The 54,116-nt window shown below is 66.9% G+C and carries 54 protein-coding genes and 1 pseudogene; 17 read left to right on the forward strand and 38 right to left on the reverse strand.

All coding sequences use genetic code 11. The features are described from left to right. The 10 genes from JL37_RS00005 to JL37_RS00050 form a co-directional block, all read right to left on the reverse strand. Nucleotides 1-279: CoA transferase (locus JL37_RS00005; RefSeq protein ID WP_043541131.1), on the reverse strand; the 279-nt coding region annotated here is incomplete at its 3' end. 2 nt (nucleotides 280-281) lie between these two features. Continuing rightward, nucleotides 282-1,136 carry a CoA ester lyase gene (locus JL37_RS00010; protein WP_043541132.1) on the reverse strand — a complete coding sequence of 285 codons (855 nt, stop codon included), beginning with the start codon at nucleotides 1,134-1,136 and terminating at the stop codon, nucleotides 282-284. Nucleotides 1,137-1,162: 26 nt separating this feature from the next. Beyond that, nucleotides 1,163-1,615: a MaoC family dehydratase gene (locus JL37_RS00015; RefSeq protein WP_043541133.1), complete on the reverse strand. Its 453-nt coding sequence runs from the start codon at nucleotides 1,613-1,615 to the stop codon at nucleotides 1,163-1,165. 266 nt (nucleotides 1,616-1,881) lie between these two features. Beyond that, nucleotides 1,882-2,649 (reverse strand): IclR family transcriptional regulator, encoded by a 768-nt coding sequence (locus tag JL37_RS00020; protein WP_052096695.1) that lies wholly within the window; start codon nucleotides 2,647-2,649, stop codon nucleotides 1,882-1,884. 57 nt (nucleotides 2,650-2,706) lie between these two features. Next, on the reverse strand, nucleotides 2,707-3,705 hold the full coding sequence (locus JL37_RS00025) for a tripartite tricarboxylate transporter substrate-binding protein (protein ID WP_043541134.1): 999 nt from the start codon (nucleotides 3,703-3,705) through the stop codon (nucleotides 2,707-2,709). A gap of 183 nt (nucleotides 3,706-3,888) precedes the next feature. Beyond that, nucleotides 3,889-4,752: a proteasome-type protease gene (locus JL37_RS00030; protein WP_043541135.1), complete on the reverse strand. Its 864-nt coding sequence runs from the start codon at nucleotides 4,750-4,752 to the stop codon at nucleotides 3,889-3,891. Nucleotides 4,753-4,862: 110 nt separating this feature from the next. Beyond that, a complete protein-coding gene (locus JL37_RS00035) occupies nucleotides 4,863-5,666 on the reverse strand; it encodes a transglutaminase family protein (RefSeq protein WP_043541136.1) in 804 nt (267 codons plus the stop codon). Between the two features lie 26 nt (nucleotides 5,667-5,692). Next, nucleotides 5,693-6,664, reverse strand: a complete 972-nt coding sequence (locus JL37_RS00040; RefSeq protein ID WP_043541138.1) for an alpha-E domain-containing protein — start codon at nucleotides 6,662-6,664, stop codon at nucleotides 5,693-5,695. 2 nt (nucleotides 6,665-6,666) lie between these two features. Continuing rightward, nucleotides 6,667-8,100 carry a circularly permuted type 2 ATP-grasp protein gene (locus tag JL37_RS00045; protein WP_043541140.1) on the reverse strand — a complete coding sequence of 478 codons (1,434 nt, stop codon included), beginning with the start codon at nucleotides 8,098-8,100 and terminating at the stop codon, nucleotides 6,667-6,669. Nucleotides 8,101-8,525: 425 nt separating this feature from the next. Continuing rightward, nucleotides 8,526-9,200 carry a 5-formyltetrahydrofolate cyclo-ligase gene (locus tag JL37_RS00050; RefSeq protein WP_043541349.1) on the reverse strand — a complete coding sequence of 225 codons (675 nt, stop codon included), beginning with the start codon at nucleotides 9,198-9,200 and terminating at the stop codon, nucleotides 8,526-8,528. 113 nt (nucleotides 9,201-9,313) lie between these two features. On the opposite strand from JL37_RS00050, the gene JL37_RS00055 reads away from it, so the two are divergent. Together JL37_RS00055 and JL37_RS00060 are read left to right on the forward strand one after the other, a co-directional pair. Beyond that, entirely contained in the window at nucleotides 9,314-11,443 is a 2,130-nt protein-coding gene (locus tag JL37_RS00055; RefSeq protein ID WP_043541142.1) for a lytic transglycosylase domain-containing protein, read from the forward strand. Further along, complete coding sequence (locus JL37_RS00060) at nucleotides 11,440-12,558, forward strand: tRNA CCA-pyrophosphorylase (protein ID WP_043541143.1); 1,119 nt, start codon at nucleotides 11,440-11,442, stop codon at nucleotides 12,556-12,558. Before JL37_RS00055 ends, JL37_RS00060 begins: the two co-directional genes overlap by 4 nt. Here the strand turns inward: JL37_RS00060 and JL37_RS00065 are convergent. From JL37_RS00065 to nhaA, 7 genes are all read right to left on the reverse strand, one after another. Then, complete coding sequence (locus JL37_RS00065) at nucleotides 12,553-13,740, reverse strand: class I SAM-dependent methyltransferase (RefSeq protein WP_043541144.1); 1,188 nt, start codon at nucleotides 13,738-13,740, stop codon at nucleotides 12,553-12,555. The genes JL37_RS00060 and JL37_RS00065 overlap by 6 nt on opposite strands. 136 nt (nucleotides 13,741-13,876) lie before the next feature. Next, nucleotides 13,877-15,625, reverse strand: a complete 1,749-nt coding sequence (locus JL37_RS00070) for a DEAD/DEAH box helicase (RefSeq protein WP_052096696.1) — start codon at nucleotides 15,623-15,625, stop codon at nucleotides 13,877-13,879. 275 nt (nucleotides 15,626-15,900) lie between these two features. Beyond that, complete coding sequence (locus tag JL37_RS00075) at nucleotides 15,901-16,662, reverse strand: uracil-DNA glycosylase (protein WP_043541148.1); 762 nt, start codon at nucleotides 16,660-16,662, stop codon at nucleotides 15,901-15,903. 47 nt (nucleotides 16,663-16,709) lie between these two features. After that, entirely contained in the window at nucleotides 16,710-17,372 is a 663-nt protein-coding gene (gene tenA, locus JL37_RS00080) for a thiaminase II (protein WP_043541149.1), read from the reverse strand. A 92-nt stretch (nucleotides 17,373-17,464) separates the two neighbouring features. Beyond that, nucleotides 17,465-18,253, reverse strand: a complete 789-nt coding sequence (locus JL37_RS00085) for a 3-hydroxybutyrate dehydrogenase (RefSeq protein ID WP_043541150.1) — start codon at nucleotides 18,251-18,253, stop codon at nucleotides 17,465-17,467. Nucleotides 18,254-18,384: 131 nt separating this feature from the next. After that, nucleotides 18,385-18,774: a DUF488 domain-containing protein gene (locus tag JL37_RS00090; RefSeq protein ID WP_043541151.1), complete on the reverse strand. Its 390-nt coding sequence runs from the start codon at nucleotides 18,772-18,774 to the stop codon at nucleotides 18,385-18,387. A 58-nt stretch (nucleotides 18,775-18,832) separates the two neighbouring features. Further along, a complete protein-coding gene (gene nhaA / locus JL37_RS00095) occupies nucleotides 18,833-20,053 on the reverse strand; it encodes a Na+/H+ antiporter NhaA (RefSeq protein WP_052096725.1) in 1,221 nt (406 codons plus the stop codon). 339 nt (nucleotides 20,054-20,392) lie between these two features. Between nhaA and JL37_RS00100 the strand changes: the two genes are divergently transcribed. Beyond that, the gene (locus JL37_RS00100) at nucleotides 20,393-21,544 is read left to right on the forward strand and encodes a glycosyltransferase (RefSeq protein ID WP_052096697.1); all 1,152 of its coding nucleotides are present in this window, start codon (nucleotides 20,393-20,395) and stop codon (nucleotides 21,542-21,544) included. A 22-nt stretch (nucleotides 21,545-21,566) separates the two neighbouring features. On the opposite strand, the gene JL37_RS00105 is transcribed toward JL37_RS00100, so the two are convergent. The 4 genes from JL37_RS00105 to JL37_RS00120 form a co-directional block, all read right to left on the reverse strand. Continuing rightward, entirely contained in the window at nucleotides 21,567-22,031 is a 465-nt protein-coding gene (locus JL37_RS00105) for an HIT family protein (RefSeq protein WP_043541152.1), read from the reverse strand. Continuing rightward, a complete protein-coding gene (locus JL37_RS00110; RefSeq protein ID WP_043541153.1) occupies nucleotides 22,028-22,477 on the reverse strand; it encodes a GNAT family N-acetyltransferase in 450 nt (149 codons plus the stop codon). The genes JL37_RS00105 and JL37_RS00110 overlap by 4 nt, the downstream gene beginning before the upstream one ends. Nucleotides 22,478-22,501: 24 nt before the next feature. Further along, nucleotides 22,502-23,968, reverse strand: a complete 1,467-nt coding sequence (gene pap, locus JL37_RS00115; RefSeq protein ID WP_043541154.1) for a polyphosphate:AMP phosphotransferase — start codon at nucleotides 23,966-23,968, stop codon at nucleotides 22,502-22,504. A 129-nt stretch (nucleotides 23,969-24,097) separates the two neighbouring features. Beyond that, entirely contained in the window at nucleotides 24,098-24,961 is an 864-nt protein-coding gene (locus JL37_RS00120; protein WP_043541155.1) for an MBL fold metallo-hydrolase, read from the reverse strand. 123 nt (nucleotides 24,962-25,084) lie between these two features. On the opposite strand from JL37_RS00120, the gene JL37_RS00125 reads away from it, so the two are divergent. From JL37_RS00125 to JL37_RS00145, 5 genes are read left to right on the forward strand one after another with little or no spacing between them, the layout of a single operon-like run. Beyond that, complete coding sequence (locus JL37_RS00125; RefSeq protein ID WP_043541156.1) at nucleotides 25,085-25,420, forward strand: helix-turn-helix transcriptional regulator; 336 nt, start codon at nucleotides 25,085-25,087, stop codon at nucleotides 25,418-25,420. After that, complete coding sequence (locus JL37_RS00130) at nucleotides 25,417-25,854, forward strand: YeeE/YedE family protein (RefSeq protein ID WP_043541157.1); 438 nt, start codon at nucleotides 25,417-25,419, stop codon at nucleotides 25,852-25,854. Before JL37_RS00125 ends, JL37_RS00130 begins: the two co-directional genes overlap by 4 nt. Next, nucleotides 25,851-26,270 carry a YeeE/YedE family protein gene (locus JL37_RS00135; protein WP_043541158.1) on the forward strand — a complete coding sequence of 140 codons (420 nt, stop codon included), beginning with the start codon at nucleotides 25,851-25,853 and terminating at the stop codon, nucleotides 26,268-26,270. The genes JL37_RS00130 and JL37_RS00135 overlap by 4 nt, the downstream gene beginning before the upstream one ends. A gap of 18 nt (nucleotides 26,271-26,288) precedes the next feature. After that, nucleotides 26,289-27,524, forward strand: coding sequence for an FAD/NAD(P)-binding oxidoreductase (locus JL37_RS00140; protein WP_043541159.1), 1,236 nt, complete (start codon nucleotides 26,289-26,291; stop codon nucleotides 27,522-27,524). Between the two features lie 10 nt (nucleotides 27,525-27,534). Continuing rightward, on the forward strand, nucleotides 27,535-28,359 hold the full coding sequence (locus tag JL37_RS00145) for a sulfite exporter TauE/SafE family protein (RefSeq protein ID WP_043541161.1): 825 nt from the start codon (nucleotides 27,535-27,537) through the stop codon (nucleotides 28,357-28,359). Nucleotides 28,360-28,378: 19 nt separating this feature from the next. Here the strand turns inward: JL37_RS00145 and JL37_RS00150 are convergent, their stop codons facing one another. The 7 genes from JL37_RS00150 to JL37_RS00180 all read right to left on the reverse strand — a co-directional run bounded on the left by JL37_RS00150 (nucleotide 28,379) and on the right by JL37_RS00180 (nucleotide 37,192). Beyond that, nucleotides 28,379-29,647 carry a phenylacetate--CoA ligase family protein gene (locus JL37_RS00150; RefSeq protein WP_043541163.1) on the reverse strand — a complete coding sequence of 423 codons (1,269 nt, stop codon included), beginning with the start codon at nucleotides 29,645-29,647 and terminating at the stop codon, nucleotides 28,379-28,381. Between the two features lie 82 nt (nucleotides 29,648-29,729). Further along, nucleotides 29,730-30,569, reverse strand: coding sequence for an ABC transporter ATP-binding protein (locus JL37_RS00155; RefSeq protein WP_043541165.1), 840 nt, complete (start codon nucleotides 30,567-30,569; stop codon nucleotides 29,730-29,732). A 189-nt stretch (nucleotides 30,570-30,758) separates the two neighbouring features. After that, complete coding sequence (locus tag JL37_RS00160) at nucleotides 30,759-32,087, reverse strand: ABC transporter substrate-binding protein (protein ID WP_081954934.1); 1,329 nt, start codon at nucleotides 32,085-32,087, stop codon at nucleotides 30,759-30,761. A 293-nt stretch (nucleotides 32,088-32,380) separates the two neighbouring features. Continuing rightward, nucleotides 32,381-33,445: a branched-chain amino acid ABC transporter permease gene (locus JL37_RS00165; protein WP_043541166.1), complete on the reverse strand. Its 1,065-nt coding sequence runs from the start codon at nucleotides 33,443-33,445 to the stop codon at nucleotides 32,381-32,383. Between the two features lie 26 nt (nucleotides 33,446-33,471). Continuing rightward, nucleotides 33,472-34,401, reverse strand: coding sequence for a branched-chain amino acid ABC transporter permease (locus JL37_RS00170; RefSeq protein ID WP_043541168.1), 930 nt, complete (start codon nucleotides 34,399-34,401; stop codon nucleotides 33,472-33,474). 11 nt (nucleotides 34,402-34,412) lie between these two features. Beyond that, a complete protein-coding gene (locus JL37_RS00175; RefSeq protein ID WP_043541169.1) occupies nucleotides 34,413-35,210 on the reverse strand; it encodes an ABC transporter ATP-binding protein in 798 nt (265 codons plus the stop codon). A 5-nt stretch (nucleotides 35,211-35,215) separates the two neighbouring features. Beyond that, nucleotides 35,216-37,192, reverse strand: a complete 1,977-nt coding sequence (locus JL37_RS00180) for a long-chain fatty acid--CoA ligase (RefSeq protein ID WP_043541170.1) — start codon at nucleotides 37,190-37,192, stop codon at nucleotides 35,216-35,218. 169 nt (nucleotides 37,193-37,361) lie between these two features. Here JL37_RS00180 and JL37_RS00185 point away from each other — a divergent pair, with 169 nt between their 5' ends. From JL37_RS00185 to JL37_RS00195, 3 genes are all read left to right on the forward strand, one after another. Then, complete coding sequence (locus tag JL37_RS00185; RefSeq protein ID WP_043541171.1) at nucleotides 37,362-38,072, forward strand: Crp/Fnr family transcriptional regulator; 711 nt, start codon at nucleotides 37,362-37,364, stop codon at nucleotides 38,070-38,072. Nucleotides 38,073-38,132: 60 nt separating this feature from the next. After that, on the forward strand, nucleotides 38,133-38,594 hold the full coding sequence (locus JL37_RS00190; protein WP_043541173.1) for a MarR family winged helix-turn-helix transcriptional regulator: 462 nt from the start codon (nucleotides 38,133-38,135) through the stop codon (nucleotides 38,592-38,594). Nucleotides 38,595-38,735: 141 nt separating this feature from the next. Next, the gene (locus JL37_RS00195) at nucleotides 38,736-39,161 is read left to right on the forward strand and encodes an organic hydroperoxide resistance protein (RefSeq protein WP_043541175.1); all 426 of its coding nucleotides are present in this window, start codon (nucleotides 38,736-38,738) and stop codon (nucleotides 39,159-39,161) included. A gap of 232 nt (nucleotides 39,162-39,393) precedes the next feature. On the opposite strand, the gene JL37_RS00200 is transcribed toward JL37_RS00195, so the two are convergent. From JL37_RS00200 to JL37_RS00225, 7 genes and pseudogenes are all read right to left on the reverse strand, one after another. Next, nucleotides 39,394-40,116, reverse strand: coding sequence for an ABC transporter ATP-binding protein (locus JL37_RS00200; protein WP_043541176.1), 723 nt, complete (start codon nucleotides 40,114-40,116; stop codon nucleotides 39,394-39,396). Between the two features lie 18 nt (nucleotides 40,117-40,134). Then, on the reverse strand, nucleotides 40,135-42,057 hold the full coding sequence (locus JL37_RS00205) for a branched-chain amino acid ABC transporter ATP-binding protein/permease (RefSeq protein WP_043541177.1): 1,923 nt from the start codon (nucleotides 42,055-42,057) through the stop codon (nucleotides 40,135-40,137). 2 nt (nucleotides 42,058-42,059) lie between these two features. After that, entirely contained in the window at nucleotides 42,060-42,932 is an 873-nt protein-coding gene (locus JL37_RS00210) for a branched-chain amino acid ABC transporter permease (RefSeq protein WP_043541178.1), read from the reverse strand. A 192-nt stretch (nucleotides 42,933-43,124) separates the two neighbouring features. After that, nucleotides 43,125-44,288: an ABC transporter substrate-binding protein gene (locus JL37_RS00215; protein ID WP_043541179.1), complete on the reverse strand. Its 1,164-nt coding sequence runs from the start codon at nucleotides 44,286-44,288 to the stop codon at nucleotides 43,125-43,127. 309 nt (nucleotides 44,289-44,597) lie between these two features. After that, nucleotides 44,598-45,536, reverse strand: coding sequence for a LysR substrate-binding domain-containing protein (locus JL37_RS00220; protein ID WP_043541180.1), 939 nt, complete (start codon nucleotides 45,534-45,536; stop codon nucleotides 44,598-44,600). A gap of 52 nt (nucleotides 45,537-45,588) precedes the next feature. Then, a pseudogene (locus JL37_RS30800) lies at nucleotides 45,589-45,702 on the reverse strand (antibiotic biosynthesis monooxygenase); the annotation flags it as partial. Between the two features lie 82 nt (nucleotides 45,703-45,784). Further along, the gene (locus JL37_RS00225) at nucleotides 45,785-46,417 is read right to left on the reverse strand and encodes a LysE/ArgO family amino acid transporter (protein WP_043541181.1); all 633 of its coding nucleotides are present in this window, start codon (nucleotides 46,415-46,417) and stop codon (nucleotides 45,785-45,787) included. A gap of 146 nt (nucleotides 46,418-46,563) precedes the next feature. Here JL37_RS00225 and JL37_RS00230 point away from each other — a divergent pair, with 146 nt between their 5' ends. Continuing rightward, nucleotides 46,564-47,463 carry a LysR family transcriptional regulator ArgP gene (locus JL37_RS00230; RefSeq protein WP_043541182.1) on the forward strand — a complete coding sequence of 300 codons (900 nt, stop codon included), beginning with the start codon at nucleotides 46,564-46,566 and terminating at the stop codon, nucleotides 47,461-47,463. Nucleotides 47,464-47,482: 19 nt separating this feature from the next. After that, nucleotides 47,483-47,983, forward strand: coding sequence for a copper chaperone PCu(A)C (locus tag JL37_RS00235; protein ID WP_043541183.1), 501 nt, complete (start codon nucleotides 47,483-47,485; stop codon nucleotides 47,981-47,983). A gap of 240 nt (nucleotides 47,984-48,223) precedes the next feature. Here JL37_RS00235 and gdhA read toward each other — a convergent pair whose 3' ends face one another. Continuing rightward, a complete protein-coding gene (gdhA, locus tag JL37_RS00240) occupies nucleotides 48,224-49,570 on the reverse strand; it encodes an NADP-specific glutamate dehydrogenase (RefSeq protein WP_043541184.1) in 1,347 nt (448 codons plus the stop codon). Between the two features lie 428 nt (nucleotides 49,571-49,998). Then, nucleotides 49,999-50,610, reverse strand: a complete 612-nt coding sequence (locus JL37_RS00245) for a LysE family translocator (protein WP_043541354.1) — start codon at nucleotides 50,608-50,610, stop codon at nucleotides 49,999-50,001. A gap of 106 nt (nucleotides 50,611-50,716) precedes the next feature. Here JL37_RS00245 and JL37_RS00250 point away from each other — a divergent pair, with 106 nt between their 5' ends. After that, nucleotides 50,717-51,649, forward strand: coding sequence for a LysR substrate-binding domain-containing protein (locus JL37_RS00250; protein WP_043541185.1), 933 nt, complete (start codon nucleotides 50,717-50,719; stop codon nucleotides 51,647-51,649). Here JL37_RS00250 and JL37_RS00255 read toward each other — a convergent pair. Beyond that, nucleotides 51,631-52,419, reverse strand: a complete 789-nt coding sequence (locus JL37_RS00255) for an exodeoxyribonuclease III (RefSeq protein ID WP_043541186.1) — start codon at nucleotides 52,417-52,419, stop codon at nucleotides 51,631-51,633. The two genes, JL37_RS00250 and JL37_RS00255, sit on opposite strands and share 19 nt — an antisense overlap. A 131-nt stretch (nucleotides 52,420-52,550) precedes the next feature. Between JL37_RS00255 and pyrE the strand changes: the two genes are divergently transcribed. From pyrE to JL37_RS29855, 3 genes are all read left to right on the forward strand, one after another. Next, nucleotides 52,551-53,237, forward strand: a complete 687-nt coding sequence (gene pyrE, locus JL37_RS00260; RefSeq protein ID WP_043541187.1) for an orotate phosphoribosyltransferase — start codon at nucleotides 52,551-52,553, stop codon at nucleotides 53,235-53,237. Nucleotides 53,238-53,326: 89 nt separating this feature from the next. Next, entirely contained in the window at nucleotides 53,327-53,848 is a 522-nt protein-coding gene (locus tag JL37_RS00265) for a helix-turn-helix domain-containing protein (RefSeq protein WP_043541355.1), read from the forward strand. Then, the coding region (locus JL37_RS29855; RefSeq protein WP_197064567.1) for an IS3 family transposase at nucleotides 53,833-54,116 on the forward strand (284 nt) is incomplete at its 3' end. The genes JL37_RS00265 and JL37_RS29855, both read left to right, overlap by 16 nt.

A 54,116-nucleotide genomic window follows, 5' to 3' on the forward strand; every position in this document is an offset into this window, starting at 1 on the left:
AATGAAGACGTCGGCGCCGCCGATCAGCGCGTCCAGCTGCGCGCGGCCTTCGTCGGTCTTGGCGTCGATCACCGCGCTGCGCTTGTTGCGGTTCAGGTTCAGATGGGTATGGCTCATGGCGGCGTGGCGCTGAGGCGTGACGTGGCGGAACACGTCGCCCTCCGCGGACTCCACCTTGATCACGTCGGCGCCCATGTCGCCCAGCATCTGGGTGGCCATGGGCCCCATGCCCACGCTGGTCATGTCGACGACGCGTATGCCGTGCAGTGGCCCGGGCATGGTCAGTCCTCCCCCAGCAGGCGGCGCGCCAGGCGCAGATGCGGCCGGTCGATCATTTTTCCGTCCAGCCGCAAGGTGCCCGCGCCTGGGTTGGCGGCAAAGGCGGCGATGACCGCGCGGGCCCACTGCAACTGGCCATCGTCCGGGGTCAGCGCCGCGTTGACGGCCTCGACGTGGCGCGGATGGATCGCCATCTTGCCGACGAACCCGTCGCGGAAAGCCTCGCCGGCCTCGGCGGTCAGCACCTCGGGCGCATCCAGGTCGACGCAGACCGTGTCGATGGCGCGCACACCGGCGGCGGCGGCCGACATCAGGCACAGCGAGCGCGCCAGACGAAAGGGTTCGGTATAGCGGCCCGTATCGCGGTTGCGCAGCGCGCCGACGTCGGCGGCCAGGTCTTCCGCGCCCCACGACAGCCCCCACAGGCGAGGCGTGGCGTCGCGGTAGTCATGCAGGCCGAACAGGGACTGGGCGGTTTCGGTGACGATGGCGAGGATGCGCGTGGCGCCCGGCTCCGTGCCGGCGGCGGCCTCGAAGGCGTCCAGGTAGTGCGACAGGTGCAATAGGCCTGCGCGGCCGGCACACTTGGGCAACACGATGCCGTAGGGGGCGGCGGGCATGACTGCCGCCAGGTCGGCCAGGGCGTCGCCGCCGTCCAGCGCGTTGATGCGCACCCACAGCGGCTTGTCCGCTGCGCCGCGCTCCAGCATGGCGCGGACTTCCTTGCGTGCCGCCGGCTTCTGGTCCGGAGCGACGGAGTCTTCCAGATCCAGGATCAGGGCATCGGCGGCGCTGGCGGCCGCGTGGTCGAATTTGCGCCCGGAATCGCCGGGCACGAACAGCAGAGAGCGGGTCATCGTGATTCTCCTGGGCGGCGTCTGGCTCAGGCCGGGCGTTTGCGCATCAGGGCCGACCGCTTGCACGTGGCCACGATTTCGTCGCGATGGTTCAGCGCGGTGTGCTCGAATTCGACGATGCCGGCGTTGGGGCGCGATTTGCTTTCGCGCACCGACAGCACGCGAGTGCGCACGTGCAGCGTGTCGCCTGCGAATACGGGCTTGGGGAAATTCACGTCGGTCATGCCCAGGTTGGCCACCGTGGTGCCCAGGGTGGTGTCATTGACCGTCATGCCGATCAGCAAGCCCAGGGTGAACAGGCTGTTGACCAGGGGCTTGCCGAACTCCGTCTGCGCCGCGAAATGCGCGTCCAGATGCAGCGGCTGCACGTTCATCGTCAGGGAGCTGAACAGCACGTTGTCCATCTCGGTCAGGGTGCGGGTCCAGGCGTGTTCGAACGCCTGTCCGGGTGAAAACTGCTCGTAGAAAAGGCCAGCCATGTTCCTTCCTTCAAGAAGAGAGCGCCGGGCGGCTGCCCGGTTGCCGAGCGCCCGCTACCGGTAAACCCGGCTTGCGTTCTTACTCTTGAACAAAAGTTTATAGATATGAACTTCAGCCCGCAATGGATTTCGCTTGGCGTAAACCCGCAGGAGGCGATCGCGGACGCGGCTGCGCGCCGCGGGCATGGGCGCGCGGCGTCATGGAGTACGGGAACCAGGGGAGGGGCGGGCGGCTGCGAAAGCGCGCCTGCAGCGGAACGCGGGCCCTAGTACGCCGGAACGGCGGGCGTGGGGCTGTCGATGCGCTGCGTGAGTTCGCGGCTGGCCGCAAGCAGGGTCTGGCCGATGAGGTCGGCCCGGGCGGCGGAACGGTCCAGCGGGGCGCCGACCACCAAGGCCAGCACGGCGCCGTACAGCACCAGCGGCGCGGCGACCGACAGGGTATCGGCCTGGTGTTCAGCCAGGTTGACGTGCCAGCCGCGGCTGGCTTCGGCTTCGATCAGTTGCAGCAGCTGCTTGTGGGTCTTGACCGTTTTGCTGGTGTAGCGGTCCAGGGTCAGGCGGGCCGCCAGCGCTTCCCGGTCGGCGGCCGGCATGGCGCCCAGCAACGCGCGCCCGGAGGCGGATGCATGCAGCGGCTTCAACTGGCCGGCCCTGGCGGTGAAGCGCACGATGCGCTCGGGCTCGGCCACGTCCAGGTAGACCACGTGGTCGCCGGACCGTTGCGCCAGGATCAGGGTCTCGCCCAGCTCGTCGCGCAGCGCCTCCAGCGTGGGCCGGATGCGTGTGGTCAGCTGGTCATGCTCGGCGACGGTCCGGGCTTCGTTCAGCCAGCGGCGGGTGAGGTAATAGCGGCCCCCCGTTTGATGCGCATAGCCGTCGCCTTCCAGGGTGTCGAGCAAGGCCAGGCAGCTGGACTTGGGGATGCCCAGCCCGGCCGCAAGCTGCGACAGCGTGGCCGGCGCCCGCGTCGCGGCGAAGAACTGCAGGATGTCCAGGACACGCCTGGCGCTTTTTACGTCGTTCGTACTCATGCACGGGAATATATATTCATGAACGGACAGCGGCAACCGCCGCTGTCCCCCGCGCATTCAGTCGGCGTACACCCCCGCCTTGCGGATGACTCCGCCCCATTTGTCGACCTCGGATTGCAGCCAAGTCTGCAAGCCCTGCGGCGTCTGCTTGGATTCCGGCACGATTTCGGCGCCCAGCTCCGACATCTTCTGCGTGAAGGCGGGGTCCTTCAACGCGGCGCGCAGCGCTTCGTTGAACTTGGCGATGGCCTCGGGCGGCGTGCCCTTGGGCGCGTACACGCCGTGCCACACCTTGACTTCGAAGTCCTTCAGGCCGTTCTCCTGCAAGGTCGGCGCGTCGGGCAGCGTCTTGATGCGCTCCAGCGTCGTGACGCCATACAGCTTCACGCGGTCTGCCTTGATCTGCGGAATGGTCTGGGTGGTCTGGTCGCACAGCACGTCCACCTGGCCGCCCAGCAGCGCGGTCATCGCCGGCGCCGTGCCGGCGTAGGGCACCGTGGTGAACTGCACGCCCAGCGATTCCTGCAGCAGCATGCCGCAAAGCTGGGATACGGCGCCCAGCCCGGCGTTGGCCAGGTTGATCTTGTTGCCGTTCTCGCGGGCGTACTTGATGAAGTCCTTCATGTTGTCGGCGGGCAGGTCCTTGCGGCCCAGCAGGGTCATGGGCACGTCCGCCACCTGGCCGACATACGCGAAGTCGGTCAGCGGATTGAACGACAGCTTGCGGTACAGCGCGGGCGCGGTGGCCATGCCGTTGTGGTGGATCAGGAAGGTATAGCCGTCGGGGGCCGCGCGCGCCACGTGCTGGGACGCCAGCGTGCCGCCCGCGCCCGTGCGGTTTTCGATGACGATGCTCTGGCCCAGCGTCTTGGCCATCGATGCGCCCAGGCTGCGCGCGACCACGTCGGTGGGCCCGCCCGCGGCGAACGGCACGACCAGCGAAATGGGATGGTTGGGATAGGCGCCTTGCGCGAGCGCGCTGCCCGAGGCTAGGCACGACAAGGCCAGGACGGGCCAGGCGGCGCGCTTGGCCGCGCGCGCGAAAATTGGGGGCATGTCTCACTCCTGTGGTTGCTTTGAGGCCCGCAAGCCTGGGCGTCGCGGGTCATGGTCCTGCGGACACACCGTAGTGTCGGCCGCCGGAGCAGGAATGAGAATTCGCGGTTTCGCAAGCCGGGTTTCAGCTGGCGGAAAGTAGTAGGGTTTACGCGTGCATGCGCGGCCGCGCGGCCGCGGCGCTCAGGCCGGCTGGTCCTTGCCCGGGTCTTCGGCCAGCGCCTGCGGCGCGGGGTAGCTCACCCCGGGCTCGTCCGAGGGCTCGGCGCGCAGAGGCTGATGCACCCGGCTGGACGGCACGAGGGAGACGGGGTCTTCCGGGCTGGTCCACAGCGGGTCCGGGATCTCGGCGAAGACCTGCCTCAGGCGTTCGCCCCAGGTGCCTCGGATCATGCGGAAATACTCGTTGTGCTCGTCGATGCTGGCGAAATGCGTGACGCGCAGCGCATGCGCGTCGTAGACCAGCAGGTCCAGCGGCAGGCCCACCGAGATGTTCGAGCGCAGGGTGGAGTCCATGGAGATCAGCGCGCACTTGGCGGCCTCGTCCAGCGATGTGTCGGGGCGCAGCACGCGATCCAGGATGGGCTTGCCGTACTTGGCCTCGCCGATCTGGAAGTACGGGCATTCCTGCCCGGCCTCGATGAAGTTGCCCGCCGCATACACCTGGAACAGCCGGCAGCGTTCCGTGCCGATCTGGCCCCCAAAAATCAGGTTGACGTTGAAGTCCACGCCCTGTTCGTGCAGGGCCGGGGCCTCGCGGTGGAAAACGTCGCGCACCGCGGCGCCGACGCGGTGCGCCGCTTCGAACATGTCGGGCGCGTTCCAGAGCGTCTCGCCGCCTTCCGCGTGCTGGCGGCTCAGTGCGTTCAGCACGGCCTGGCTGACCGCCAGGTTGCCGGAGGTCATCAGCACCATCACGCGTTCGCCGGGACGCTCGAAGACGGTCATTTTGCGGAAGACGCTGATCTGGTCGACCCCGGCATTGGTGCGGGAATCGGACAGAAAGACCAGGCCGGAATCAAGGCGGGCTGCTACGCAGTAGGTCATGATCGAAAATAGGGAAAACCACACCGCATTGTATTGCGGCCCGGCCCGACGCGGCCCGGCCTGACGTGGCCCGGCCTGACGTGGCCCGACCCGGCCCGGCCGGGCGGATGTTACTGCTGGGCGCTCGTCTGGACCTGCACGCTGACGTCCATCGATTCCTTGCCGCCGCCGCTGCGCACGCCGCGCACCGGGGAAGCCGAGTCATAGTCCCGCGCTACCGCCAGCCGGCAGTGGCAGTCCGAGGCGAATTGGCGGTTGGTGATATCCACGCTGGTCCAGCCGACGCCGGACAGCCAGACGTCGGCCCATGCGTGGCTGGCGGCGTGTTCGGCCGTGGTGTAGAGGTAGCCGCTGACGTAGCGGGCGGGCACGCCCAGGCCGCGCACGCAGGCCAGGAAAAGATGGGCGTGATCCTGGCACACGCCGTGTCCCATGGACAGCACCTGGGCGGCGGCGGTGGTGACGTCGGTGGTGCCGGGTTCGTAGGCGACCCGATCACTGATGGCGGTCGCCAGGGCGAGAATGTCGTCCGGGGTGTTGAGGCCGCCGGGCAGCGCCTCGCGCACGAACGCCATGACGGTATCGTCCGCCTGGGTCAGGGGCGTCTGCACGCAGTAGGCGTGCACCGGCAGCCGGCTGTCTTCGCCGCCCAGCAGGCCGCGCGCAAGTGGCGCCACCACCACCTGTCCGGTCACCCGCAGCTCGATCTCGGTGTGCGGGTGGTTCAGGGTCAGCGTGTGCGTGATGTTGCCGTAGGCGTCCACCTGCTTTTCCAGCGCGCCGGGCGCTTCTATGTGCCAGCGCAGGACGCGCTGGTGTTCGTCGTCGCGCGGTGTCAGGCGCAAGGTCTGGATGCTGTAGGTGACCGGCGCGGTGTAGCGGTAGTGCGTGAGATGCGTGATGATCTGCTTCATTCCTGTCTCCTCAGGGTGAACAGGCCCTAGGCCGATAGCGGCACCAGGAAGTCCTGGCTGATCCGGTTGCCCAGGTCGTTGATGCGGTCGAGGAAATGGTCCAGGTACTGGTGCAGCCCGCTGGCCAGGATGTCTTCGACGCGGCCGTATTGCAGCTCGGCGCACAGCATGCCGGCGCGCCGCTCGGTCTCGGTCGAGCGCTGGTTGGAGACGCGCGCCAGATCGTCGGCCACCGCCCGCATCGAGGCCAGCAGCGAGCGCGGCATGTCGCCGTGCAGGATGAGCAGCTCGGCCACGCGGTCCGGGGTGATGACGTCGCGGTACACCTTGCGGTAGATCTCCAGCCCGGATACCGAACTGAGCAGCGCCGACCAGCGGTAGAACTCGCTTTGCAGCGCGTCGGCGCCGGCGGGTTCGGCGCGGCTTTCCTGTCCGCCGCCGTCGCGTTCGTGGAATTTCACGTCCAGCATGCGCGCGGTGTTGTCGGCGCGCTCCAGGTGCATGCCGATGCGCAGGAAGTACAGGGCCTCGTCCTGCAGCATGGTGCCGATGGTGACGCCGCGCGCCAGATGCGAGCGGAACTTCACCCATTCGAAGAACTCTCCCGGATTGCGTTCCAGCAGCCCGGTGTGCAAGTGCTTCAGCAGTTCGAGCCAGGTGGTGTTGTAGGTTTCCCAGACCTCGGTGGTGAGGCTGCCCCGCACGGCGCGCGCGTTCTCGCGGGCCGAGCGCATGCAGGAAAAGATGGACGAAGGGTTCTCGGGGTCGCGCACCATGTATTCCAGCACGTCGTGCGGCGAGATGGATGCGTACTTCTGCTGGTACAGGCCCTGCAGCTCGGAGATGCGCAGCACGCCCAGCCACGAGCCCTCGCGCGTCTGCGCGTCCTGCGGCAGCAGCGACATCTGCAGGTTCACGTCCAGCATGCGGGCGGTATTCTCGGCGCGCTCGGTGTAGCGGCACATCCAGAACAGATTGTCGGCGGTTCGGCTCAGCATGTTCAGTTCTCCTCCAGTACCCACGTGTCCTTGGTGCCGCCGCCCTGGCTGCTGTTGACCACCAGCGAGCCTTCGGTCAGCGCCACGCGGCACAGGCCGCCGGGCACGGTCCGGATATCCTTGCCGCACAGCACGTAGGGGCGCAGGTCCACGTGGCGCGGCGCCACGCCCGAGTCGACATAGGTCGGCACGGTGGACAGCGCCAGCGTGGGCTGCGCGATGTAGTTGGCGGGATGGGCGCGCACGCGCTCCCGGAACGCGTCGACTTCCGCGCGGGAGGCCGACGGGCCCACCAGCATGCCGTAGCCGCCCGAGCCGTGGACCTCCTTCACCACCAGTTCATGCATGTGGGCCAGCACGTGCGACAGCTCGTCCGGCCGGCTGCAGCGCCAGGTCGGCACGTTCGACAGCACCGGCTCTTCGCCGAGATAGAAGCGGATCATGTCCGGCACGTGCAGGTAGGTGGACTTGTCGTCCGCGATGCCGGTGCCGATGGCGTTGGCCAGCGTGACGCGGCCCGCGCGGTACACCGACAGCAGGCCAGGCACGCCCAGCGCGGAATCGGCGCGGAACGACAAAGGGTCCAGGAAGTCGTCGTCCAGCCGGCGGTAGATCACGTCCACTTTGCGCGGCCCTTGGGTGGTGCGCATGTAGACGGTGTTCTGTTCGACGAACAGGTCCTGGCCTTCCACCAGCTCCACGCCCATCTGCTGGGCCAGGAAGGCGTGCTCGAAATAGGCCGAGTTGTACATCCCCGGGGTCAGCACCACCACGGTGGGGGCGTCGCCGCCATGCGGGGCGACCTCGCGCAGGTTGTCCAGCAGCAGGTCCGGATAGTGCGCCACCGGTTCCACCTTGATGCGGCTGAAGGCGTCCGGCATCAGCCGCATCGACATCTTGCGGTTCTCCAGCATGTAGGACACGCCGGACGGCACGCGCAGATTGTCTTCCAGCACATAGAATTCGCCGGCGCCGGCGCGCACGATGTCCACGCCGGCGATGTGGCAGTAGATGTCCTCGGCCACGTCCACGTCCTGCATCTCGGGGCGGTACTGGGCGTTCAGGAATACCTGCTCGGCCGGCACCACGCCGGCGCGCACGATGTCATGTCCGTGATAGATGTCGTGGATGAACATGTTCAGCGCGCGCACGCGCTGCTTCAGGCCGGCCTCCAGCAGGCGCCACTCGTCGGCGGGGATGATCCGCGGGATCAGGTCGAAGGGAATCAGGCGCTCGGTGCCGGCGGCGTCGCCCGCGACCGAGAAGGTGATGCCGACCCGCCGGAAGCTCAGATCGGCCTCCAGCCGGCGCACGGCCATGGCCTCGGCGGATTGCTCGGCATGCCAGCGCTCGAAGGCCTGGTAATGGGAGCGTATGCCGCCGGCGCTGTCGCGCATCTCGTCAAAAGCGGTGGGACGGGCTGTTCTGTCCTTCATGGCTCCTCCGGTACTGGTGCTTGCGGCCGGCTTGCGCGCGGCCTCTGCAGATTAAGCAACCCGCGTGCCAGGTTCGACCGGGCGCGGGCGCCTTGGGACAATATCCTCCCAAGGGCGTTGGAACGCCATCCCCGTGGCGGTTGACGCGCGGGATGGGCGGATGGCGCATGCGCCGGCCGGGGCGGGAAGCCTGGGGCCGGCTGCGGCGGGTGGGGTGGCGCGTTGGGGCGCGCGGGGACGCGCTGGGGGCGCTCTGGCGCGGCTGGGCGCGAGAATCGTCCGGAACGGGCCGGACGCCGCCCTGCGGATGCCGGGCGGGATGTTGCGGTGGGAAGTGTTGCGGGGCGCCCCGGATCGAGGCGTCTGAACCCGCTATGTTACAGCTTGCACCATTTTGGTGCAAGCCGCCGGGCAATACCGGTGCGTCAGTTCATGCGGAAGCTGTGCAGCGTGGTGCCGACAGGGCCGCCTTGTTCCAGGGGGGCCTGCGGCACCCAGCCGTCCTGGGTCAGCACCGCGTCCAGCCTGAAATCGTGAGCGGCGGGCTCATAGCCCGCGTCCAGCTCGCCGCAGCTCCAGGCGATGCCGATCGCGACGAACGGATGCCCGCGATCGCGCAGGGCCGCCAGGCTGCGGTCGTAATAGCCGCCTCCGTAGCCCAGGCGGTCGCCCTGTTCGGTGTAGCCCAGGGTGGGCACCAGCACCACGTCGGGGAGCAGGTCGGGGCCATGGACGGGCTCCTGGATGCCATAGGGGCCGGCGCGCAGCTCGGCGTCGGGCGTCCAGGGCAGGAAGGCCAGCGGCGCGTTGCGTTCCCGCACCACCGGCAGCGCCACCGCCACGCCGCCGTCGACCCACTGCTGCAGCAGGGGGCGCAGGTCGGGCTCGTCCGCCATGGGCCAGAAAGCCGCGACGGTGGCAGGCGCCGGGCGGCCGGCGCGGGCGGCTTCGTCGCGCGCCACGTTCAGCCAGGTGAATAGCCGGGCGCGCATCAGCAGACCGCCGCGGCTGCGCTGGTCTTCGGGCAATTCGGCACGCATTTTCCGCAATCGCGTGCGTAGCTGGACTGCGGTATCCTCTGGAGTATTTTGCGTAGTCATGCGGTGGCTGTGATGGGGATGGACAAAGATGGCGGATGTGCGGATGGCCGGCATGCGGGTGTGGACGATCGGCATGCGGGCTTGCGGCAAGGCCCTTATATAAGGGGTAGGGCATGACACAGACTCTGCAACTTGGACGGTATCAGAAAACCGCGCGCGCCGTCGCCGAAGCCGGATTCAGCCTGCGCCGCTGGCTGCCGCTGGTGGCGCTGTTCACCGCGGCCTGTGCGCCGGTGGACGCCCAGCAGCGCAGCGCCTCCCTCAATACCCAGCCCCAGCCCGCCGTCCAGGCCGCGCAGCCCGTCATCTCGGTGCCGCCTGCAGTGCTGGCAGGCCTGCCGCCCACCACCGAAACGCCCGCGCTGGCCGCCGTGGTCGCGGCGCGCGTGGCCATGAGCCGCAAGCAATGGTCCATCCTGGGCGCGCTGGTGCCGCAGGCCAAGCCGGATCCGCTGGGCATGTATCCCGAATATTGGCTGCTGCGCTACCAGCTGTGGACTCCGCCAGCCAGCGGCCGGCCCACGGCCGCGCTGCAGCAGTTCATCAGCGGCAATCCGGACGCCTACCTGGCCGACCGCCTGCGTGGCGACTGGCTGCTGGCGGCGGCGCGCAGCGGCGACTTCGAAACCGTGCGCAAGCTGGCCCCTGTGAAGAACAGCAACGCCCAGATCGAGTGCGCCATCCTCGACGCCAAGCACATGACCGGGCAGCGCGCCACCGCCGCGCAGGCAACGGCGGCGTTCGCGCCGGGAAGCGCCTGCTGGGCGCTGTACGACCAGCTCGTCGCCGACGGCGTGCTGGGCTGGGAGCAGCTGGAGCCCCAGTTTCGCGACGCCATCGAAGCCAACAAGACGACCGACGCGCGCAAGTTCGCCCAATACATGTTCGAGCCGGGCGACCTGAAGACCTACGATCTGCTCATGAAGGATCCCATGAAGTGGCTGACGCGCCAGGACCGTCAGCCCGTGGGCCGCAACGAGAAAGAGCTGGTGACCATCGCGCTGGCCCGCCTGGCGCGGTCCGACGTCAGCGTGGCCGATTCCTATCTGCGCCGCATCTGGGGCAAGTCCGGGGACTGGTCCAAGTCCATGGCCAAGTCGAACCTTGCCTGGGTGCGCGGGCAATACGCGCTGGTGGCCGCGCTGAAGCTGGACAGCCGGGCGGACGACTGGTATCACGAGGCCGGCCACATCCGCATGACGGAATACAACGCCGCCTGGAAGGTGCGCGCCGCCCTGCGCCAGCCCAAGATCGACTGGAAGTGGGTCATCGCCTCGATCGAGCAGATGCCGGCCGCGCAGCAGGCGGATCCGTCGTGGGTGTACTGGAAGGCGCGCGGGCAGGCTGCCCTTGGCCACAAGCAGCAGGCCGAGGCCGCCTACGCCAGCATCGCCGACCGTTTCGATTTCTACGGCCAGTTGGCCGCCGAGGAACTGGGCCGGCGCATCAACGTGCCGCCGCGTCCCGCGCCCATCAGCGACCAGGAAATCGCCGAGGCCCGCGCCAATCCGGGCCTGCGCCGCGCGGTCCAGCTGTTCCGCCTGGGCTGGCGCGCCGAAGCCGTGCCGGAATGGAACTTCAGCCTGCGCGGCATGAGCGACCGCCAGCTCCTGGCCGCCGCCGAGCTGGCCCGCGCCGAGAACATCTACGATCGCGTGGTCAACACCTCCGACCGCACGGAAAAGGAATTCGACTTCAGCCAGCGCTTCATCGCGCCCTTCGAAGGCCGCGTCACCGCCAAGGCCAACGCCATCGCGCTGGATCCGGCCTGGGTCTATGGCCTGATCCGGCAGGAATCCCGCTTCATCATGGATGCGCGCTCGCACGTGGGCGCCTCCGGCCTGATGCAACTGATGCCGGCCACCGCCAAGTGGGTGGCGGGCAAGATCGGCATGAGCGACTTCACGCCCGACAGCGTCAACGACTTCGACACGAACACCGAGCTGGGCACCAACTACCTGAACATGGTGCTGCGCGACCTGGACGGCTCCCAGATGCTGGCCAGCGCCGGCTACAACGCCGGCCCGCGCCGCCCGCACAACTGGCGCTCGACATTCACGCATCCGGTGGAAGGCGCCATCTTCGCCGAGACCATCCCGTTCAATGAAACGCGCACCTACGTGAAGAACGTGATGTCCAATTCGGTGTATTACGCCGCCATGTTCAGCGGCCAGCCCCAGTCCCTGAAGGAACGCCTGGGCAACATCGTGCCGCTGGGCGCCGAAAGCACCTCGATCCCATGAGCCGGGATCCGGCCATCGAGGGCTTGCAGGTCTATATCGTGGGCGGAGCGGTGCGCGATGCGCTGCTCGGCCTGCCCCCGGGCGACCACGATTGGGTCGTGGTGGGCGCCACCCCGGAAGACATGGCGCGCCGCGGTTTCATCCCGGTGGGCGGCGACTTCCCGGTTTTCCTGCATCCGCGCAGCAAAGAGGAATACGCGCTGGCGCGCACCGAGCGCAAGTCCGGGCGCGGCTACAAGGGCTTTACGTTCTATACGGGGGCGGACGTCACGCTCGAGGAAGACCTGCGCCGCCGCGACCTGACGGTCAACGCCATTGCCCAGACGCCCGAGGGCCGGCTGATCGATCCCCTGGGCGGCGAGGCCGACGTGCGGGCCCGGGTCTTGCGCCATGTGGGCGAGGCCTTCCAGGAAGACCCCGTGCGCATCCTGCGGCTGGGCCGCTTTGCGGCGCGCTTCGGCGATTTCACCGTCGCGCCCGCCACGCTGGAATTGTGCCGACGGATGGTCGAGGCGGGCGAGGCCGACGCGCTGGTGGCCGAGCGGGTCTGGAAGGAGCTGTCGCGCGGCCTGATGGCGGCCGCGCCTTCGCGCATGCTGGATGTCTTGCAGGCATGCGGCGCCCTGGCCCGCGTAATGCCGGAACTGCGGGGCGTGCAGGAGGCCGGCGCGGACGTGGATCGCGCCGCCGGCCTGGGCTTGTCGCTGCCGGGGCGCTATGCCCTGCTGTGCCGCTTGACGCCCGAGCGCGACGCGCTGGGCCGCCGGCTGCGCGTGCCCACGGAATGCAACGACTACGCGCGCCTGCTGCCCGAAGTGCTGGCCGGCCTGGACGCCTCGCAAGGCGAGGGGGACGCCGTCGGCGCGCAGCTGGCGCTGATGGAGAGGGCCGACGCCTTGCGCAAGCCTGAGCGTTTTTTCGACCTGCTGGAGGCGGCTGCGGTGCTCCGGCCCGTGGACCGGCCGGCATGGCGCGCGCGCGTGGCCGCCGTGCGCGGCGTGGACGCAGGAGCGATCGCGAAGGCCTGCGCCGGCGATCCGGCGCGTATCAAGGAACGCGTGCGCGAAGCCCGGCTGGAACGCCTGCGGGCAGGCGCCGCGGACGCGCCGCTATAGCTTGTCGAGGCGGTCGCCGCGCGAGAAACCCGCCAGGGGTTCCGTTATTCCGCGTCCCACCGCCAGCACTTTGAAGAGCTCGCCCATTTCCGCTTCGGACAGCAGCTTCTGCACGGGCGCGACGGTCTTCGCATAGTTCTGCACGTCGGCCGGATCCAGTTGGGCCAGCAGCTCCATCAGCCCGGCGTTCATCAGGAAGCGGGCTTGCGAGGTATAGCCCAGGACTTGCAGGCCGGCTGCCTGCGCAGCGTCCGCCATCGCGGTGAAATCGACGTGCGCGGTGATGTCCTGCAAGCCGGGCGCGGTGAACGGATCGCCGTGCGCATGGTGGCGCAGATGGCACATGAGCGTGCCGCCCGCGCGCTGGGGATGGTAGTACTCGCTGCGGGGAAAGCCATAGTCCACCAGCAGCGCCGCGCCGCGTTCGAGCCAGCCGCCCATTGCGGCGATCCAGGCTTCGCCCTGCGCATTGACTTCGGATACGTAGCCGGGCAGCGCAGGCATCCGGTCCGCCACGAAGGCGGCCAGCGCCGGTTGCGCCGGGCGGTCTTCCCAGACGAAGCCCTGGGAGGCGTCGAGCGCCACGCCGCGTTCCAGCACCGTCCCGTCCTCGCCCCAGCGGAACATCGAGACGGGCATCGCGTCCAGGACCTCGTTGGCCAGCACGCAGCCGGAGAAGGCCTTGGGCAGCGCATCCAGCCACTGCACGCGGTCGCCGTATGCCGCCAGCCTTTCCGCCTGGCGAGCGCGCAGGTCGGCGGACACCTCCAGGATCAGGTAGCGGGTCTGCGCGAGACCCATTGCGTCCAGCTCGGCCAGCACGCCTTCGGCAAGCGCGCCGGTGCCGGCGCCGAATTCCAGCACGGTGTCTGTCCGGGTCTGGCGCAGCACCTGGGCCGCCTGGCGGGCCAGCGTGCGGGCAAACAGCGGCGTCAACTGCGGCGCGGTGACGAAGTCACCGGCGGGCGCGCGGGCGTCGCCGTCCGCTTCGGCCAGCTTGACGTTGCCGGCGGCGTAGTAGCCCAGCCCCGGCGCGTACAACGCCTGCGCCATCCAGCGGTCGAACGGCAGCCAGCCGCCGTTGGCCGCGATGGCGTCGCGCAGGTGGGCGGCCGCGGCTTCGCTGTGTTCGAGGGCGGCGGGAGGCAGGGCGGGCAGATTGGCGGGTGCGGGGCGTTGCATGGTCGGATGAGGCATGGGCAAGCAGACATTTTCCCAAAAATCGGAGCCCCGCGCGGCGCGGCTCTGAGACGGAGCGGCGGCAAAAAAACAAACCCCGCGGCAGGCGCGGGGTTTGCGTCAGGCTCAAGCGGCGGAATCAGCCGCGGCGGTCGGCCGGCTTCGCGAAGCGCTTGGCGGGGCCGCCGGGCCGCTTGTCGAACGTGGGCTTGCCGCGGAAACCGCCTTCGGCGCGGTCGCCGCCGCGGAAGCCGCCTTCACGCTGCGGGCGGTCGCCGAAACTGGGGCGGTCGCCGAAGCTGGCGCGATCGTTGTAGCTCGGACGCGAGTCGCGGTCGCCGCCGCGGAAACCGCCTTCACGCTGCGGGCGCTCGCTGAACGGGCGCGAATCGCGTTGCGGACGATCGCCGTAGCTGGGGCGGTCGCTGAAGCTCGGACGCGAGTCGCGGTCGCCGCCACGGAAGCCGCCTTCACGCTGGGGACGGTCGCCCCAGGGACGGTTGCCCTGGTAGCCGCCCTCGCGCTGCGGGCGGTCGCCGAAGCTGGGGCGGTCGCCGAACGAGCGGGCCGGGCGGTCGCCGTGGAAGCCGCCTTCGCGATTGCCTTGGTAACCGCCTTCGCGCGGCTTGAATTCGCCACGCGGGCCACCAAAGGAGCGGCCCTCGCGGTTGCCCTGGTAACCGCCGCCGGGGCGCTTGCCGAAAGGCTTGCCGCCGCGCGGAGCGCCGCCGGCCGACGGACGCGGGGTGCGCTTGGGTTCCAGGCCGGCGATCACTTCGGGGGTGATCGATTGGCCGATGTAGTGCTCGATGCGGCGGACCTTGTGGCGTTCGGAATGCGTGGCCAGCGTGAAGGCCAGGCCGTTGCGGCCGGCGCGGCCGGTGCGGCCGATGCGGTGCACGTAGTCTTCGGCCTGCATCGGCAGGTCGAAGTTGACGGCGTGGCTGATGCCTTGGACGTCGATGCCGCGGGCGGCCACGTCGGTGGCGACCAGGATGCGCAGCTGGCCGCGTTGCAGTTGCGACAGGGTGCGGGTGCGCTGGCGCTGGTTCATGTCGCCGTGCAGGGCGGCGGCGGCGAAGCCCTGGTCGGCCAGGTGGTCGGCCAGGTCGTCGGCGCCGCGCTTGGTCGACGTGAAGACGATGGCCTGGTCCAGCGAGGCGTCGCGCAGCACGTGGTCCAGCAGCTGCATCTTGTGGCTGGCGTCATCCGCATAGAGCAGGCTTTGCGTGATGTTGGTGTGCTTTTCCTTGGCGCCGGCGATCTCGATGCGCTGCGGTTCGCGCATCATGCGCGCGGCCAGCTTGGCGACGGTGCCGTCCAGCGTGGCGGAGAACAGCAGCGTCTGGCGGCCTTCCGGCAGGCGTTCGACGATGGTCTCGATGTCTTCGATGAAGCCCATGTCCAGCATGCGGTCGGCTTCGTCCAGCACCAGCGTGTGCACGGTGTTCAGCTTGACGCGGCCGGATTGCAGGTGGTCGATCAGCCGGCCGGGGGTGGCGACCAGCACGTCCACGCGGCGCGACAGCGCCTTGAGCTGCGCGCCGTAGGGCATGCCGCCCACGACGGTGGCGGTGCGCAGGTCGGCCAGCTTGCGGCCGTAGGTGGCCGTGGCGTCGGTGACCTGCAGGGCCAGTTCGCGGGTCGGGGTCAGCACCAGCACCTGCACGCCGACGCCCTTGTTGGCGGGGTGCTGGGCGATGCGGTGCAGCGCCGGCAGCATGAAGGCGGCGGTCTTGCCGCTGCCCGTCTGCGAGGACACCATCAGATCGTGGCCGGCCAGGGCCTGCGGAATGGCGGCGGCCTGGACGGCGGTGGGGGTGGTGAAGCCAGCGTCCTGAACGGCCGACAACAGAGCGGGCGCGAGGCCCAGGTTTTCGAAAGACATTACTTTCCCTTGCCGCAATCAATGCGACGCAGTGCTTGGTCGGGCCAGGGGATTAGGCGGCCGGATCCAGGCGACGGTTGATGGAGCATCGTGCCGACCGGATCAACCATGCGCGTGGCGCGTTCTCGAGTGGAGATTGGAACGCAGGGCGAAAGGAAAGGGGTCAGGAATCGATGATGGTTCGGCAGGGGCCGGGGCTGTTTGCCCGGCGGACTGCGAAAACTTCCGCTAAATCAAGGCGGTAAATGCCGAACTCGTTTTGTGCAGTGCGGCGATCATAACCTGAATTCGCCTTGCATGGGAATTGTTTTTTTGTCCAGTCCCCAATCAATAGGGTTTTTCCCTTGGTTGGCCAGCCATTCGTTCGTGGCCAGGAAGTGGCCGCAGCCCAGGAACGGCACCGGCGGCCTTCTTGCGGAAAGCGGTGACGGATGATTGGACATCAGGACCAGATGTCCGCTGTTGTCAGGCAGCAACAGACGCTTGGCCTGGGCATGCGCGCCCCAGAGCATGAACACCTTGGGCGACGGGTCGCGCGCGACCAGCGAGATCAGCGCGTCGGTCACCGTCTCCCAGCCTCGTTTCGCGTGCGAGGCCGGCAGCCCGTCTTCCACCGTGAGCGCGGTGTTCAGCAGCAGCACGCCCTGGTCGGCCCAGGGGCTCAGGTCATTGCCGGCGGGGACCGGCGTGCCCGGAAATTCCTGGGCGATTTCGTTGAAGATGTTGCGCAGGCTGGGAGGCCGCTTGCAATCGTCCGGCACCGAGAAGGCGAGACCCTGGGCCTGGCCCGGGCCGTGATACGGGTCCTGTCCCAGGATCACGACCCGCACGTCCGACGGCGCCAGCCCGTGCAGGGCGCGGAAGGGCGTGGCGGGATAGATGGCCGCGCCCTCGCCCAGGCGCTTTTCGACGTGGGCGGTCACCGCCGCCAGGGCGTCGGCCACGGGCCGGTCGGCGAACGCCGCCTGCCAGGCGGCGGGAAGTTCGGCCGTCTGGGCGGCGAGGGCGTGGGGAGTCAGGCGGTTGTCGATCGGCATGGGCCGGATTTTGGCACAAGGGCGCGGTTCCGCCGCGCCCCGGGGGCTCAGACCGGCCAGCCGGCCTGGCGATAGGCCGAATCCCAGAACATCCATTCCAGTTGCGCCGCATGGGTGTATGCCTGGTGCATCGCCTCACGCGTTTCCGCCGAGGCGGCTTCCGCCGCGCGGTCCACCGTGGCGATGACGGCGCGCACCAGCGCGTGGAATTCCTCGCCCGCATAGGCGTCGATCCAGGCGGCGTAGGGATTGGGCGTCGCGGCGCGCGCCTGGATGTCGCGGCCGATTTCGGCGTAGATCCAGAAGCACGGCAGCAAGGCCGCGAGCGCCACCGGGTACGGGGCGCTCCAGGCGGTGGCGATCAGGAAGCTGGTGTAGTGGTGGCTGGCGGGCGACAGCGGTGTGGCTTCGAAGGTGGCCGCGTCGATGCCGAACTGCTTCATGAAACCGGCGTGCAGGCTGCGTTCGACGATGACGGCGCCCTTGGCGGCATCCGCGAACTGCACGACGCCGTCGGCGTGGTCTGCCTTGGCCGCGGCGACGGCCAGGGCGCGTCCGAACGCGACCAGGTAGTGCGCGTCCTGGATCATGTAGTGGCGGAACGCGTTCTCATCGAGCTGGCCGCTGGCCAGTTCCTGGTTGAACGGCATGGTGCGCGTTTTTTCGTAGAGCGCGATGTTGCGCGCCCAGGCGTCGGAGCTGAAAGACATGGGATTTCCTCAAGACGTGCCTGCCGGCGCGCCGGGATGCGCGCCGGCCCGGAAAGGCGCCTAGGGTACCAAAGACCGCCCGCCCCGCGGACCTACTGCATGTACCAGCCGTGGCTGACCACGAACGACTGGCCCGTGAGCGCGGCGCTGGGGAAGGCGGCCAGGAACAGCGCGGTCTGGGCCACGTCCTCGACGGTCGTGAACACGCCGTCCACCGTGTCGCCCAGCATGACCTTCTTGACGACGTCTTCCTCGCTGATGCCCAGTTCTTTCGCCTGTTCCGGAATCTGCTTTTCCACCAGGGGCGTGCGCACGAAACCCGGGCAGATCACGTGCGAGCGCACGTTGTGGGCCGCGCCTTCCTTGGCGAGCACGCGGGCCAGGCCCAGGAGCGCGTGCTTGGCGGCGACGTAGGCGGATTTGAGCGGCGAGGCTTCATGCGAATGGACCGAGCCCATGTAGATGACGACGCCGCCCCGGTTGTCCTTGTACATGTGCTTGAGCGCGGCCTTGGTCGTGAGGAAGGCGCCATCGACGTGGATGGCCTGCATCTTCTTCCAGTCGGAATAGGCGAAGCTTTCGATGGGGTTCACGATCTGGATCCCGGCGTTCGAGACCAGGATGTCGACGCTGCCGAAGGCCGCCGCCACGCGGTCGATTCCCTGGTTCACGGCCTCTTCGCTGGTGACGTCCATGGCGACGCCCATGGCCTTGCCGCCGGCCTGCTCGATCTCCTTGGCGACGGCCTCGGCGCCCGCCTGGTTCAGGTCGGCGATCGCGACCGCGGCGCCCGCGCGCGCGAGCGTCAGCGCAATTTCCTTGCCGATGCCGCTGGCGGCGCCGGTGACGACGGCGACTTTTCCGTTCAGGTCATGCTGCATGCTGGTACCTCCGGGTTGGGATTGGCCGTGGGCCGGGCCGGGCAGGGCCGCGTCGCCCACGGGTGCAGGGAGCATGGTTCGATGGTAGCGCGTCAGCATGAGAGCAGGCTGAACGCGGGCGGCTGGCCGCCTCAGCCGGAGCGCTTGCCGTGGTGACGGGCGTAGTCGAGCAGCGCGTCGCGCAGCACGACCGCCTGGTTGTGTTCGGTGTCGTGGGCGCCGTAAAGCAGGGTCAGCGGCTTTTTCCCGGCGGCTTCCAGCAGCGCGGCCATGCGCTCCTGCTGCTCCGGCGCGGCCAGCTCCGACTGGTACTTGCGTCGGAAGTCCTCCCAGCGTTCCTCGACGTGGTTGAACCATTTGCGCAATTCGGCGGTGGGTGCGAGGTCACGCGCCCATTCGTCCAGCCCCAGGTCGGCCCGGCGCAGGCCGCGCGGCCAGACTCGGTCCACCAGCGCCCGGTAGCTGCCTTCCGGGCCGGTGCCCTCGTAGACGCGCTGCACGTTGATGACGGGCGGTTTCATGGCGGCTCCTCGGGATCGTGGTGGCTGACCCCGTCTACTGTAGCGCCGGCCGCGTCCTTTATGGCGTTTCGCCCCGCCCGGTGCGCGCGCCGCAGCCGCGCAGCAGCGCGAACCCGGCGACGGCGGATGCAAGCGACCCGGTCAGGACGCCGATCTTGGTGGCATCCACGGCGGCCGGATCGGTGAACGCCAGGGCGCCGATGAACAGGCTCATCGTGAATCCGATGCCGCACAGCAACGCAACGCCGTACAGTTGGGTGAAGGAGGCATGCCGCGGCAGGCTGGCGATGCCGCTCTTGATGGCTAGCCAGGCGAAGCCGAACACACCCAGCTGCTTGCCCAGGAACAGGCCCAGGGCCACGCCCAGCGGCACGGGCTGGGCCAGGGTGGCCAGCCCCAGGCCGGCGAAGGACACGCCCGCGTTGGCAAAGCCGAACACCGGAACGATCAGCAGGGCGACCGGCTTGTGCAGGGCATGTTCCAGCGCGTGCAGCGGAGAGTGCACCGCGGGATGCCCCTGGTTCTGCGGACGCAGCGGAATGGCCAGCGCCAGCGCCACGCCGGCCAGCGTGGCGTGCACGCCGGACTTGAGGACGAAATACCAGAGCACGGCGCCGATCAGCAGATAGGGCGCCAGCCGCAGCACTCCCGCCCGGTTGAGGCAGAACAGGCAGGCCAGCAGGGCGCCCGCCATGCCCAGGGCGAAGGTATTGAGCGTCGAGGTGTAGAACAGCGCGATGATGACGATGGCGCCCAGGTCATCCAGGATCGCCAGCGCGGTCAGGAAGATTTTCAGCGACGTCGGCACGCGGCTGCCCAGCAGCGCCAGGATGCCCAATGCGAACGCGATGTCCGTCGCGGCGGGAATGGCCCAGCCGCGCAGCGTGGCGGGGCTGCCGGCATTGACCAGCACGTAGATGAGCGCCGGCACCGCCATGCCGCCCAGCGCCGCGATGCCCGGCAGGACGATGCGCCCGGCGCCGCGCAGCTGGCCGTCCAGCACCTCGCGCTTGATCTCCAGCCCGACCAGCAGGAAAAACACGGCCATCAGACCGTCGTTGATCCAGTGCAGCACGCTTTCCTTGAGCACGACGGGCCCCGCCTGGAAGCCCAGCTTGGTTTCGAGCGCCCCGAAGTAGTAGGGCGCGGCGGGGCTGTTGGCGACCGCCAGCGCGATCACCGCGGCCAGCATGAGCACGTAGCCGCCGAGCGCTTCGGATCGGAGGAACGACTGGAGGAAAGAGGGGTATTCGGCCCGGGACGAAGCCGGCTGGGTCACTTTTTGGCGTCCGTTTTTTTCAACGTTTTTTTCAATCAAACAATATCTCCCGCGCAATTCTGAATTTTACCTGAATAAGATATAGAAGGCTCTTACGTCGCCGAACCTCGGCCATTCTTGGAAGAAAAACGGCTAATTCTCTGGAAACCTCCGACCCGTTATCAGACTGATTCCTCTGCCGTTGACGGCATGCTTACCCTAGATTCCTAAACCGGGCGTGCGCGTTGGCAAGGCGCGGTTCCGTAAGCTCCCCTCCAGAAACCTGACCCGTGCGCGGCTGGCGGTGCCTCCAGCTGGCGCTTGCCGGCACATACCGTTTGAAGGCGATCGTTCCCCATCATGCTGAGTTCCGCCAAGACGCAGGGCGGCCGAGCCGGCCCGAGCCTGCGCATCCTGCATACCGAAGCCGCCACCTCGTTCGGGGGGCAGGAGTTCTGCATCTGCAAAGAGATGGTCGCCATGCGCGAGCGCGGCCATCGCCTGGAGGCGCTGTGCCAGCCCGGCGCTGAGCTGGGCGAGCGGCTGCGCGAGGCGGGCTTTACGGTGCACCTGCTCCCCATGGACGGCCCGCGCAATTTCATCCGCGGGGTGGCGTTCGTGCGCCGCCTGTTGCGCCGGGGGCGCTTCGACGTGGTCAATACGCACAGCCGCCGGGATACGGTGCTGGCCGCGATGGCGGCCCGCCTGGCCGGCACACCGCTCATCGTGCGCACCCGGCATCTGGCCAAGCCCATCAATTCGCTCTATGCCTACACTTGGCTGGCGCATCGCGTGATCGCCGTCAGCGCCTACGTGCGCGCGCAATTGCTGGACGGCGGCGCGCGGCCCGAGGCCATTGCCACCATCCATTCGCCGGTGGTGATACCTCAGGCGCGGCCGGGCGTCTGCGTCCGGCGAGAGCTTGGCTTGCCCGCCGGCGCCCTGGTAGTGGGCTGCGTGGCCATCATGCGTCCGGAAAAGGGGCATGGCGACCTGATCGACGCCTTCCATCGTATTTCCACCGCGTTCCCGCAGGCGCATCTGGTGCTGGTGGGCGACGGCATGCCATTGTTCGAGCGCCTGCGGGCGCAGGCGGCGGGGCTGGGGTTGGCGGGGCGCGTGCATTTCGCGGGGCGGCGCCACGACATCGGCGACGTCATGGCGGCGTTCGACGTGTTCGCGCTGCCGACGCACCGGGAGGCCCTGGGCACGGTCTTCGTCGAGGCCGCGGGGGTGGGGCTGCCGGTCATCGGCACGAACGTGGGCGGCGTGCCGGAAACCATGCGCGCGGATGTGACCGGCCTGCTGGTGCCGCCCAAGGACCCCGCCGCGCTCGCGGCCGCGCTGGAGCGCCTGCTGGCCGATCCGGCGCTGCGCAGGCGCATGGGCGAGGCCGGAAGGCGCCTGATCCGGGGCCAGGGCCTGTTCTCCGCCGAACGCGCGGCAAACCAGGTGGAACAGGCCTACGTCCGCTGGCTGGGCGAACTGCGCGCCAAGGGCGCCGCCGGCTGACGCCGCAGCCTCGCGCCCAGGCTCAGTGCCAGAGCAGCGCGTTCATGGCTTCGACCAGCCGGTTGCGGTAGCGCGGCAGTTGGGCCTCGACGCTCGCGCGCCGTTCCTTCCATTCCTCGGATTCCGCGCCGGCAGGCACCCTCGGCGGCGCCCAGATCGGGTCGGGAAAGTGGCGGTCGCCGCGCCAGCGCGGGATCACGTGCCAATGCAGGTGCGGCACCATGTTGCCCAGCGAGGCCAGGTTGATCTTGTCGGGCGCCAGGATCGATTGCTGCGTCTCTTCCACGACGTAAACGGCCCGCATCAGCAGATCGCGCCCATGCGTGGAGAGGCTGGTCATTTCCGCCAGGTGGCCGTTCCAGACCACGCGGGTGAAGCCCGGGTAGTCGGCGTCGGCCACTTCGACGATGCGCAGGTGCGGCCCTCTCCAGAGCACCGTGCCGCCGTCTTCCTGGCACAGGGGGCAGTTGGGATCGCGGGCGCTCACGGCATCGCCTTGCGATACTGGATGAAGCCGGACCGGTCGGCGATGCGGTCGTAGAGCTGGATGGCGGTGGCGTTGGTCTCGTGCGTCAGCCAGTACACGCGCGAGCAATTGGCGGCGGCGGCTTGCGCGTAGACGTGTTCGATCAGCTTGCGGCCGGCGCCGGTGCCGCGCACGTCCGGGGCCACGTACAGGTCCTGCAGATAGCAGTAGTCGCCGGCCGTCCAGGTGGAGCGGTGGAAAATCCAGTGCACCAGGCCGATGGCCCGGCCGCTGTCGTAGGCGAGCGCGGCATGCATGGGTTCCGCGCCGTCCAGGAACCGCGCCCAGGTGTTGCGGGTGACGGCGTCGTCGATGTCGACGCGGTAGAAGTCCTGGTAGCCTTTCCATAGCGGCAGCCAGGATTCGAAGTCGGCGGCGACGATGGGACGGATTTCAGCGGTGCTCATGGCTTGCGGTCTCCCCGGAACGGTTCAATGTAGGTCTTCCATGGCTTCGACGATATGTCGCAGCACTTGCAGTCGAGCGTAACGCTTGTCGTTGGCCGACACCAGATGCCACGGCGCGTGTGCGACGTCGGTCCGGGCCAGCATCTCGTTGGCCGCCGCGGCGTAGTCTTTCCATTTGTCGCGGTTGCGCCAGTCCTCGGCCGTGATCTTGAAATTCTTGAATGGCGATTTCTCGCGCTCCTTGAAGCGCTCGAGCTGCACGTCCGGCGTGACCGCCAGCCAGAACTTCAACACCAGCGCTCCGCTTGCGGCCAGTTGTTCCTCGAAATCATTGATTTCGGCATAGGCCCGGCGCCAATTGGCGGGCGCGGCCAGCTTCTCGACCCGCTCGACCAGCACGCGGCCGTACCAGGAGCGGTCGAAGATGGCGATGCGGCCATGGCGCGGAACCTGGCGCCAGAAGCGCCACAGGTAGGGCCTTGCCCGCGCCTCGCTGTTGGGCGCGGCCACGGGAGTGATGTCGAATTGGCGGGCATCCAGCGCATGCGTCACGCGGCGGATGGCCCCGCCCTTGCCGGCGGCGTCCTGCCCTTCGAAGACCAGCACCAGCGAACGCTCCTGGAATTTCCGCGAGCGCGCCGCGCGCGCCAGCCGGCCCTGCAGCAATCCCAGCTCGGACTCATAGTCGTCCTTGTCGACCTTGGCGTCGTAATCCAGTTGCCCCAGGCGGTCGACCACGCGCGTGGGCCGCGAGTGCGCCACGAACGAGGGCGGGATGCGGGGCACGCCGCGCTGGCGCATGGCGGCCAGCACGGCTTCCGCCGTGCGCGCCGACCGCATGTTTTCGTCTGCGCTGGGAATCACGACCCAGGGCGCATGGCCGCAGTCCGTGCGGTTCAGCACCGATTGCCCGGCGTTGCGGATGCGGTCGTATTTCTTGTAGACCTTCAGATCGATGGGGCTGACCTGCCAGGAGGTTTCCGGGCTGGCGAGCAGGCGCTTGGCGCGGGCCTTCTGGGCCTCGGCCGACAGATGGAACCAGAGCTTGACGATCTGCACGCCTTCGGCCGCCAGCATCGCTTCGAAGCGCCGGATCGCGGCGGCCTGCGCCTCGATGCTTTCCTGGTTGGGCTTTTTGCGCGTGGCTTCGAGGATCAGCGGCGCATACCAGGAGCCGAACACGATGCCGGTGCTGCCCTTGGGCGGCAGGTCGTTCCAGTATCGCCACAGCGGCGGACGATCCAGTTCCTCGCCTTCGCGCGGCCCGTAGGCCAGCGTCTTGATGTGGCGAGGGTCCATCCATTCATTGAGCAGGTTCACCGTGGCGCCCTTGCCGGCGCCGTCGATCCCCGCCACCACGACCAGCAGCGTCTTGTCCGCCTTGGCGAGGCGCTGGTATTGCGCGTTCAGCAGGGCGACGCGCAAGCGCGCTTCCAGCGGCTTGAATTCTTCCTTGGACAGGCTGGGGTCGGCTTCGGCTTCGGCGAACATGTGAGGATCCGTCTGATCGGCAATTCTGCGATCGGACGATCTTCCGGGATTAGCCCGGGGCATGCAAGCCCGCTGCGTGCGAGCCTGTGGCGCGCAACGCGGCCGCGGGCCGGGCGGCGCCCGTGGGAATCACAGCGCGTCGACGGGTATCTTCAGGTAGCGCACGCCGTTGTCTTCAGGCGGCGGGAAGTGGCCGGCGCGGATGTTCACCTGGATGGCGGGCAGGATGAGGGTGGGCATGGAGAGCGTGGCGTCGCGCCGGGTGCGCATGTCGACGAAATCGTCTTCGCCCACGCCATCGCGCACGTGGATGTTGGCGCGGCGCTGTTCGGCCACCGTGGTCTGCCAGGACGCGTCGCGGCTGGCGGGAGGATAGTCGTGGCACATGAACAGCCGGGTATCGGCGGGCATGCTCAGCAGGCGCTGGATCGACCGGTACAGCTGATGGGCGTCGCCGCCGGGGAAGTCGCAACGCGCCGTGCCCACGTCAGGCATGAACAGCGTATCGCCCACGAAGGCGGCATCGCCGATCAGGTAGGCCATGTCGGCGGGCGTGTGCCCCGGCACATGGATCGCCTGCGCCGTCAGCCCGCCGATGCGGAAGGTTTCGCCGTCGGCGAACAGGTGGCCGAATTGGGATCCGTCCAGCTGGAACTCGGGCTCGAGGTTGAAGATCTGCTTGAACACGCCCTGCACGGTCTGGATGCTCTGGCCGATGGCGATGACCCCGCCCAGTTGCCGCTGGAGGTAGGGCGCGGCCGAGAGATGGTCGGCGTGGGCATGCGTTTCCAGCAGCCATTCCGTCTTCAGGCCATGCTGGCGCACGTAGCCGGCCACGCGGTCCGCGCTGGCGGTGCCGCTGCGGCCGGACTTGGGGTCATAGTCCAGGACCGAATCGATGATGGCGCAGGCGCCGCCGGGCGCCGGCTCATGGACGACATAGGTGATGGTGGCGGTGACGGAATCGAAAAAGCCTTGGATCTGCGGGGGCATGGGCGCTCGCCTGGCAGCGTGTCGCTGCATATCAAAACAATATATATATTTCAATAATATTGTTGAATATTCTATCGGTCAATATAATGATCAAACTCACCTAGGCCGATTGATGCTCATCAAATGAATGAAGTCCTGACCGAGTGCGAAGTCGCCGTCCTGCGCGAATCCGCCTCCCAGGCCTGCGCCCTGCTCAAGGCGCTGGCCAACGAAGACCGCCTGCTGCTGCTATGCCAGCTGGTCCAGAGCGAACGCAACGTGGGCGAGCTCGAAGCGCTGACCGGCATCCGCCAGCCGACGCTGTCCCAGCAACTGGGGGTGCTGCGCGATGAAGGGCTGGTGGCGACGCGGCGCGAAGGCAAGTACGTCTACTACCAGATGGCCAGTTTCGAGGTCAGCCAGGTCATGAAGACGCTATCGAGTTTGTACTGCGGCCGGGCCATGGAGTCACTCAAGTGAATCTGGACTGGTCCGCCTTCACGCCCGCGTCGTCGGCATTCGGCGGCCTGTTGGTCGGCGCCGCGGCCGTCCTGCTGATGGCCGGCGCGGGCCGCATCGCGGGCATCAGCGGCATCGTGGGCGGCCTGTGGCCGCCCCAGGGCGGCAGTTCCTGGCGCCTGGCCTTCCTGCTGGGCCTGTTCGCTTCGCCCTGGCTGTACCGGGCCGGCGCCGCGCTGCCCGCCGTCACGGTGGAGGCCGGCACGGCCCGCCTGATCGTCGCGGGGTTGTTGGTGGGCATCGGCACGCGCTACGCGTCGGGCTGCACCAGCGGCCATGGCGTCTGCGGCGTGTCGCGGGGTTCGCCCCGCTCGCTGGCCGCAACCGCGCTGTTCATGGCGGCGGGCTTCGGCATCGTCTACGTCATGCGCCACCTGGCGGGAGGCGGATCATGATTGCACTGTACGCCTTTGTGTCCGGCCTGGTCTTCGGGCTGGGGCTGATCGTGTCCGGCATGGCCAATCCCGCCAAGGTGCTGGGCTTCCTGGACCTTGCCGGCGCTTGGGATCCGTCGCTGGCCTTCGTGATCGGCGGCGCGGTGCTGGTCAGCGCCGCGGGCTTCGCCGTGTTGCGTCGCCGCCGCGCCAGTCTGTCGGGCGAGCCCTTGCGCTGGCCCACCGCGACCCGCATCGACGCGCGCCTGGCGCTCGGCAGCCTGGCGTTCGGCGCGGGTTGGGGATTGGCCGGTTTCTGCCCGGGCCCGGCCCTGGTCGCCGCGTCGGCCGGGGTGCCCCAGGCGCTGGTGTTCGTGGCCGCCATGCTTGCCGGCATGGCGATATTTTCAATCCTGGAAAAAATCAAAAGCCGGTAGACCGGCTCGGAGACAAGCATGCCCATGGCACAAGGCCAGCGCGATTTCGACGTGGTTGTGGTGGGCGGCGGGGCGGCAGGCATCGGCGTGACCGCCAGCCTGTTGCGCCGGCGTCCGGACCTGCGCATCGCGGTCATCGAACCCAGCGACAGGCATTACTACCAGCCCGCCTGGACCCTGGTGGGCGGCGGCGCCTTCGACGTGTCCAAGACCGTGCGCCCGACCCGAGCGGTCATGCCGCCGCGCGCCACGTGGCTGCAGTCCGCGGCGGCGGGATTCGAACCCGAGGCGGACCGTGTCCTGCTGGAAGACGGCCGCGCCGTGACCTACCAGCAATTGATCGTCAGCCCCGGGCTGCGCCTTGCGTGGGAGCAGGTCGACGGGCTGGCCGAAACGCTGGGCCGGCACGGCGTCACGTCCAACTACCGTTACGATCTGGCGCCCTACACCTGGGAGCTGGTGCGCGGCTTGAAGGGCGGCCGGGCGCTGTTCACGCAGCCGGCCATGCCTATCAAGTGCGCCGGCGCGCCGCAGAAGGCGATGTACCTGGCTTGCGATCATTGGCGGCGCACGGGCGCGCTGGACCGCGTCGACGTGGAGTTCGATGTGGCCGGCGCGGTGCTCTTCGGGGTTCCGGCCTTCGTGCCGCCGCTGATGCGCTATGTCGAGAGCTACGGCATCGGGCTGGCCTTCAATTCGGCGCTGGTGGCGGTCGATGGCGCGGCGCGCAAGGCATGGTTCGATGTGAAGGGCGCCGATGGCGCCGTGGCGCGCGTGGAGAAATCCTTCGACATGCTGCATGCCGTGCCGCCCCAGGTTCCCCATGCCTTCCTGAAGAACAGTCCGCTTGCGGATGCCGCAGGCTGGTGCGAGGTGGATCCCGCCACGCTGCGCCATGTCCGCCACGGCAACGTCTTCGGCCTGGGCGATGGCATCAGCACGACCAATGCCAAGACCGCCGCCGCCGCGCGCAAGCAGATCGTTACCGTGGCCGAAAACCTGCTGGCGCTGCGCGAAGGTCATGCCATGCCGGTGAGCTACGACGGCTATGGCTCCTGCCCGCTGACGGTCGAGCGCGGCCGTATCGTGCTGGCGGAATTCGGCTACGGCGGCAAGCTGTTGCCGACCTTTCCGCTGGATCCGACGGTGCCGCGCAAGAGCGCCTGGTTCCTCAAGGCCAGGATGCTGCCGTGGATCTACTGGAACGGCATGCTGAAGGGCCGGGAATGGCTGGCGCGTCCGCTGGGCAATTGAGCGCTCACGCATGATCGCTACCGTATGGGCGGCCAGCATGGCGCTGGGAGGATGCGTCGGCCTGATTCTCGGGCTGACGGGGGCGGGCGGCGCCATCATGGCCGTCCCTTTGCTGGTCTTCGGCCTGCATTTACAGGTGGCGCAGGCCGCGCCCATCGCCTTGCTGGCGGTGGGGTTGTCCGCCGCGCTGGGGGCCGTGCTGGGGCTGCGCCGGGGCCAGGTGCGCTATCGGGCCGCCGGCTTCATGGCCATCACCGGCATCATTGTGTCGCCGTTGGGCCTGTGGGCTGCGCGGCGGGTGCCCAACGCGCCGCTGGCCATCATCTTCGCCTGCGTGCTGGGCATGGTGGCGTGGCGGATGTGGGCCCAGGGCGCCCGGCCCGCCGCCGTGGACGTCCCGCGCATGGCGCCCTGCCAGCTCAATGCCGGCACCGGCCGGCTGCGGTGGACGGCGCCTTGCGCCCGCGCGCTGACGGGCACCGGCATGATTGCGGGCTTCCTGTCGGGGTTGCTGGGTGTGGGCGGCGGCTTCGTCATCGTCCCGGCGCTGCGCCGCGCGACCGATCTGCCGATGCAGGCCATCGTGGGCACGTCGCTGGCCGTGATCGCGCTGGTGTCCGCCAGCGGCGTGGTTGCCGCGGCGGCGGGAGGACACCTGGACTGGGGGATCGCGGCGCCTTTCACGGCCGCCGCGGTGGCGGGCATGTTGGCGGGGCGCGCCGTCGCCGACCGGTTCCCGCCCAGGCGCCTTCAGCAGAGCTTCGCGTTGTTCGCGGGGATGGTGGCGCTGGCGATGCTTGCGAAAGGCGTAATGGCGCTGATCGCGGCCGCGTGAATCCGCGCGGCCGCTGCGTTCACTCGTAGGTGCGCACGTCGTCGATGACCTTGCCGTCGTTCGGCAGGCCGCCGGCCTCCACCCATTCCACGTCGCTGCGCAGCTTGGTCACGTCGCGCACCGATTCCGCGATGCGCTTGCCGAGTTCTTCGTTGGGCGCCTGCGCTTCCACCTTGAGCACCATGCGGTCCGATCCGGTGTTGCCGCTGATCACCAGCCGCGCGCGCAGGATCTCGGGATGGCGGCGAGCCACGTCCGCGACCTGCGACGGATGCACGAACATGCCGCGCACCTTGGTGGTCTGGTCGGCGCGGCCCATCCAGCCCTTGATGCGGGTGTTGGTGCGTCCGCAGGGCGAGAGGCCGGGCATGACGGCCGACAGGTCGCCGGTGCCGAAACGCACCAGCGGGTAGTCAGGGTTCAGCGTGGTGACCACGACTTCGCCGACTTCGCCGTCCGGCACGGGTTCGCCGGTGCCGGGGCGCACGATTTCGACAATGATGTCCTCGCCCAGCACCAAGCCTTCGCGGGCGGGCGTTTCGAAGGCTACCATGCCCAGGTCGGCGCTGCCGTAGGCCTGGTAGCCCTCGATGCCGCGCGCGGCGAGCCAGTCGCGCAGGGAGGGCGGGAAGGCCTCGCCGGAGACCAGCGCGCGGCGCAGCGAATCCAGCCTGACACCCAGTTCGTCCGCTTTTTCCAGGATGATCTTGAGGAAGCTGGGCGTGCCCGTGTAGCCGCTGGGCGCGAGATCCTGGATGGCGCGCACTTGTTGTTCGGTCTGTCCGGTGCCGCCGGGAAACACGGTGCAGCCCACGGCGTGCGCCGCGGTTTCCATCATGGAGCCGGCAGGCGTGAAGTGATAGGAAAAGCAGTTATAGGCCAGCTCGCCGGCGCGGAATCCCGCCGCATGCAGGGCGCGGGCGAAGCGCCAGTAGTCGGCGCGCGCGCTTTCCGGCTCATAGATGGGGCCCGGCGATGCGAAGACGCGCATCGCTTCGCCCCAGCCGATTGCGGAGAAGCCGCCGAACGCCTTGCGCGGGCCCGCGGGCGCGGACGGGTCGTCGCGGCTGTGCTGCTGCCGCTCCAGCAGCTCGTGCTTGCGCAGCACGGGCAGGCGAGCCAGGGCTGCGCGCGACGTGATGGTCGCGGGGTCGATGCCGCGCAACTGCTCGGCGATGGCCGGCGCCCGGGCAACGGCCCGGGCGATCGCGCCGGGCAGGGCGGCCATCAGGTCGCGCTCGCGCTGCTCGGGCGCGCGGGTTTCCAGAACATCGAAAAACTCGGACATGGGATCGCACCCTCTCGTGTGCCGTACTGCGGTGTCGTTGCCGGCGGCGGGCCGGACCGCGCCGGCTTCGCCGCTCCAGGAATCAGGCCAGCCAGCGTTTGCGGCGGCGGTAGAACTTGTTGTCGCGGAAACTCTTGCGCTCGCCGCTGGAGATGCCCAGGTAGAACTCCTTCACGTCCTCGTTCTCGGCGAGATCGGAGGCCGCGCCGTCCATCATCACCCGCCCGTTTTCCAGGATGTAGCCGTAATCGGCATAGCGCAGGGCGATGTTGGTGTTCTGCTCGGCGAGCAGGAAGCTGACGCGTTCGCGCTGATTCAGGTCGCGCACGATCTCGAAGATCTCCTCGACGATCTGCGGAGCAAGCCCCATGGACGGCTCGTCCAGCAGGATCATGTTGGGGTCGGCCATCAGCGCGCGCCCGATGGCGGTCATTTGCTGCTCGCCGCCGGAGGTATAGCCGGCCTGGCTGGCGCGGCGCTGCTTCAGGCGCGGAAAATACTGGTAGACCCGCTCCAGCGCCGCCGTCGTGTCGCCGCGGCCCATGCTGCGCGTATAGGCGCCGGTCAGCAGGTTTTCCTCGATGGTCAGGTGCGCGAAGCAATGGCGGCCTTCCATCACTTGCACCACCCCGCGCTTGACCAGTTCGGCGGGCGACAGCTTCTCGATGCGCTGGTCGCGATACTGGATATAGCCCTTGGTGACGTCGCCGCGCTCGCCCTTGAGCAGGTTCGAGATGGCGCGCAATGTCGTGGTCTTGCCTGCGCCGTTGGCGCCCAGCAGGGCCACGATCCGGCCTTCCGGCACTTGCAGGGATACGCCCTTGAGCACCAGGATGACGTGGTTGTAGATCACCTCGATGCCGTTCACGTCGAGCAGGACCTTTGGGGTGTCTGTCGGGGCAGCAATATTGGCGTCGTTCATAAAGGTTCCTGCGGCGTGGCGACTGCCTGTCCCAAGGGACGGCAGCCGGTTCGTATCAACATCCTCTGCATCTGCGGCACCCGCGCCGCATGCAGCTGGCGCGGCTAAAGCGGGGCCGCCGCGGAGCCGGCTTTGCCGGTCCGCGCGCGGCGCCCCCTTGAGGGGAGGCGCCGCAGGTGCTTCGGGGGGTTACTCACACTTTCGAGGCGTGATGTTCTTTTCCTTGGCGTACTTGGCCGCGGCTTCCTTGACCATGGGATCGAGGATGGCGGGATCGGCCTGGTACCAGTCGGATGAGACCTTGAACTTCGAGCCGTCCCACTGCACGATGCGGGCCCAGTCATCGCCCTTGTGGTTGCTGCAAGATGTCTTGACCGGACGCATGATCTGGCCAAAGCCCAGCTTGTCCAGCTTCTCCTGGGTCAGGTTCAGGTTCTCGAAGCCCCAGCGCACCTGCTCCGGCGTCAGCGCCTTGCCCTTGCCGTATTTTTCCTGGGCGGTGCGGATCGCCTCCACCTGCAGCATGGAGATCATCATGCCCCGCGTGTGGGCGATGGTGCCCAGCGTGGTGTTGCCGGTCTTGTCCGAGCCCTGGCCCTTGTCGTAGACGAACTTCTTCAGGTCGTCGTAGACCTTGTCATGGTTGGCGCCGCTGTTGTGGATGGTGATGGCGTTGTAGCCCTTGGCAACGTCGCCTAGGTCCTTCACGTCGCCTTCGGAGCCGGCCCACCAGATGGCGTACATCTTGTCGCGCGGATAGCCGCTGGCCTGCGCCTCGCGGATGGCGGTAGGCGTCATGATGCCCGCGCTCCACAGCAGCACATAGGCCGGACGCGCCTGGCGGATCTGCAGCCAGGTGGACTTCTGTTCGACGCCGGGGGCGGTCACGGGGTAGAGCAGCAGCTCGAAGCCTTCCTTGGCCGCGCGCTTCTGCAGGAGCGGGATGGGTTCTTTGCCGTAAGGCGAATCATGGTAGACCAGGGCGATCTTCTTGCCCTTGAGCTTGTCCATGCCGCCTTCCTTCTTGGCGATGTCCTGGATCATCACGTCGGCCGCCGTCCAGTACGTGCCGAGCAGCGGGAAGTTCCATTCGAAGACGCTGCCGTCGACCGATTGGGACAGGCCGTAGCCCATCGTTTCGACCGGCACCTTGTCGACCATGGCCTTGTCGCTGACGGCGAAGGTGATGCCGGTGGACTGGGTGTCGAAGCCCGACGCGCCGGTGCCCTTGCCCTTCAGGCGCTCGTAGCATTCCACCCCGCGGTCGGTGGCGTAGGCGGTTTCGCATTCCTCATACGTGATCTTGACGCCGTTGACGCCGCCATCGCGTTCGTTGACCAGCTTCAGGTAGTCGAGCTTGCCGTCGGCCCAGGGAATGCCCAAGGGGGCGAAGGACCCGGTGCGATACACCAGCAACGGAACGAACTGCTCTTCGGCCGCCATCGCCGGCGTGGCCACGGCGCCTGCTGCGGCCACCAGGGCTGCCGCCAACTTCAGGTTAAGACGCTTCATCTCCATTTACCTCCTGCGTGGTGTTTGGGTCATAAACCCTCGGACACCGGGGTTGGCCCGGTCTTGAGCCGGGTATTCAGGATGCCTGGCGCGGCGCTCATGCCGCCGCGCCAGGCGATGTTCAATACAGAAGCAATGCAACGCCGTACAGCACATGTTCCAGCAACGTTCGTCAAGCAAAACAGCTGCCACTCGATCCGGGCCGCGGCGGATCCGGCTCCGCCGGTCCCCTGCGGCGCCCCCTAGGCGGGCCCCCCTTGAGGGGGAAGCGCCGCAGGCGCTGCGGGGGTGAACCCCACTTAATGCGGGAAGGGCCAGATGCGGAGTTTCTCCTTGCCGATGCTCCACAACCGCGCCAGCCCATGCGGCTCGGCGATCAGGAAAAAGACGATCAGCGCCCCGAAGACCATGTGCTCCACGTGCGCCGCGGTGTCCACCGACAGCGACAGGCCCAGCATGTGCGGAACGTTGGTCAGCGCCACGGGCACCAGCACGATGAACGCCGCGCCGAAGAAGCTGCCGATGATCGATCCCAGCCCGCCGATGATCACCATGAACAGGAGCTGGAACGAGCGCCCCAGGTCGAAGGCCAGCGGCTCCCAGGAGCCCAGGTGGATGTAGCCCCACAGGGCACCGGCAACGCCGACGATGAACGAACTGACCGCGAACGCCGTAAGCTTGGCGTACATGGGACGGATGCCGATCACGGAGGCCGCCACGTCCATGTCGCGTATGGCCATCCACTGGCGGCCGATGGCTCCGCGCACCAGGTTCTTGGCCAGGAGGCTGAACACCACAACCAGGATCAGCACGAACAGGTACTTCTCCATGGCGCTCTGGACGGGCAGGCCGAACGCGGTCAGCGGCGGCACCGACACGTTGCCGGACGAGGAGTAGTTCGTGAAAAAGGGAATGCGCAGGAACGCCCAGTCCACGAAGAACTGCGCGGCCAGCGTCGCCACCGCCAGATACAGGCCCCGGATGCGCAGGCTAGGTATGCCGAAGATCACGCCGACGATCGTGGCGAAAAAGCCGCCCAGCAGGATCTGGACGACCAACGGCATGCCGGGGAAGCGCACGCCGAAATTCCACGCCGCGTAGGCGCCGACGGCCATGAAGGCGCCCGTGCCCAGCGAGATCTGGCCGCAATAGCCCACCAGGATGTTCAGGCCCACGGCGGCCAGCGCCAGGATCAGGAACGGGATCAGGATGGCCCGCAGCAGGTAGTCGCTGGCCAGCGCCGGGATGGCGATGAACGCCACCGCCAGCAGCAGCCAGATGAAGATGCGGTCCTGGCGGATCGGGAAGATCTGCTGGTCGGCGCGATAGGTGGTCTTGAATTGGCCGTTTTCGCGATAGAACATTTTCTTATCCTAGAGATCCTGTCTGCCTACACGCGATCGATGATCTTCTCGCCGAACAGCCCTTGCGGACGGAACAGCAGGAACACCAGCGCCAGCACATAGGCGAACCAGATTTCGATACCGCCGCCCACGAGCGACCCCAGGTAGACCTCGGACAGCTTTTCCCCGACGCCGATGATCAGGCCGCCCAGGATGGCGCCCGGCACCGACGTCAGGCCGCCCAGGATCACCACCGGCAGCGCCCGCAGCGCCGCGGTGGAGAGCGTGAACTGCACGCCGAACTTCGACCCCCAGATAATGCCGGCCACCAGCGCTACCAGGCCCGCCACGCTCCAGACGATCACCCAGATCCGGTTGAGCGGAATGCCGATGGATTGCGCGGCCTGGTGGTCGTCGGCCACCGCGCGCAGGGCGCGGCCGGTCGAGGTGTACTGGAAGAAGATGGCCAGGGCCGCCACCAGCAGGGCAGCGATGACGGCGGCGGTCAGGTCCTCCAGGTTGATCAGGAGCCCGCCCTCGAAGACGGATTCCAGGATGATCATGGGATCCTTGGGCATGCCGACGTTGATGGAGTACACCGAGCTGCCGAAGGTGATCTGGCCCAGGCCGTCGAGAAAATAGCTGATGCCCAGCGTGGCCATCAGCAGGGTGGTGGCTTCCTGGTTGACCAGATGGCGCAGCACGAAGCGCTCGATGGCGACCGCCAGCAGGAACATCACGGCCGCGCTGACGATGAACGCCAGCACATTGGCCAGGATCATGTTGTCGAAGCCAAGCCAGCGCGGCAGCCACTCCGAGAAGCGCGCCATGGAAAGCGCGGCTACCAGCACCATCGCGCCCTGCGCGAAGTTGAAGACGCCGGATGCCTTGAAGATCAGCACGAAGCCCAATCCGATCAGGGCGTACAGCATGCCGCTCATCAGGCCGCCGAATAAGGTCTCTAGAAAAAATCCCATGTCTGTCCGCCTTAGTGCGACACGCCTAGATAGGCTTTTACGACGTCTTCATTCGCGCGGACTTCGTCCGGTTTGCCGTCGCCGATCTTCTTGCCGTAGTCCAGCACCACGACGCGGTCGGAGATGTCCATGACCACGCCCATGTCGTGCTCGATCAGCACGATGGTGGTTCCGAATTCGTCATTCACATCCAGGATGAAGCGGCTCATGTCCTGCTTTTCCTCGATGTTCATGCCGGCCATCGGCTCGTCCAGCAGCAGCAGGCGCGGTTCCATCGCCAGCGCGCGGCCCAGGTCGACGCGCTTTTGCAGGCCATAGGGCAGGCGGCCCACCGGCGTCTTGCGATGCGCCTGGATCTCCAGGAAGTCGATGATGTTCTCGACGAACTCGCGGTGCTGGATCTCTTCGCGCTCGGCCCGGCCCATCCGGAACGCCTGGGACAGCAGCCCGCACTTCATGCGCAGGTTGCGGCCGGTCATGATGTTGTCCAGCACGCTCATGCCCTTGAACAGCGCCAGGTTCTGGAACGTGCGGGCGATGCCCATTTCCGCGGCGCGGCGCGGATTCATGCGCGAGAAGCGCTCGCCGCGGAATGCGATTGCGCCTTCCTGGGGCGTGTAGACCCCGTTGATGACGTTGAGCATCGAGCTCTTGCCCGCGCCGTTGGGGCCGATGATGGCGCGGATTTCGTGTTCGCGCACGTTGAAGGAGATGTCAGTCAGCGCTTTCACGCCGCCGAAGGACAGGGAAATGTTCTGCATGTCCAGCATGACGTCGCCGATGCGCTGGTCGCGGTCGTTGGGGCTCATGATCTCTACGCGGCTTTGGCGGTGATGGCGGGAAACGTCTTTACCGGGCGGATCTTCAGGTCCGCCGAGATCTTGCCGGTGCGTCCGTCTTCGAATTTCACTTCGGTCTCGATGAACTGCGATTGCTTGTCGCCATAGAGGGCGTCGATGAGCACGCCGTACTTCTGCGCGATGAAGGCGCGGCGCACCTTGCGCGTGCGGGTCAGCTCGTCGTCGTCGGGATCGAGTTCCTTGTGCAGGATGAGGAAGCGGCTGACCTGTGAGGCGGACAGCTTGGGGTCGGTGGCCAGGTCGGCATTGACCTGCTCCACGCATTCCGCGATCAGCTGGTAGACCTCGTCCTTGGATGCCAGGTCGGTATAGCCCGCGTAGGGCATGCCGCGGCGTTCGGCCCAGTTGCCCACGGCTTCCAGGTCGATGTTGATGAAAGCGCACACGTCGTCGCGGTTGGCGCCGAAAGCGACTGCTTCCTTGATGTGCTGGAAGAACTTGAGCTTGTTCTCGATGTACTTCGGCGCGAACAGGCTGCCGTTGGCGAGCTTGCCCACGTCCTTGGCGCGGTCGATGATCTTCAGCTGGCCGTCGGTGTCGAGATAGCCTGCGTCGCCGGTATGGAACCAGCCATCGGCGCTGCGCGCCTCGGCCGTCGCTTCGGGGTTGCGGTAGTACTCCTTGAACAGGCCGGGGCTCTTGACCAGGATTTCCCCGTTGTCGGCCACGCGGATCTCCACTCCCTGGACGGGCGGGCCCACGGTGTCGTCGCGCACCTGGCCGTCCGGCTGCACGCAGACGAACACGGAGGTTTCGGTGGAACCGTAGAGCTGCTTCAGGTTGATGCCGATCGAGCGGTAGAACACGAACAGGTCGGGCCCGATGGCCTCGCCCGCCGTATAGGCCACGCGCACGCGGCTCATGCCCAGCGCATTGCGCAGCGGGCCGTAGATCAGCGCGTTGCCCAGCGCGTAGCGCAGGCGGTCCCAGGCGCCGACGGGCTCGCCGTCCAGGATCCGCGTGCCGACGCGTCGCGCCAGCTTCATGCAGCGCGCGAAGAGCTTGCGCTTGATGAACCCGGCGTCTTCCATGCGGATCATCACGTGGGTCAGCAGGCCTTCCAGCACGCGCGGCGGCGCGAAGTAATAAGTGGGGCCGATGTCGCGCATATCGATCGCCACGGTGTCGGGCGATTCGGGATGGTTCACCGTGAAGCCGGTGACCAGCAGCTGCGTGTACGAGAACATGTTCTGGCCGATCCAGGCGGGCGGCAGGTAGGCCAGCACGTCTTCCTGATCGGTCAGCTTTTCCAGTTCGGACACGGCGCGCGCGCGGTCGATCAGCGCATGGTGAGTCAGCACGACTCCCTTGGGCTTGCCGGTCGTGCCGGAGGTGTAGAACATGGCGGCCGGGTCATGCGGCTGCACGGCCGCGATGGCGGCATCCAGGAAGCCGGGATGCTGGGCGGCATAGTCGGCGCCCAGGGCTTCCAGCTTTTCATAGGACATCAGCATCGCGTCGGTGTAGTGGCGCAGACCGCGCGGATCGTCGAACACCACGCTCTTCATGGCGGGGCACTGTTCGCGGATCTCGAGCATCTTGTCGACCTGCTCCTGGTCTTCGACGATGGCCACGCTGATCTCGGCGTCCTGCAGCACGTAGACCATTTCCTGGGCGACGGCGTCCTGGTAGAGCGGTACGGGAATCGCGCCCAGCGATTGCGCGGCCATCATGGCCATGTACAGGCGGGGACGGTTTTCGCCGACGACGGCCACGTGCATGCCGGGCAGGATGCCCAGCGCGGCGAGGCCGTGGGCGACGTGGCGGACATGCTCCGCCACTTCCGACCACGTAAGGGTTTGCCAGATCCCCAGGTCTTTCTCGCGTATCGCGGGCCGCGACCCACGAACCTTGGCATGCGTGAACAGCAGCGCCGGAAAGGTATCCGACGCCGCCGGCATCCGTGCGGATGCGGGCGGTGTATGTGCCACGTTGTCTCCTCCGGTTTGGGCGCATCGGGCCAGGAGTCCGCGCGGGCGGCAATGGCGATGAGGTGCTTGACCAGTTGGTTTTAGATTTACGGCAGGAGTTAAGGTATAAGGTTGGGTTGCTACCAACTGTCACCATCGCGACATTCAAGGACCTTTTAGGGTATTCCCGATGCAGCTATCCGATTCCCTGCAACTTGCCGCGGCCTGGTTTCGCGTGCTCGACCGCGAACAGCAAGCGCGCGTCGAGCGGGACCTTACCGTGCAGCAGGTTGCCGCCGGGTCGATCATAGAGCGCAAAGGCGAACTCGCACAGGCTTGGATCGGGGTGCTGGCCGGGCTCGTCAAGGTGTCGGTGGGCAATGCCGAAGGCAAGGTGGCGTCGCTGACGGGCGTTCCCGCGGGCGGATGGATCGGCGAAGGGTCGCTGCTCAAGCGCGAGGTCCGCAAATACGACATCGTTGCATTGCGGGACTCGGTGGTGGCGCGGCTGCCCGGCGCCACTTTCGACTGGTTGCTCGACACCAGCATCCCGTTCAACCGCTATCTGCTGCACCAATTGAACGAGCGCGTCGCGCAGTTCATCGGCAAGGCGGAGTACGACCGCCTGCTGGACCCGGACGCGCGCGTGGCCCGCTGCCTGGCCGAGCTGTTCAATCCTTTGCTGTATCCCGGCATGGGGATGCGCCTGACGATTACCCAGGAAGAAGTAGGCTATCTGGCCCGGGTGTCCCGCCAACGCGCCAACCAGGCGCTGCGCAAGCTGGAAGAGGCCGGCTTGCTGAATGTGGAATACGGCGCGGTCCGGGTGCTGGATCTGGACGGGCTGAAGCAATACGGGTCGGACCGCGGCGCGGCGGAGGCGGAGCAGGCAGGCTCCTAGGCAGGCCAGCCTCGAAAAAAAGCGCTTGACGATAAATAGTGCACTATTTAATATTGCGCAATGAAATCCAGATCCAAACCCAAAAGCGGATTCAACCCGCTGCTGCTGGACAGCCAGCTGTGCTTCGCCCTGTACTCGACCTCTCTGGCGATGAACAAGGTGTACCGCAAGCTGCTGCGCGATCTGGACTTGACCTATCCGCAGTATCTGGTGATGCTGGTGCTCTGGGAAGGCGACGGAATCACGGTGACGGATATCGGCGAGCGCCTGTTCCTGGATTCGGCCACGCTCACGCCGTTGCTCAAGCGGCTGGAAGCCGCGGGCCTGGTGAGCCGGCAGCGCGCCCAGGACGACGAGCGCCAGGTGATCGTGGCCTTGACCCGGGAAGGCCGCGATCTGCGCGACAAGGCGCTGGCGGTGCCCCAGGCCGTCTCTGCGGCGGCGCAATGCACGCTGGACGAGGCGCAGGACACCATGAAGGCCCTGCACGCGTTGCGGGAGAAGCTGGTCGACAGTCTTTGAGGCGGACGCTGGCGCTTGCCATCGTCCGGTCATTTAAATAGTGCGCTATATAATTGTGTGCTATTTTTTTGGTAAGGCCGAAACGGGGATTTTCCCGCCAGGCCAGGCAGTCCCCTTTCATCTTTCACAAGGAAACGCATCATGTCTATCGAAAAAGTGCTGTACCGCGCCCATGCGCATGTCACCGGCGGCCGTGAAGGCACGGGGGCCTCCGACGACGGCAACCTGAACGTCAAACTGACCACACCCAAGGAATTGGGCGGCGCCGGCGCGGCCGGCACCAATCCCGAGCAGCTGTTCGCGGTGGGCTATTCGGCTTGCTTCATGGGCGCCATGAAGTTCGTGGCAGGCCGCGACAAGATCGCGATGCCGCCGGACGCGACGATCGACGGCGCCGTGGGCATCGGCCCCATCCCCACCGGGTTCGGGATCGAGGTAGAGTTGAAGATCTCCCTGCCGGGCATGGACCGGGCGGAGGCCGAGAAGCTGGTGGCGGCGGCGCATATCGTCTGCCCGTACTCGAACGCCACGCGCGGCAACATCGATGTGACGCTGACGATAGTCTGAGCGGGCGCTGCGGCGGGGATGCCCGTCGCAAGCGCCTGCGGCAAGTGTCTGACACCCCGGTGGTAAGTGTCTGACACCCGTACGAGACGGCCGTCCGGCTGAAGCGGAGCTTCCCGGGTGTCTGACACCAACGAAAGCATGAACGCATCGGTGTCAGACACCCGGGAGGCGCCGGGGCAGGATGGAGCGCGTCTCGTACGGGTGTCAGGCACTACTTCCCCATCGGACGCCTTCAGTGGGATCCGCCCAGATAGGCCGCCACCACGGCCGGGTCATGCTTCAGCTTGTCCGCGCTCCCGTGCACGGAAATCCGGCCATTCTCCAGCACGTATCCATAGTCCGCTACGTTCAGCGCCGCGGCGGCGAACTGCTCCACCAGCAGCATCGTGACTCCCTCGTCCTTGAGGCGGGCGATGATCCGGAACACTTCTTCCACCAGAATCGGCGCCAGGCCCATGGAGGGTTCGTCCAGCAGCACCAGTTCGGGATTCAGCATCACGGCACGCGCCATGGCCAGCATCTGCTGCTCGCCGCCGGACAGCGTGCCGGCCAGCTGGTCGCGGCGCTCCTTCAGCCGCGGGAACAGGTCCATGGCGCGGCTCAGGTCGGCCTGCACATCGCCCTTGGGCCGGCTGCCCGTCAGGCGGGGAAATGCGCCCAGCAGCAGGTTGTCGGTCACCGACAGGGTCGGAAACACCCTGCGGCCCTCGGGCGAATGCGCCAGCCCCAGTCGCGCGATGCGGTGGGACTCGAGTCCGTCGATACGCCTGCCGCCCAGCGTGATCTCGCCGGCGGTGGGGCGGATCATTCCGGACAGCGCCCGCATCGTGGTCGTCTTGCCGGCGCCGTTGGAGCCGATCAGCGTCACTACCTTTGCCTTGGGCACGTCCATGCTGATGCCGTGCAGCACCTTCACCTTGCCGTAGCCCGCTTCCAGATTCTTGATCGATAGCATGTTGTCGTCCCCTTGGCGTCAGGCGGGCGCGCCGCCCAGATACGCCTCGATGACCTTGGCGTTGCTTTGCACTTCGTTGGGCAGGCCCTCGGCGATCTTCTGGCCGAAGTCCAGCACCGACACGGTGTCGCAGACTCCCATCACCACGTCCATATGGTGCTCGATGAGAATCAGCGTGATGCCATGGTCGCGCACCTTGCGGATGATGGCCAGCAGCTCGACGATGTCGGGCGCCGTCAGGCCGGCGGCGGGTTCGTCCAGCAGCAGCAGTTGCGGGTCCAGGGCCAGGGCGCGCGCGATTTCCAGCAGGCGCTGCTTGCCATAGGGCAGGTTGCGGGCTTCTTCGCTGGCCAGCGATTCCAGGCCGACGAACTCCAGCAGCGCCATGGCGCGTGCGCGGGCGCCCTGTTCCTCGCCCTTCCACTTCGCCGTGCGCAGCGCGATGCCGGCCAGTCCGGTGGTGAAGGTATGGTGCAGGCCGACCAGCACGTTCTCCAGCGCGGTCATTTCGCCAAAGAGCTGTACGTTCTGGAAGGTGCGCGCGACGCCTGCCTCGGCAATGTCCGCGGGCGCCAGGCCCACCAGCGACTTGCCCGAGAACTCCACCCCGCCGGCGGTCGGCACGTAGATGCCGGTCAGCACGTTCATCATCGTGCTCTTGCCCGAGCCGTTCGGTCCGATCAGGCCGTGGATGGTGCCGCGCTTCACAGTGAGGTCGACCTGGTTCAGCGCCTTCAGGCCGCCGAACTGCATCAGCACGCCCTTGACCGCGAGCAGGGTCTCGTCCTTGCCCTTGGCCGCGTCGGGCACCGCGTCTTCCGCCTTCACCAGGTCAGACTTGACCGTGAGCGCGCTGCGGCGGCCCGAGAAGAACAGGTTGCGCACGAAGCCCACGATGCCATCGGGCAGGTAGTACACGACGAAGAGGATCATGACGCCGAAGATCGTCAGGCGCCAGTCGGTGACGGCGTCGAGCCAGTACGCGAAGACCGTCAGGACGATGGTGCCGATCACGGGCACCGCCACGCGGCGCGGCTCGGCGCGGCCCTTGGAGACCGCGACGGCGCTGCCGGCCGTGACCAGGATGGCCACGCCCAGCGCGATCAGGCGGAAGGTCGAGATGTCGTCCAGCATCTTGGGCAGCAGCACGATGATGGAGGCGCCCAGCAGCGCGCCGGTGCGGCTCTTGCGGCCGCCCATGATGATGGCCAGCAGGAACAGGATGGTCAGTTCGAAGTTGTAGGTATTGGGCGAGATGTACTGTTCCGAGTACGAATACAGCGCGCCCGCCAGGCCGGCGAAGCCGGCACTGATCACGAAGGCGAACACCTTGTGCCGGTATACCGACACGCCCATGCAGTCCGAAGCGATCGGGCTGTCGCGCAGGGCTTCGAACGAGCGGCCCAGGTGAGACTTCAGGATGCGGTGCACGACGATCAGCGAAAGCACCAGCAGCGCGGCCACCAGCCAGAAGTACTCGCTCTTGGTCAGGATATGCCCGGCGATGGCCGGCTTGGAGATCTTGATGCCCATGGGACCTTCGGTAAGGAAGGTCATCTCGTTGATCAGGATCTGGATGATGGTGCCGAACGCCAGCGTCACCATGGCCAGGTACGGTCCGGTGACCCGCAGCGCGGGCAGCGCCAGCACCGCGCCGAAGACCGCCGCGATCAGGATGGCGGCCGGAAGGATGACCCAGATGGGCATCTGCAGATGGAAGAACAGCACGCCGGCCACATACGAGCCGATGCCGAACAGGCCGGCGTGGCCCAGCGATACCTGGCCGGTGTAGCCCACCACGATGTCGAGCCCGAACAGCAGGATCGCGTAGATCATGATCGTTTCGATCAGGTGGAGGTAGTACGTGTTGGTGACGCCCAGCGGCACGGCGGCCAGGCAGGCCACGGCCACGATGGAAAGCAGGAGGTGCAGGGGTTTCATCGTCACACCTTCTTGATCGCGGTCTTGCCGAACAGGCCGGCGGGTTTGAAGGTCAGGACGAGCAGCAGCAGGACCAGTCCAGGCACGTCTTTGTATCCCGTGGAAAGATAGAAGCCGGTGGTCGTTTCGGCGATGCCCAGGATCAGGCCGCCCACCACCACGCCCATGCCGCTGGACAGGCCGCCGATGATGGCGACCGCGAAGGCCTTCAGGCCCAGCACGGCGCCCATGGTGGCGCCGGTCAGCGTCAGCGGCGCCACCAGCACGCCCGCGAATGCGGCCATCAGCGACGACAGGGCGTATGAAAACGTGATCACCATGCCGGTGTTGATGCCCATGAGGCCGGCGGCGTCGCGGTCGTTCGAGGTGGCGACGAAGGCCTTGCCGTAGATGGATTTGCGGTTGAATAGCTCGACCAGCAGCATCATGGCCAGCGCGCCGAAGACCACCAGCAGCTCCATCGGCAGAACGTTGGCGCCCAGCACCTGGATCGGGGCCTCGGGCAGCGGCGAGGGGAAGCGCAGGTCGTCGCGGCCCCAGATGTTCTCGGCCACGTTCTTGAAGATGATGCCCAGCGCGATGGTGGCCATGATCCAGCCGAATTCCGATCGTGCCTTGATGGCGGGCCTGACGCCGACCCGCTCGACCAGCGCGCCCTGCGCGAAGCCGAAGATGCAGACGATGGGGATCATTACCCAGTAGTTCACGCCCAGGCCGACCAGCGTGAGGCCGACGAGCGCGCCGAGCATCAAGGCTTCGCCCTGGCCGAAGTTCAGCGTGCCCGACGTGGCGAAGGTGAGCTGGTATCCGAACGCGATGACGGCATAGATCATGCCCAGCGCGATGCCGCTATAGATGAGCTGTAGAAGAATCATGGTGTATGTGCGCAGCGCCGGCGTTGCGGTCCAGGCTGCGTGGGTAGAACGCGGTGTTTAGTTGTCCAGGGCGAAGCGCCACGGTCCGGCAAGGCCGCCCCGGTCCGGGCCGCGCGGAGCCGGCTATGCCGGTCCGCTGCGGCGGACCCCTTGGGGGGGAAGCGCCGTAGGCGCTTCCGGGGAGACGCTTTTCTAGTTGGCCTTGATGACGCGGCCGCCCTTGACTTCGCCGATGACCACTTCCTTGGCGGTGATCGCGTCGTGGTTGTCGTGGCTGAACGGCTTGTTGTAGGTCATCACCACGCCTTCCACGGGCGTTTGCAGGTTTTCCAGCGCCGCGCGGACCTTCGGGCCGTCGGTCGAGTCGGCCTGCTTGATGGCGGCCGCCAGCAGCAGGATCGAGTCATAGCCCTGGGCCGCCGATACGGCCGAGTCGATGCGGTCGTTCTTGGGCTTGAACTTGGCCAGGTAGGCGTCGATGAAGGCCTTGCGCTTGGGCGTGTCCGGATCCTGGATGAAGGTTTGCGGCATGCGCGCGCCTTCGCCGTTGGTGCCGGAGTTGTCGATGTAGTTCGCCATGGCCAGGGTCCAGCTGCCGACGATCGGCACCTTCCAGCCCAGCTTGGCCATGCCGTTGGCGATCTGCGCCAGTTCGGGGCCGATGCCGTAGGTCAGCACCGCTTCGGCGCCGGCCGACTTGGCCTTCAGCAGCTGGGCCGTCATGTCGACGTCCTTGATGTTGAATTTTTCAACCGCCACGGGCTTGATGCCCTTGGTCGCGAGCGCCTTTTCCAGGTCTTCGCGGCCCAGTTGGCCATAGTTGGTGGAGTCGGCCAGGATCGCGACCTGCTTGTAGCCGCGGCGGGTGATGGCTTCCTCGACGATCATCGGCGCCTGGATGCTGTCGTGGGCCGCGTTGCGGAACACGTAGTTGTCCGGATACTCGGGCGCCTTGAACTGGTGCGTGATGACGCTGCCGGTGGCGACGTTATTGAACACCGGGATCTTGGCGTCCTGGTAGAAGCGCTGCGAGGCCAGCGCCACGCCGGTGTTGATGTAGCCGACGGTGGCCGCCACCTGTTCCTTGTTGATCAGCTCCTGGGCGATCTGCACGCCGCGTTCGTTCTTGGCTTCGTCGTCGCGTTCCACCGCGATCAGCTGCCGGCCCAGCACGCCGCCGTTCTTGTTGATTTCTTCGATGGCCAGGCGCACGCCGTCACGCATGCTGACGCCCATGGAGGACGAACCTCCGGTGTAGGGGCCGGCGACGCCGATCTTGATCGGATCGGCTGCGTGGCTTGCGGCCATTGCGGCAAATGCGAGGGTTCCTGCTAGCAGCTTCAAACGAAAATCCATGAATGTCTCCGTTGTAATTGGTAGAACTGCGTGGAAAACCAAATGCCTGCGCCACGATGTCGCGGCGCTCTCCTGTGTTGCGTGTCGTGACTGTCTGCCCAATCGCTTACGCGAATCTGACCCGGCGGGGTTTTTCCGCGTAAATACCTAGTACGGATGCACGGGCTCCCGGTCATGCGCTGCGACGCAGCATGGGATGGAACGAAGGGAAGGGCGTGCGATGGAGGGCGCTGGGACAGCTGCGTTGGCGCATCCTAGCCAGCGCGGCGGAGGGTTGCGCGGAATTTCATTCCGCCCCTGGCTGGAAATTTATTCCTGGCCGGTCCGCAGCCCGCGTGGCCATTGGGCGGCCTGTTTGCACACCTCTTCCAGCCATAGGGAAAACGCTTGGCGCGCGCCGCCGGGCGGGCGCGACGTTTCGGTGCACAGGTAATACTGGGATTCGCCAGGAACCTCGATGTCCAGCACGCGCACCAGCTTGCCTTCGTCGAGCCACTCGGCGGCCAGGGTGCGGCGCGTGAGCGCGATGCCCTGGCCCGCGCGCGCGGCGTCCAGCATCATGCCCAGGTCGACCAGCCATACGCCGCGAGACGGTTCGGGCCAGTCCAGTCCGGCCGCGTCCAGCCAGGGCCGCCAGGGTTCCATCGGGCAGCGCAACAGTTGCGCCCGCGCCAGGTCCGCGGGCCGGCGGAAGGGGCCGTGCGCGTCCCGGTAGCCGGGCGCGCAGACCGCGAACGCCGGATCGCAAGTGAGAGGGCGGGTGTGCAGTCCGGGGTACTTGCCGCTGCCGAAACGGATCCAGACGTCCGCGTTCGGCGGCATGATGTCCAGGTAGGGGATGGACAGCATGATCTCCAGTTCCACGCCGGGATGGGCGGCGGTGAAGCTGGGCAGGTAAGGGATGAGGACCTGCCGGGCGAAGGTCGGCGTGGAAACCACGCGCAGCGGTTCCGGCTTGGGTTCGCGGCGCTTGTGCAGCGAGGCGTCGGACAGCAGGTCCAGCGCGGTGCGCACCTGTTCCAGGTATTCGCGCCCCGCCGAGCTGAGTGTCGCGCCCCGGCTGCTGCGGATGAAGAGGGAGACGTCCAGCAAGGCCTCCAGCGCCGCGATGCGCTTGCCGATGGCGCTGGCCGTGACGAAGAGTTCTTCGCTGGCCCGTTCGAAAGAGCCCAGGCGGGCGGCCGCCTCGAACGCCTGGATGGCGGCGAGCGGCGGCAGGCGCACGTCTTTGGGGGAAGGTCCGCGCATGATCGTCTGGCGGGCCGGCGATGCGCCCGACGAAATAGTGGCTAAGGGCCGATTATAAGGACGGCGGCTCCAGCCCTTCGCCGTACTGCCTGAGCACCTGGGAGATCGCCACCCGATACCCGTTCAGCCAGCGCGATTGCGCGGCCTTCGCCTGGAGGTGCGCGGGGGTGCCGGATGATGACGGGACTCCGGCAGGGGCGGCGGGGGGCGGCTGCGGAAAGGTCCGCGACGCCGCCTTGCCTATGTGTTCATACGCCCTTCAGCGCCAGGCTGACAGCCAGGGCGGCCATGACCACTGCGATGACGCCGTCCAGCACTCGCCACGCGGAAGCGCTGGCGAAGAATGGCGCGAACAGGCGCGAGCCGATTCCAAGCACGGCCAGCCACAGCAGGCTGGCCGTGAGCGCGCCGGCGGCGAATGCCATGCGGGCGTCCTCGAAGCCATGCGCCAGCGAGCCGACCACCACCATGTCCAGCCAGAAGTGCGGGTTCAGCAGCGAGAAGCCCAGCGCGCCCAGCATGGCGGCGCGGCGCGAGGGGACGACGTTGCGCGCGGCGGCCAAGCCGCCCGTGGCGGTCCAGGCGCGGCGGGCCGATTGCACGGCGTACCAGGACAGGAAGGCGACCCCGAACCACAGCACGGCGGTGGTGAGCCAGGGGAACCAGGAAGTCAGGGCTTGCAGGCCCGAGACGCTGGCGAAGATGAAGACGGCGTCGATCAACGCGCAGATCGCGACCACGCTGAGAAGATGCGCGCGCATCAGCCCCTGGCGCAGGATGAACGCGCTCTGCGCGCCCACGACGGCGAACAGGCCCAGCCCGGTGGCCGTTCCGCTGGCCCAGGCAGTGAGAAAGAGGGGGGATGACAACGTGGCGAACATGACCTGCACCTGTGCTGCAACGCCTGTGGCGGCGCTTTTATGACAACGCCGGGCGCTGTGGGCGCTCCGGCAACAAGCCATTTTCCCTTGCGGTCGATCTGAAATAAAGCTAATTTTCCTTCACTATCTTAAGCAAAGCTAATCTTATGAAATTGGATCATGGCAATCTGCGGGCCTTGGCTGCGGTGGTGCGGGAAGGCAGCTTCGAGCGGGCGGCGCTGTCGCTTAACGTGACGCCGTCCGCCGTGTCGCAGCGGATCAAGGCCCTGGAAGACCGGATGGGCCGCTTGCTGGTGCAGCGCACGGTGCCGGCGGTGGCCACCTCCGATGGCCAGGTGTTGGTCCGGCTGGCCGAGCAGACGGCGCTGCTGGAGCACGACGCCCTCAACCGGCTGGGGGTGGCGGACGACGACGTGCCCTACGCCAGCATTCCGGTGGCGGTCAATCACGACAGCCTGGAAACCTGGTTCGTGGACGCGGCCGTGCAGTTTTCGGCGCGCACCCGGGCTACGCTGGACATGCAGTCGGAAGACCAGGACCATACCGCGGCCCTGTTGCGCAACGGATCGGTCCTGGGCGCCGTGACCGCGCTGGCGGAGCCGGTCCAGGGCTGCCGCATCCACGCGCTGGGCAGCATGCGTTACGTGGCGACGTGCACGCCCGCGTTCCACAAGCGCCACTTCTCGCAAGGCGTGAACGCGCAGACGCTGGCGCAGGCGCCAGTGCTGGTGTTCAACCGCAAGGACGCCCTGCAGGCCCGTTTCGCGCATAAGATTTCGGACCCCGTGCCCTGGCAGCCGCCGGTCTGGTGGGTGCCGTCCACGCGGGCGTTCGTGCAGGCCACGCTGGGCGGGCTGGGCTGGACCATGAATCCCCTGCCGTTGGTGCAGGAGCACCTTGATGCAGGTCAGCTGATGCTGCTTCGCGGGCGCGCCTGGGAGGATGTGCCGCTGTATTGGCAGCATTGGCGGGTAAACTCCGAAGCGATGGAAGCCCTGACCGCTTCGGTTCTGTCAGCCGCCCGCAGCCTGGTCCGGCGGCGTTAACCCCTTAGGAGAACAACCCATGAACATCCGCAAGTTCGCTGTCATTGCCGCCTTGGGCCTGTGCACGGCCGGTACGGCTTGGGCGAAGGACTACAAGGTTGGCCAGATCGAAGTCGACGATCTCTGGGTGCGCGCTTCCGCGCCCGGCCAGTCCAATGGCGCGGGGTATATGGATATCGATAACGACGCCAAGGCCGAGGATCGCCTGCTGTCCGTCACGTCGGACGCCGCCGAGCGCGTTGAACTGCATACGGTGCAGACCGAGAATGGTGTGTCGAAGATGCGCCAGGTGGAAGGCGGCATCGCCTTGCCGGCCGACACCGAGGTCAAGCTGAGCCCGGGCGGCTACCACGTCATGTTCATCAAGCTGAAGGCCCCGTTCGCCGAAGGCGGCACGGTCCCGGCCACGCTGAAGTTCGAAAAAGCCGGCGAGGTCGCCGTGCAATTCAAGGTCAAACCGGCCTCGCACAATCCCGGCATGGACCACGGCGGCATGAACCACGGCGCGATGAAGCACTAGGCTGCCGCGGCGCTGTCGGCGTTGTCGGGTGGAGTCTGACACCCAGGGCACGTCCATGCACGCTGAAGCCCGTCTCACATGGGTGTCAGACACCTGGATACCCCGCTAGATCGCCCGCTTTGACGGGCATCTACCCACGAGGCAAGCCCTGCCCCAATCGGGGCCGCGCGGAGCCGGGCTCTGCCGGTCCGCAGCGGCGCCCCCCTGGGGGGGAAGCGCCTCCGGCGCTTCGGGGGGGGACTAGTACAGCCCCTGCTGACGCATCGCGTCGGCCACCTTCACGAAACCGGCGATGTTGGCGCCGTCCAGGTAGTTCACGTATTCGCGCTCGGTGTGGCCGTGGCGCACGCAGTTTTCGTGGATGTCGCGCATGATGGCGTGCAGGCGGGTGTCGACTTCCTCGCGCGTCCAGGCCAGGCGGGCGGAGTTCTGCGCCATTTCCAGCCCGGATACGGCCACGCCGCCGGCGTTGCTGGCCTTGCCCGGGGCGTACAGCACGCGGGCGGCGATGAAGGCCTTGGCGGCTTCCAGCGTGGCCGGCATGTTGGCGCCTTCGGCGACGCAGAGCACGCCGTTCTTGATCAGCGTTTGCGCATCATCCAGTTCCAGCTCGTTCTGGGTGGCGCAGGGCAGCGCCACGTCCACGGGCACGTGCCACGGGCGCTTGCCCTCTTCGTACTTCAGGCCGAACTGGCGGGCGTACGTGTCCAGGCGGCCGCGCAGGTCGTTCTTGATGTGCATCAGCGCGACCAGCTTCTCATGGGTGAAGCCGGCTTCGTCCACGACGGTGCCGTTCGAGTCCGACACGGTAACGACCTTGGCGCCCAGCGCCATGGCCTTCTCGATGGCGTATTGCGCGACATTGCCCGAGCCCGACACCGATACGCGCAGGCCGTCGAAAGAGCGGCCGACGCGCTTGAGCATTTCCTCGGCGAAGTACACGGTGCCGTAGCCGGTGGCTTCGGGGCGGATCAGGCTGCCGCCGAAAGTCAGGCCCTTGCCCGTGAAGACGCTGGCGGTCGAGTTGGACAGTTTCTTCATCATGCCGGCCATGAAGCCGACTTCGCGCGCGCCCACGCCGATGTCGCCGGCCGGCACGTCGGTGTCCGGGCCCAGGTGGCGATAGAGCTCGATCATCAGGGCCTGGCAGAAACGCATGACTTCGGCGTCGGACTTGCCCTTGGGGTCGAAGTCGGAACCGCCCTTGCCGCCGCCCATGGGCAGCGTGGTCAGCGAGTTCTTCAAGGTCTGTTCGAAGGCCAGGAATTTCAGGATCGACAGGTTCACCGAGGGGTGGAAGCGCATGCCGCCCTTGAACGGGCCGATGGCGGAGCTGTGCTGGATGCGGAAAGCGCGGTTGACCTGGGCGCGGCCCTGATCATCGGTCCAGCACACACGGAACTGGATGACGCGTTCCGGTTCCACCAGGCGCTCGAGCAGGGCGTGCTCGGCGTAGTGGGGGTGCTTTTCGATGAAAGGCCACAGGCTCAGCATCACCTCCTGGACGGCTTGCATGAACTCAGGCTGCTGCGGGTCGCGCGCGGCGACGCCACGCAGGAAGTCGTCCAGACTCTGCACTTTCAACATGATCTCCTCGGGGGTGCTTCGAATAGGTGCGGACTGCGCCGGACTGGGGCGCAAAAACACGGTTTTGGTGCAATTCCGCACCTGTATGGTGCGGAATTGTAGGGCTAAATTGTTGCCCTGCGCAAAGACGGAAAGTGCGCCATGGCCTTGATATCAAAGCTCTTTTTTTGCGTCAATAATTGGGGTCATATTAACGGGGAATATGCTGGATCCGGATGGAAAAAAGGCGGATTCCAGCGAACTCGCTTGAATTTCCTGGGGAAAATAATACGTCCCCAATTTATATCGGCGGAGATTCAAGGGGCTGGGAGCGAAGGCTGGCGTGGAAAGGCGGCCTTTGGAGGCCGGTTTGGCATCGGTCGGGCCGATAGTCCGCTTTTATGTGTCCCCAATTAAATATTTGAGGAAAGTCACGCGCCGGCAACACTTCATACCTGCGCAACCGCCAGCGCGCCGCCCAGCGCCATCAGAATGGCGCCCACCGCACGGTCGGCCGTTCTTTGATGGTCCAGCAGCGCCCGGCGCAGAAGCGCCGAGGAAATGGACCATGCGACGATGCTGAACCAGGTCCAATGCGCCAGCGACATGAACAGTCCATAGCCGAATTGCCGGCCCAGGGACGTGCCGGGAGACACCAGCTGCGTGTAGGTGCTGACCACGAACAGGGTGGTCTTGGGGTTGAGGGCGTTCGTCAAGAAACCGCTGTATAGCGACTGCCATCCGGAGACCGCCGGGCGGTCGGACAGATCGCGGTCGACTTGCGAGCGGTTGAAGAAGGTTTTCCACCCCATGTAGACCAGGTAGCAAGCGCCCGCCAGCTTGATGCCCTGCAGCACGGATTGCGCATAGTGCGCGAGCAGGCTCACGCCGAACATCGTATAGAACACGTGCACCTGGACGCCGAGCGCGATGCCGGCGGCGCAAACCAGGCCGGTGCGCCGGCCGAACAGATAGCTATAGCGCGTGACCATGGCGAAATCCGGTCCCGGGCTGATGACGGCAAGAACGGTGATGAGGGCGACGGCAATCAGTTCGGTCATGGCCAGGCAGGAGTGCGTAGAGGGGAACGGCATTGTGTGCTGCTGGCGCGTGTCGGAAAAACGATTTTTAATGCCGGGTATCCGTCAGAAAAAATCACTGATCGTCATGAAGCTCCCACCCCTCAATACCTTGCGCGTTTTCGACGCCGCCGCTCGCCATCAGGCATTCGGCAAGGCGGCCGAGGAACTGCATGTGACGCATGGAGCCGTCAGCCGTCAGATCAGGTTGCTGGAGGAGAACTTGGGGCTGGCCCTTTTCGAGCGCCGCAACAGGGGTGTTTTCCTGACCGATCCAGGGCGGCAGCTGTTCGAGTTGACCCGGTCCCTGTTCGAGCAGTTGGCGGCCGGGCTGGCGACGCTGCGCCAGCCCGTGGCCGACGCGCCGCTGGTGTTGTCCTGCGAGCCCACCATCGCCATGATGTGGCTGATCCCGCGGCTGCCGGACTTCCAGCGCGCCCATCCTGGCGTGCAGGTGCACCTTTACGCAGCGGGCGGTCCCCTGGACTTCGCGGCTCAGGGGGTGGACGTGGCGCTGCGCCGCAATGACTTCGAATGGGATGCCGCCTTGCATGCGGAGCGGGTGTGCGAGGAATGGACCGGGCCCGTATGCAGGCCGGGCCATCCCGACGCCTCAGGCGCCGGGATGGCGGACGATGGCTGGGCCGGCGCCCCGGCGCTCGGCAGCGCGACGCGGCCCCAGGCGTGGCGGCAATGGTCCCAGGCTTCCGGCAGGAAACCGCCGAAGCGCGCGGGCGCGGTCTACGAGCATTTCTACCTGAGCCTGCAGGCGGCCGCGGCGGGCCTGGGAGTAGCGATCGGATCCGCGCTGATGGCGTGCGACGCGGTGCGCGACCGCCGGTTGGCGGCGCCTTGCGGGTTCGTCCAGGACGGTTCGGCCTATTTCCTGCTGTCGCCGCGGCCTTGCACGGAGGATCCCCGGGCGGCCGCGTTCCTGGCGTGGCTGAGGCGGGAGGCGGCAGCGTCGCTGAGCGAAGCCTCGGCGGCCCGGCCCCGGCCGGATCAGAGTTCGGCGTCGTAGTCGATCGTCAGCGGAGCGTGGTCCGAGAAGCGCTCGTCCTTGTAGATGGCCACGCTGCGGGCTTTTGCAGCGATGCCCGGCGTTGCGATCTGGTAATCGATGCGCCACCCGACGTTCTTGGCCCAGGCCTGGCCGCGGTTGCTCCACCAGGTGTATTGATCGGGCCGTTCGTCGATGGTGCGGAACACGTCCACGAAGCCGCGTTTGTCGAAGACATCGGTCAGCCAGGCTCGCTCTTCCGGCAGGAAGCCCGAGTTCTTCATGTTGCCCTTCCAGTTCTTCAGGTCGATTTCCTTATGGGCGATGTTCCAGTCGCCGCAGATGATGAACTCGCGGCCGGTGGTCCGGTGCTCGTGCATCAGGCTATCGATCCAGGGGCCGAAACGGTCCAGGAAACGGTACTTTGCCTGCTGCCGCTCGTCGCCGCTGGAGCCCGACGGCAGGTAGGCGCTGATCACCGACAGGTTCTTCCAATCGGCGCGGATGATGCGGCCTTCAGGGTCGAATTCCTCGCAGCCCAGGCCGGTGTGCACGCGTTCGGCCGCGTTGCGCAGGTAGATGCCGACGCCGCTGTAGCCCTTTTTCACCGCATGGTGGAAATGGCCGGTGTAGCCGGGCGGGTGGCGCAGGTCCTCGGTGAGGTCGTCATGGGCGATCTTGATTTCCTGCAGGCAAAGCACGTCCGCGGCATGCTTTTCCATCCAGGGTTGCAGGCCCTTGCGGAAGGCGGACCGGATTCCGTTGAGATTGATAGACGTGATGCGCAGCAAAGCAGGACTCCTGTAGGGCGGCCGCGAGGGCCGGACAATGCCAGGAATTTAACCGACTCGGCGCCGATGCCCGGGAAAGGCCCTGACAACGGATAAAATGCCAGCGTTTGCCATCTACCGGATTCTTTCGCATGCCCGCCGCCCATTCCTCCGCCACTGCCCTCGATTTCGTCCGTTTCGCCTTGAACGAGGGCGTGCTGCGCTTTGGCAGTTTCAAGGTCAAGTCGGGCCGTATCAGTCCCTATTTCTTCAATGCGGGCCTGTTCAACAGCGGCCGCTCGGTCGGCAAGCTGGCGCAGTTCTACGCCCAGGCGCTGCTGGATTCGGGCGTGGAGTTCGACATGCTTTTCGGCCCGGCCTACAAGGGCATTCCGCTTGCCACGGCGACGGCCGTCGCGCTGGCCGGCCATCCGGACATGCAGGGCCGGGGCGACGTGCCCTTTGCCTATAACCGCAAAGAGGCCAAGGACCACGGCGAGGGCGGCACGCTGGTGGGCGCGCCGCTCAAGGGCAAGGTCGTCATCATCGACGACGTGATCACCGCAGGCACGTCGGTGCGCGAATCGGTGGAGATCATCCGCGCCGCGGGCGCCGAGCCTGCCGCCGTGCTGATCGCCATGGACCGCATGGAGCGCGCGGGCGCGGACGACGCGCTGTCGGCCCATTCCGCCGTGCAGGACGTGGCGAAGACCTACGGCATTCCGGTAGTGGCGATCGCCTCGTTGGCGGACATCCTTGCCTTGCTGCAGGACGACGCATCGTTCGCCGAGCACCGCGATTCCGTGCTGGCCTACCGGACGAAGTACGGGGTGCAATAAGCCGGCGCGCCGGCTCACGAAAAAAAGCCAGGAGTTTCTGAACTGCCCCCCGAAAGTTGGATATTGATCCAACCTTCGGGGGTTTTTACATGGCGAAGTACAACGAGCAGTTCAAGTTAAAGGTGGTTCGGGAGTGTTTGAAGGGCACTGAGAGTGGTCGTTCGGTGGCGGCGCGCCACGAACTGCACCATTCGCTGGTCCGAGGATGGGTCGAGAGGTATCGCGTACATGGCTTGGCGGGTCTACGCCGGCAGTCAGGTACGTATAGCGCAGCCTTCAAGCAGTCGGTGTTGCGCAAGATCCGCGACCAAGGGCTATCCGACATCCAGGCCGCGACACTGCTGGGGATCCGCAGTTCAGGTCATATTGCGAAGTGGCGTGCCCAGTATGATGCTGGGGGTATAGAGGCGTTGGCGCGCAAGCGCCCAGGAGCAAGCATGCCCCACAAATACCCCCCCGAGCCCGTGTCCAAGGACATGACCAAGGAAGAACTTCTCGAGGAAGTTGCGAACCTGCGAGCGGAGTTGGACTACCTAAAAAAGCTCGATGCCTTGATCGAAGCGGAAAAGACCAAAGCGCTCGTTGGAAAGCGCAAGTGGTCCAAGGATTGAGGCATAAGCATCCGCTGGAACGACTGCTGCGTGTGGCCGAGCTGTCACGCAGCACGTTCTACTACCACCTGAAGATGCTGGACGCCGCCGACCCGTACGCTGAGCTAAAGCAACGTATCGGCGCGATCTTCGCGCGTCATAAGGGCCGCTATGGCTACCGCCGTATCACGGCGGTTTTGCGCCAGGCAGGTGATCTGGTGAACCACAAAACGGTGCAGAAACTGATGCAGGCATCGGGCTTGAAGTCGCTTGTGCGCGCCAAGAAGTA

Source organism: Achromobacter sp. RTa, from assembly GCF_000757485.1.
Classification (GTDB): domain Bacteria; phylum Pseudomonadota; class Gammaproteobacteria; order Burkholderiales; family Burkholderiaceae_B; genus Achromobacter.

Excerpts from the sequence above, each read along its gene's own strand:
- JL37_RS00110 (WP_043541153.1), bottom strand. The coding sequence starts at position 22,477 with ATGAGCACCGCTGAAATCCGTCCCATCGTCGCCGCCGACTTCGAATCC.
- JL37_RS00025 (WP_043541134.1), bottom strand. The coding sequence starts at position 3,705 with ATGCCCCCAATTTTCGCGCGCGCGGCCAAGCGCGCCGCCTGGCCCGTC.
- JL37_RS00045 (WP_043541140.1), bottom strand. The coding sequence starts at position 8,100 with ATGAAGGACAGAACAGCCCGTCCCACCGCTTTTGACGAGATGCGCGAC.
- JL37_RS00055 (WP_043541142.1), top strand. The coding sequence starts at position 9,314 with ATGACACAGACTCTGCAACTTGGACGGTATCAGAAAACCGCGCGCGCC.
- JL37_RS00140 (WP_043541159.1), top strand. The coding sequence starts at position 26,289 with ATGCCCATGGCACAAGGCCAGCGCGATTTCGACGTGGTTGTGGTGGGC.
- JL37_RS00150 (WP_043541163.1), bottom strand. The coding sequence starts at position 29,647 with ATGTCCGAGTTTTTCGATGTTCTGGAAACCCGCGCGCCCGAGCAGCGC.
- JL37_RS00200 (WP_043541176.1), bottom strand. The coding sequence starts at position 40,116 with ATGCTATCGATCAAGAATCTGGAAGCGGGCTACGGCAAGGTGAAGGTG.
- JL37_RS00085 (WP_043541150.1), bottom strand. The coding sequence starts at position 18,253 with ATGCAGCATGACCTGAACGGAAAAGTCGCCGTCGTCACCGGCGCCGCC.
- JL37_RS00215 (WP_043541179.1), bottom strand. The coding sequence starts at position 44,288 with ATGGATTTTCGTTTGAAGCTGCTAGCAGGAACCCTCGCATTTGCCGCA.
- JL37_RS00075 (WP_043541148.1), bottom strand. The coding sequence starts at position 16,662 with ATGCCGATCGACAACCGCCTGACTCCCCACGCCCTCGCCGCCCAGACG.
- JL37_RS00165 (WP_043541166.1), bottom strand. The coding sequence starts at position 33,445 with ATGTTCTATCGCGAAAACGGCCAATTCAAGACCACCTATCGCGCCGAC.
- JL37_RS00170 (WP_043541168.1), bottom strand. The coding sequence starts at position 34,401 with ATGGGATTTTTTCTAGAGACCTTATTCGGCGGCCTGATGAGCGGCATG.
- pap (WP_043541154.1), bottom strand. The coding sequence starts at position 23,968 with ATGTTCGCCGAAGCCGAAGCCGACCCCAGCCTGTCCAAGGAAGAATTC.
- JL37_RS00010 (WP_043541132.1), bottom strand. The coding sequence starts at position 1,136 with ATGACCCGCTCTCTGCTGTTCGTGCCCGGCGATTCCGGGCGCAAATTC.
- JL37_RS00205 (WP_043541177.1), bottom strand. The coding sequence starts at position 42,057 with ATGAAACCCCTGCACCTCCTGCTTTCCATCGTGGCCGTGGCCTGCCTG.
- JL37_RS00210 (WP_043541178.1), bottom strand. The coding sequence starts at position 42,932 with ATGATTCTTCTACAGCTCATCTATAGCGGCATCGCGCTGGGCATGATC.
- JL37_RS00265 (WP_043541355.1), top strand. The coding sequence starts at position 53,327 with ATGGCGAAGTACAACGAGCAGTTCAAGTTAAAGGTGGTTCGGGAGTGT.
- JL37_RS00060 (WP_043541143.1), top strand. The coding sequence starts at position 11,440 with ATGAGCCGGGATCCGGCCATCGAGGGCTTGCAGGTCTATATCGTGGGC.
- JL37_RS00020 (WP_052096695.1), bottom strand. The coding sequence starts at position 2,649 with ATGAGTACGAACGACGTAAAAAGCGCCAGGCGTGTCCTGGACATCCTG.
- JL37_RS00070 (WP_052096696.1), bottom strand. The coding sequence starts at position 15,625 with ATGTCTTTCGAAAACCTGGGCCTCGCGCCCGCTCTGTTGTCGGCCGTT.
- JL37_RS00245 (WP_043541354.1), bottom strand. The coding sequence starts at position 50,610 with ATGACCGAACTGATTGCCGTCGCCCTCATCACCGTTCTTGCCGTCATC.
- JL37_RS00230 (WP_043541182.1), top strand. The coding sequence starts at position 46,564 with ATGAAATTGGATCATGGCAATCTGCGGGCCTTGGCTGCGGTGGTGCGG.
- JL37_RS00065 (WP_043541144.1), bottom strand. The coding sequence starts at position 13,740 with ATGCAACGCCCCGCACCCGCCAATCTGCCCGCCCTGCCTCCCGCCGCC.
- JL37_RS00190 (WP_043541173.1), top strand. The coding sequence starts at position 38,133 with ATGAAATCCAGATCCAAACCCAAAAGCGGATTCAACCCGCTGCTGCTG.
- JL37_RS00100 (WP_052096697.1), top strand. The coding sequence starts at position 20,393 with ATGCTGAGTTCCGCCAAGACGCAGGGCGGCCGAGCCGGCCCGAGCCTG.
- JL37_RS00185 (WP_043541171.1), top strand. The coding sequence starts at position 37,362 with ATGCAGCTATCCGATTCCCTGCAACTTGCCGCGGCCTGGTTTCGCGTG.
- JL37_RS00135 (WP_043541158.1), top strand. The coding sequence starts at position 25,851 with ATGATTGCACTGTACGCCTTTGTGTCCGGCCTGGTCTTCGGGCTGGGG.
- JL37_RS00145 (WP_043541161.1), top strand. The coding sequence starts at position 27,535 with ATGATCGCTACCGTATGGGCGGCCAGCATGGCGCTGGGAGGATGCGTC.
- JL37_RS00015 (WP_043541133.1), bottom strand. The coding sequence starts at position 1,615 with ATGGCTGGCCTTTTCTACGAGCAGTTTTCACCCGGACAGGCGTTCGAA.
- JL37_RS00160 (WP_081954934.1), bottom strand. The coding sequence starts at position 32,087 with ATGGAGATGAAGCGTCTTAACCTGAAGTTGGCGGCAGCCCTGGTGGCC.
- JL37_RS00175 (WP_043541169.1), bottom strand. The coding sequence starts at position 35,210 with ATGAGCCCCAACGACCGCGACCAGCGCATCGGCGACGTCATGCTGGAC.
- JL37_RS00220 (WP_043541180.1), bottom strand. The coding sequence starts at position 45,536 with ATGCGCGGACCTTCCCCCAAAGACGTGCGCCTGCCGCCGCTCGCCGCC.
- pyrE (WP_043541187.1), top strand. The coding sequence starts at position 52,551 with ATGCCCGCCGCCCATTCCTCCGCCACTGCCCTCGATTTCGTCCGTTTC.
- JL37_RS00250 (WP_043541185.1), top strand. The coding sequence starts at position 50,717 with ATGAAGCTCCCACCCCTCAATACCTTGCGCGTTTTCGACGCCGCCGCT.
- JL37_RS00030 (WP_043541135.1), bottom strand. The coding sequence starts at position 4,752 with ATGACCTACTGCGTAGCAGCCCGCCTTGATTCCGGCCTGGTCTTTCTG.
- JL37_RS00235 (WP_043541183.1), top strand. The coding sequence starts at position 47,483 with ATGAACATCCGCAAGTTCGCTGTCATTGCCGCCTTGGGCCTGTGCACG.
- JL37_RS00040 (WP_043541138.1), bottom strand. The coding sequence starts at position 6,664 with ATGCTGAGCCGAACCGCCGACAATCTGTTCTGGATGTGCCGCTACACC.
- tenA (WP_043541149.1), bottom strand. The coding sequence starts at position 17,372 with ATGTCTTTCAGCTCCGACGCCTGGGCGCGCAACATCGCGCTCTACGAA.
- JL37_RS00125 (WP_043541156.1), top strand. The coding sequence starts at position 25,085 with ATGAATGAAGTCCTGACCGAGTGCGAAGTCGCCGTCCTGCGCGAATCC.
- JL37_RS00050 (WP_043541349.1), bottom strand. The coding sequence starts at position 9,200 with ATGACTACGCAAAATACTCCAGAGGATACCGCAGTCCAGCTACGCACG.
- JL37_RS00195 (WP_043541175.1), top strand. The coding sequence starts at position 38,736 with ATGTCTATCGAAAAAGTGCTGTACCGCGCCCATGCGCATGTCACCGGC.
- JL37_RS00035 (WP_043541136.1), bottom strand. The coding sequence starts at position 5,666 with ATGAAGCAGATCATCACGCATCTCACGCACTACCGCTACACCGCGCCG.
- JL37_RS00225 (WP_043541181.1), bottom strand. The coding sequence starts at position 46,417 with ATGTTCGCCACGTTGTCATCCCCCCTCTTTCTCACTGCCTGGGCCAGC.
- JL37_RS00155 (WP_043541165.1), bottom strand. The coding sequence starts at position 30,569 with ATGAACGACGCCAATATTGCTGCCCCGACAGACACCCCAAAGGTCCTG.
- gdhA (WP_043541184.1), bottom strand. The coding sequence starts at position 49,570 with ATGTTGAAAGTGCAGAGTCTGGACGACTTCCTGCGTGGCGTCGCCGCG.
- JL37_RS00090 (WP_043541151.1), bottom strand. The coding sequence starts at position 18,774 with ATGAAACCGCCCGTCATCAACGTGCAGCGCGTCTACGAGGGCACCGGC.
- JL37_RS00120 (WP_043541155.1), bottom strand. The coding sequence starts at position 24,961 with ATGCCCCCGCAGATCCAAGGCTTTTTCGATTCCGTCACCGCCACCATC.